This window comes from Olsenella sp. AGMB03486 (assembly GCF_040884255.1).
In the GTDB taxonomy this organism is placed as follows: domain Bacteria; phylum Actinomycetota; class Coriobacteriia; order Coriobacteriales; family Atopobiaceae; genus Olsenella_L; species Olsenella_L kribbiana.
Window position 1 is genome coordinate 115,150 of sequence record NZ_JBEVTM010000002.1, and the last position, 57,671, is coordinate 172,820.

Here is a 57,671-nt window from a genome sequence, read left to right on the forward strand (position 1 = left end):
CGATGAGGGCACCCCTGAGGGTGAGCTGCCCCTGCCATGAGGCAGAATGCGTAGCGTTCTTCAATTGATGCTCCTTGAGGTATATCCGCTCTCCCTCAGCGGAGAGTCGGGTTACGCTGACAGAACGGCTACAGTATACAGGCAGGAGCCCGGATATCCGGGTGCATTCTGAAAATGGTCTCAATAAGGAGAGGTCCCATGCAGGTACAAGATCCCCTCGCTGTCCTGACAGTCGACGTCGGCAATACAGAGACCTCCTTCGGCCTGTTTGCAGCGGGTGTCACAGCAGATGCGGAGCCGCTCTCGTCCTTCACGCTCACGACGGCAGCCCATCTCACGGCAGATGAAGTCAGGCTCAGCGTGCGGGAAGCCTTGAAGCTCATGGCAGAGGATGCAGGCATCGAGGTGCCTCACAGCTTCGGCACGGTTCTTTCCTGTGTCGTTCCCTGCCTTGCAGAAGCCTGGCGCGAAGGTCTGGGCGCTTCTTCGGGCCTGCGTCCCCTCGTCGTGGGGCCGGGCATCAGAAGCGGCATGCGCCTTGCCTACAAGGATCCGGCAGAGATTGGTCCCGATCGCCTGGCAGATGCCGTCGCTGTGCGCACGCGCTACGGAGCGCCATCTGTCGCCGTGGACTTCGGCACGACCCTGAACATCGAGGCGGTAGGAAAAGATGGCGCCTTCTTGGGCGGCATCATAGCGCCGGGGCTTTCGCTTGGGGCAAAGGCCCTGCGCGAGTCAGCTGCACGCCTGCCTGAGATCGAGCTCTCGGTACCGGCACATGCCATCGGCACGACGACCGCAGATGCGATGCGCTCAGGCCTCGTCCTGGGAGAGCTTGCGAAGGTCGACGGCCTCATCGATCTTGTCTTCGAAGAGCTGGGAAGCGCGGCTCCGGTCGCTGTCACGGGAAGCCAGGCAGAAGAGCTTGCCGCACATATGCGCCACAAGGTCGCGGCCGATGCGACGCTCACGCTCCGGGGCCTTCATGAGATCTATGGCGCGAACCCCAAGCTCCAGGGCAGGACTGTTTCGAGATAGAAGAAGAGGGCGCCTGCGGGCGCCCTCTTGGTGTGCGTGCTGCTCTGTGCCCTACATCGTATGGGTCTCGAAGATGGGGTCGTCGTGCCAGATGGTCGGCGTGCCCGACTCAAGCGTCTTCGGCATATCGAGGAGGCGCTGGTTCGAGGAGCCGCGGAAGCGGAGCGAGATGTCCTTCAAGTCCTGGACAAAAGGGCCATCTACCAGGACGGAGAGGGTCTGGAGAATTCGGTCTGTGACCTCGGTGCGGGGAGACTCCATATAGGGAGCATGCACGGGCTCTGTGCCTGCAAGCTCCTCATAGGTGAAGCCGGAGTAGAGCCAGATCGGCTTTTCCGGATAGGTCTTCTTCACACGCTCGAGGAAGTCCACAAGGCCGCGCTGGTTCTCGGGCTCCATCGGCTCGCCGCCCAAGACCGAGAGGCCATCCACATAGAAGGGCTCCATGCTCTCGATGATGGCATCCTCGACGTCTTTCGTGAAAGGCTTTCCGGCTGTGAACTTCCAGGCAACCTCATTGAAGCAGAACGGGCAGTGCCTCCTGCATCCTGAGACGAAAAGCGTCGTCCTGACACCGGCACCGTTCGCGATGTCGCAGTATTTGATCTCGGAGTAGTTCATCCGCCAGCCTCTTCTCTGGACTTTCTTATGGTCTCAACCTTAGCAGGCTCTGCCGACAGGAACGCGTACAGATGGCAGAGCACAAAAAGAGCGGGGACAGGCCTTCCGGCCCATCCCCGCTTGCAGTATGCAGACGGCTCTTACAGGTGCAGGACGCGGTCCTTGATCTCCTGCGTGCGGCCCTGGTTCCAGAACTGGGTGCCGATGTAGCCGCAGGTGCGCCTGGCGACATTGAGCTTGTTCTGGTCGCGGTTGCCGCAGTTCGGGCACTCCCAGACGAGCTTGCCGTCGTCCTCGACGATCTTGATCTCGCCGTCGTAGCCGCAGACCTGGCAGTAGTCGGACTTCGTGTTGAGCTCTGCGTACATGATATTCTCATAGATGAACTGCATGACACGCACGACTGCCTCGAGGTTGTCCTGCATGTTCGGGACCTCGACGTAGGAGATGGCGCCACCGGGGGAGAGGCGCTGGAACTCGCTCTCGAACTTGAGCTTCGTGAAGGCGTCGATCTTCTCGGTCACATGGACGTGGTAGGAGTTCGTGATGTAGTTCTTGTCCGTGATGCCCGGGATGATGCCGAAGCGGCGCTGGAGGCACTTCGCGAACTTGTAGGTTGTGGACTCGAGCGGCGTGCCGTAGAGGGAGTAGTCGATGTTCTCGGCTGCTTTCCACTCGGCGCACTTGTCGTTCATGTGCTGCATGACGGAAAGCGCGAAGGGCGTAGCCTCCTTGTCGGTGTGGCTGTGGCCGGTCATGAACTTCGTGCACTCATAGAGGCCGGCATAGCCGAGGCTGATCGTGGAGTAGCCGCCGTAGAGGAGCTTGTCGATCTTCTCGCCCTTGTCGAGGCGTGCAAGAGCTCCGTACTGCCAGAGGATCGGGGCTGCGTCGGACGTCGTGCCGAGCAGGCGATCGTGGCGGCAGCGCAGGGCCTTGTGGCAGAGCTCGAGGCGCTCGTCGAAGATCTTCCAGAACTCGTCCATGTTGCCATTGGAGGAAAGGGCGACATCGGGCAGGTTGATCGTCACGACGCCCTGGTTGAAGCGGCCGTAGTACTTCGGCTTGCCCGGCTCGTAGTTCTTTGCCTTTGCGACATTGTCGTAGCCGTTGCCGGAGCGGTCAGGCGTCAGGAAGGAGCGGCAGCCCATGCAGGTGTACACGTCGCCGTGGCCCTCGGTCTCGCCCTTGGAGAGCTTGTACTCGCGCATCTTCTTCTCGGAGATGTAGTCAGGCACCATGCGCTTGGCCGTGCACTTGGCAGCAAGCTTCGTGAGGTAGAAATAGGGATCGTCCGGATGGATGTTGTCCTCTTCGAGCACATAGATGAGCTTCGGGAAGGCCGGCGTGATCCAGACGCCCTTCTCGTTCTTCACGCCCTGGTAGCGCTGGCGCAGCATCTCCTCGATGCACATGGCGAGGTCGTGCTTCTCCTGCTCGTTGCGTGCCTCGTTGAGGTACATGAACACCGTGATGAACGGCGCCTGGCCGTTTGTCGTCATCAGCGTCACGACCTGGTACTGGATGGTCTGGATGCCGCGGGCGATCTCGTCGCGCAGACGCTTCTCGACCATCTCGTGGATCTTGTCCTCAGAAGGGTGCGCATCGATCGCATCGAGCTCTGCTGCGACCTGGCGGCGGATCTTCTTCCTCGAGACATCGACGAACTTTGAGAGATGGTAGAGGGAGATGGACTGGCCGCCGTACTGGCAGGAGGCCACCTGGGCGATGATCTGCGTCGCGATGTTGCAGGCCGTCGAGAACGAATGCGGCTTCTCGATGAGGGTGCCGGAGATGACGGTACCGTTCTGGAGCATATCGTCGAGGTTCACGAGGTCGCAGTTGTGCATGTGCTGCGCATAGTAGTCCGCGTCATGGAAGTGGATGATGCCTTCCTGGTGGGCACGCACAACATCGGGCGGAAGCAGCATGCGGCAGGCCAGGTCCTTCGAGACCTCGCCAGCCATGTAGTCGCGCTGGACGGAGACGACAGTCGGGTTCTTGTTCGAGTTCTCCTGCTTGACTTCCTCGTTGTTGCACTCGATGAGGGACAGGATCTTGTCGTCTGTCGTGTTCTTCTGGCGCTTCAGAGACTGGACATAGCGGTAGATGATGTACTTGCGGGCTACCTCGTAACGGTCCAGTGCCATGATCTCATCCTCGACCATGTCCTGGATCTCCTCGACCGAGACCGTGTGTCCTGCTGCCTCGCAGCGGTCTCGCACATTCTCGGCGGCGTAGACGATCTGGCGGTCGGTCAGACGCTCGTCTTCGGCTGCCTCGCGGTTCGCGCCCCTGATCGCGTTCTCGATCTTCGAGATATCGAAGGAAACTTCAGATCCGTTGCGCTTGATAATCTTCATTTCCGCTCTCCTTGATGGTTGTCGCCAGCGCCTTGCCCGCCGGCCTTTCGCGCAGCTGTCTTCTGGGTGCAATGCGAGAGGCGTCTGCGTTGGTGCATATCAGCTGTGGCTACCACAGCCTCTTGCGCTGCATGATGTACTATGCCACAACTCATGGTGGTCTGCAGCGCTGAAATATACAAGATATTGTTGAAAGAGTGTCGAAGACCTGTCGACAACATGTAGAAAAGCGACTCCGGCGCAGGTAGCAAAACTGCGCCCGGGAAAGCATTTTCGCACGGAGGGCCAAAGGATTTTTTCGGCAGACGCAAAAGCACACAAAGCGTTCGATAGCGTCGCATTTCTGCCAGAAATCTGGCGGCACCGCACAGGCCGCTGACGTGTGCGTATGCCTCCGGTGCATGGAACGGAGGCAGAACAGACCTCGAGCGCATGGATGGAGGGGCTGTGATGCCAGAAAGAGTGCGAGACAGCTTCAGGACGCGGCCGTTCCGCACCGCGCTGGGAATGAAGCCAGCACGGTCTGGAACGGCAAGCTGTGCGGGTGTGCAGGGACAATGCTTTGTCGTTCTCTTGGAGCAGGTACACGAAGGCTCCGATGGCTCCCCATGGACCATTTCTTTGCAATGAGAGGGCTGCATACGATTGGTCGGGAAGCCAGTTTCAGCACGCTATGAGCAATGGCCTTTGCAGGGATGCATGGGTGGGGGTTCCATCGTTGAACAAGGGTAGTCTTTATATCGTAGCCAAGCTGCATCTGCATCATGGGCATCCCTGATTATGCGTTATGCTCGGACATCGAAGAAACCGGCAGGAGAGTTCAGCATGGTGAATTCGGTATGGTTCCAATTCATGGTGAGATCCAAGCCATGAGAATCGAGACCGATGGAGGTATGCAGGAGCGTTCTTCTGTGGCATAGGTATTTTGGTGGTTGGTTTCCGCTGCCTCCAAGTGCCGGGGCCTATCCCCGGCTTCTTCTGTCTCCAGGGGCTGTTTCATGGCAAGAGGGCAGAGCATCTTTGCGGACGAAAGCGGGGATATGGGAGGAGTATCTCGCACTGCCTGCTGACACCTGTCTTCCATGACCAGGCGAATGATATTCGCGAGCAGGTCATGCGCTACGAGCAGGCGCTTTCTAGGGCAGGCCTTCCCAACATTCCCTTCCGCTCAGAGCCGCTGCTGAATGGTCATGGCACCTATGAGGGCCTGGAGCCATCGCAAAGGAAACAACTCCTGTGGTCTTTCAACGTGCTGGTCCAGCGCCTGCCGATTAGCTACGCTACCTTTTTTCTATCGTCGCAGCGAGTACCCGAATCCAGAGGGCCTCTCGAGGCGCATGGAGCGCGACATCGAAACTTTCATGTCGGACAGCCTGGATTTCTTTCAGACCTTCGACGATATGAAGGTCTGCTACGACGGTGGACAGAGCATCGTGGAGCGTGCTCTGTACGGAGCAGCGGGAGGCATTTTGTCCCGCAATGTCGTCGTGCGTCGAAAGACTGCCATGAGCGTCTATCGGCTGGAGCAGGTAGCTGACTACCTGTGCACCATTGAGCTTGCTGCCGTTAAATATGCTGTCCACGAGGATGGTGAGACGTACGACAAGTTCTTTGGCGGCGTGGGTGCCTTCAAGCGCAACTGGCTGAAGCAAGCCCGCCGTAAGCGCATGAACTAGCAGCCTGAGCGACAGCCTCCAGAGCGGCTGGCGTATCCATCGATAGGCTCTGGAAAATCAGGCGTGCCTGCATGCAGTGATGTCCCTGCGCTATGCCACCCAGACAGATATGGTCCGTATGCAAGCAGGCGGGGAAGGCCACAACGAAGGCATTCGACAAATGTGAAGGCGCTGTGGCGCCCCGCATCTTCCACGACCGCTCCCGGATTCAGGAAGCGCACAGGGCAGGGCTAGCTTTCAGGCATGATGGCGGCTGCATCTATATTTAGAAGAAGCGGTCAGAGAGGTAGCTGAAAGCTTGCTTGGGTGCTTTGTTTCCGTTTCGCTACGTAACAGATTCAGAGCCTGTCCAAGCTGTTTCGAGTGTGTCATCCTGCTACCAACGCACCGGGAGGTGCCAAGTCCAAGGGAGTATCCAGAGTGTCTCAAATTAAGACATACATTGGTTCTGAAGCTGCGCAGAGCGTAGCCATCAGCTCCATTGCGGTACTCCTACTAGCGAGCGCGCGCTAGGCGTATAGACATATACAGCCAGCGCGTTAGATCCTGTCTTCCTAGAAAGCTAGGCATCGGCGCTCGCACACACCACCCTTACATAGAACTCTCTGCGACGCCTGCCAGGTTTCCTGGGCCAGGCGTTTTGTGTATCAATGTGCATCCGCACACGAGAGGAGCCATCCTATGACCCGCAAGATTGCAATCTTCGACACCACCCTCCGCGACGGCGAGCAGTCCCCCGGCGCATCCATGAACACGGAAGAGAAGCTTGTGATTGCCCAGGAGCTCATCCGCATGCATGTCGATGTCATCGAGGCCGGCTTCCCGATTTCGAGTCCGGGCGACTTCAAGTCCGTACAGGAGATCGGCCGCCTCGCAGGCGATGACTGCGTCGTATGCGGCCTCACGCGCGCTGTCGACAAGGATATCGACCGTGCCGCAGAGGCCCTGAAGACCGCCAAGCGCCCCCGCATCCACACTGGCCTCGGCGTCTCGCCGCAGCACCTCGCAGAGAAGCTCCGCATCACGGAGGACGAGTGCATCGAGCGTGCCATCCACTGCGTCAAGTATGCAAAGCAGTATGTGGACGACGTCGAGTTCTATGCAGAGGATGCTGGCCGTGCCGACCAGGACTTCCTGATCCGTGTCATCCAGGCAGCAGTCGATGCCGGCGCCACGGTCGTGAACATTCCGGATACGACGGGCTACAACATGCCGGATGACTTCGGTGCTCGCATCAAGAGCCTCTCCGACAATGTCCGCGGCATCGAGAACGTCACGATCTCCGTGCACACGCACAACGACCTGGGCATGGCAACAGCGCTGGCGCTCGCTGGCGTCAAGAACGGCGCCACGCAGGTCGAGTGCACGATCAATGGCCTCGGCGAGCGTGCCGGCAACACCGCCCTCGAAGAGGTTGTCATGGCGCTCAAGATGCACGGCGACGAGCTCGATGGCCACACGGACATCGTGACGCAGGAGCTCACGCGTGCAAGTCACCTGGTGTCCCGCATCACAGGCATGAATGTCCAGGCAAACAAGGCCATCGTCGGCGCCAATGCCTTTGCGCACTCCTCCGGCATCCACCAGGACGGCGTGCTCAAGGCCCGCGATACCTACGAGATCATCAACCCCGAGGATGTGGGTGCCGCAGGATCGGAGATCATCCTCTCTGCGAGGAGCGGGCACGCAGCGCTGAAGCATCGTCTCGCCGAGCTCGGCTACACATTTGCGCCTGAGGAGTTCGACGACATCTACCAGCGCTTCCTCGAGATCGCAGACCAGAAGAAGGAAGTCTACGACGAGGACCTCGAGTCCATGGTCCAGGAGCGCGACCGCGACATCAAGGCTGTCTACACGCTCGATGCACTGCAGGTGAGCTGCGGCGACCCGCTGGTGCCTACCGCCACGGCCACGATCATGGACGAAGCAGGGGAGAAGCACGTCGTCTGCGCCACGGGCACAGGCCCGGTCGATGCCGCCTACAAGGCAATCGACATGGTCGTCTCGATGCACGGCGACCTCCAGGAGTTCGTCGTCAAGGCCGTCACGCGCGGCATCGACGCGATCGGCGAGGTCACGGTCCGCATCCAGTCCGAGTCCGGCAAGATCTACACGGGCCGTGGCGCCGACAACGATATCGTCGTGTCCTCGGCAAAGGCCTATGTCAATGCGATCAACCGCATGATCCAGACGGCACGCGCCAACGAAGGCAAGTAGTTCATATCAGCAAGACAAGCGGGAAGGAGGGCGAGAACGTGGAGAAGATGACGGGAGCGGAGCTCCTCATCGAGACGCTCATCGAGGAGGGCGTGAATACCGTATTCGGCTATCCCGGCGGCACTGTGCTTGATATATATGATGCACTCTACGACAGGCGCGACCGCATCCGCCACATCGAGACGACGCACGAGCAGCATGCCACGCATGCTGCCGATGGCTATGCCAGGGCGACAGGACGCTGCGGTGTCGTTATCGCCACGTCAGGTCCGGGCGCCACGAATCTCGTGACCGGCATCGCCACGGCCTACCTCGACTCCATCCCGCTTGTCGCAATCACCGGCAACGTGAGCAACCAGATGATCGGCACGGACGCCTTCCAGGAGCTCGATATCACCGGCGTCACGCTGCCCATAACGAAGCACAACTACTTCGTGCGCTCGGCAGACAGGCTCGAGCATATCGTGCACGAGGCCTTCGCGCTCGCAAGCTCCGGGAGGAAGGGTCCTGTCCTTGTGGACATCCCTTCCGATGTCCAGCGCCAGCTCGTAGAGCCTCTGGAGCACGACGAGGTGAAGCTCAGGCCGCAGCAGATGGTGCCCGATGCGGCTGACCTCGAGGCAGCAGCTCGTACCATCAACAGCGCCGAGCGCCCCTTCATCTACTTTGGTGGAGGCGTCGTCGCAGATGGAGCGGGGGATGAGGTCGTAGAGCTTGCCAAGAGGATCTCTGCTCCCATCGGCTGCTCGCTCATGGGTGTCTCCGGCATCCCGACGAGGACTCCCAATTTCCTCGGCATGCAGGGCATGCATGGACACTTTGCCAGCACGAAAGCGCTCAATGACTCCGACTGTCTGATCGCCCTCGGCGTGCGCTTCAACGACCGCGCGACGGGGGACCGCACGAAGTTCGGTCCCTCCGGCAAGGTCGTGCGCATCGATATCGACTCCTCGGAGCTCTCGAAGACCCTGGACGACAAGGTCGAGCTTCTGGGGGATGTGGAGGAGACCTTGCGTGCGCTCCTGCCGCTCATCGAGCCCAACACGCACGAGGCGTGGGGGCGCCATGTGCGCGAGCTCAGGGCAGAGGAGAAGGGCTACGACGACTACCGTGACGGCATGACCCCGAAGAACCTCATGATTGCTATCGACAGGATCCGTCCGCACGAGTCTGCCGTCGTGACCGACGTGGGGCAGCATCAGATGTGGGCCGCGCAGTACCTCACGTTCGTGCATCCCCGGGAGTTCATCACCTCAGGAGGCCTGGGGACCATGGGCTTCGGCTTCGGCGCCGCAATCGGCGCCGCTCTCGGCACCGGGTGCCGCTCGGTTCTCATTACGGGCGATGGCTCCTTTGCGATGGACATGGCGGAGACCATCACGGCCGCCGACCATGACATTCCGGTCACGGTCGTGCTCCTGAACAACGGGACCTTGGGCATGGTGCGACAGATGCAGTCGCTCTTCAGGCACCAGCGCTACTCCGAGACGACGCTTTCCCACAAGGGAGCAGACTTCTGCGCCATTGCCCGCGGCATGGGTGCCAAGGCAACGCGCACGGAGACCCTTGAGGACTTCTCCCGTGCCTTCGAGGCTTCCTTCTCCGAGGCAGGACCCGTCCTCATCGAGTGCCCGATAGGGATCGACGAGTTCGTGACGCCGGTGCTCCAGATCGGTGCCTCGATGGACGAGCTCATCGTGAACATGGACGACGTGAAGCAGAGGATGGGGCGATAGCATCATGAAGACCTACAGCATTGCCATCATGGTGCGCAACGAGTACGGCGTGCTCAACCGTGTCACGAGCATGTTCCGCCGCCGCCAGTTCAACATCACCTGCCTCACGGTCTCCGAGACCGAGACAGAAGATCTTTCCCGCATCACCGTGCAGTTCGAGGGCGAGGACAGGGCCAAGCGCCAGCTTGTCGCCCAGCTCGCGAAGCTCCCCGATGTCGTCTCCTTCAAGGAGTTCGACCCGGAGGATTCCATCAGCTGCGAGCTTCTGCTTCTGAAGGTCGCAAACGACAATGCGACCCGCCAGCAGGTGCTCGATGCCGGCGAGGCATTCCGTGCCAAGATCGTCGACTACACCCGCGATTCCATCGTGTTCCGCATTGCCGGGGGCACCCGGCGCATAGACAACTTCATCGACCTCATGCGTGATTTCGAGATCCTGGAGGTGTGCCGCACAGGCGTCATATCGCTCGAGCGGGGCTCCTCCGTGATGCGGGAGAACGCGAATCTATAGGAACTCTCGAGACCTGAAAGCCGGTGGAAAACGAACGAACATGCATCGGTTGCCGCGTGCTAACAGGTAGTTAACGGATAGCCCAGCCAGCCTCCCGGATGAAGGCAGGCAGCTATATTGAACGGACCCAAACCAGGATTGAAAGGGGATTGGACATGGCGTTCAAGATGTACCACGAGCAGGACTGCGACATGAGCAAGCTGGATGGCAAGAAGGTCGCCATCATCGGCTACGGCTCCCAGGGCCACGCACACGCACTGAACCTCAAGGATTCCGGCGTGGACGTGAAGGTGGGCCTCTATGAGGGCTCCAAGTCCAAGGCCAGGGCGGAGAAGCAGGGCCTGGAGGTCCTGACCACTGCCGAGGCAGCCAAGTGGGCTGACATCATCATGATCCTCATCAACGATGAGTATCAGGCATCCATGTACAAGAAGGACATCGAGCCGAACCTGGCGCCGGGCAAGACGATCGCCTTCGCCCATGGCTTCAACATCCACTACGGCTGCATCGAGGTGCGTCCTGACTGCAACGTCATCATGGTCGCCCCGAAGGCTCCGGGCCACACCGTGCGTTCCACCTACCTCGAGGGCAAGGGCACGCCCTGCCTCGTCTGCGCACACCAGGATGCCACCGGCGACGCCTTCGATATCGCCCTTGCCTACGGCGCAGCCATCGGCGGAGCCCGTGCAGCACTGCTCGAGACCGACTTCAGGACCGAGACCGAGACCGACCTCTTCGGCGAGCAGAACGTCCTCTGCGGCGGCGTGACCGACCTCATGGAGGCAGGCTTCAACACGCTCGTCGAGGCTGGCTACGATCCGCGCAATGCCTACTTCGAGTGCATCCACGAGATGAAGCTCATCGTCGACCTGATCTACGAGAGCGGCTTCTCTGGCATGCGTTCCTCGATCTCCAACACCGCTGAGTACGGCGACTACACCGCCGGCCCGCACGTGATCACCGAGGCTGCCAAGGAGGGCATGCGCTACAACCTGAAGCGCATCCAGAACGGCGAGTTCGCCAAGGAGTTCCTGCTCGACATGTCCGATGAGTCCCACCAGGTCCACTTCAAGGCCATGCGCCGCCAGCAGGCCGAGACCCTGATGGAGAAGACGGGCAAGGAGATCCGTGCTCTCTACGCCTGGAACGACGAGGACAAGCTCCTCAACAACTAGTTCCGGCACCTGATTTCGGCTGGACGCCCGGATGCATCCCGTATCCGGGCGTCCTGCACACGGAGTGCCCCTCGCACGAGGGACCCACCGTCTGCAGGACAGGCCGCTGCCATAAGGCAGCTCGAGGCATATCCTTCAATCAAGGATTGCCGCCATAGGGGGAGGATGCATGGAGCTCACAGGTGCCCAGATACTCATCGAGTGTCTCAAGGAGCAGGGATGCGATACCGTCTTCGGATATCCCGGAGGAACGATTCTCGACGTCTACGACGTCTTGTACCAGACGCCCGAGATTCACCACTATCTCGTGAGCCACGAGCAGGGTGCCGTGCATGCCGCTGACGGCTATGCCCGTGCGACCGGCAAGGTCGGCGTGTGCTTCGCGACGTCGGGCCCCGGCTGCACGAACTTCACGACCGGCATCGCCACGGCCTATATGGACTCTTCTCCTATCGTTGCTATCACCTGCAACGTCTCGTCCAAGCTTCTCGGCAAGGACTCCTTCCAGGAAGTCGATATCACGGGCATAACGAAGCCGATCACGGAGTGGAACCGTGTCGTGAAGGATGTCCATGAGCTCGCAGATGTCGTGCGCCAGGCCTTCCTGATTGCCCGCACGGGACGTCCGGGTCCGGTCCTCATCGATATCACGAAGGATGTCACGCAGGCGAAGTGCGACTACGAGTATGTGCCGGTCGAGGAGCATCGCATCTTCGAGTTCCCGAACCAGCTCTCGAAGCGTCTCATGGGCGGCATCGAGACCCGCGAGCCTGAGACGGCTGCGGTCGAGCGCCTGGCGCAGATGGTCGAGGAAGCGGAGCGTCCGCTTCTTATCTGTGGCGGCGGCGTCGTGCGCGGACGCGCGAACAAGGAGTTCAACGAGTTCGCGAACAGGATCGATTCTCCTGTCGCCATCACCGTGATGGGTGGCGGCGGCTTTGTCGGAAACGATCCGCTCTCGACCGGCATGATCGGCATGCATGGATCTCAGGCCTCGAACATGGCCGTCGACAACTGCGACCTCCTGATTGCCGTGGGCTGCCGCTTCTCCGACCGTGTGGCACTCCAGCCTTCCTCCTTTGCAAGCCAGGCCAAGATCGTCCAGGTCGACATCGACTCGACGGAGATCGGCAAGAACGTGCGCTGCGACCACTATGTGCTCGGTGATGCGAAGCGCGTGCTCGAGCTCCTGAACGAGATGGTCCCGCAGCAGAGCCACAAGGTCTGGAAGGAGTTCGTATTCTCGTTCCCGACGGAGACCCAGTACGAAGAGGGCGGAGACCACCTGACGCCGAAGCAGATCGACGACACGATTGCGCGCCTGTGCCCCGAAGACACGATGGTCGCCACGGACGTGGGCCAGCACCAGATGTGGGCCATCCAGCATATGCACTACTCCTATCCCGGACAGCTCATCACATCGGGCGGCTTCGGTGCCATGGGGTTCGGCCTCGGCGCTGCCATCGGTGCCCAGGTTGGCAACCCCGACAAGCGCGTCGTGCATATCACGGGCGATGGCTCGTTCCGCATGAACTGCATCGAGCTTGCAACTGTCGAGCACTACCACCTGCCGATCATCTCGGTCGTCTTCGACAACACCGTCCTCGGCATGGTCCATCAGTGGCAGACGCTGATCTATGACCAGCACTACTCCGAGACGACGCTCGACAGAGGACCTGACTGGGTGAAGCTCGCCGAGGCCTACCGCCTTCCCGGCTGGCGCGTGAGCACGGTCACGGAGCTCGAAGACGCGCTCCAGAAAGCCCTCGATGGCGGCACCGGTGCGGTCATCGACTGCGTCCTCGATCCCGACGAGATGGTCCGCCCGATGGTTCCGGCAGGCCAGCACATCACGAACTTCCTCGCCATCTAAGGAGATGCCCATGCTATCGCTCGACAAGATCTACCACGCAGCCTATGTCCTCAAGGGCGTTGCCAGAAAGACCGACCTCATCGCTGCTCCGCAGCTTGTGCCGGGACTCGACGAGCTCTATCTCAAGACAGAGAACCTCCAGGTCACCGGCTCCTTCAAGCTGAGGGGTGCCTACTACAAGATCTCGCAGCTCCCGAAGGAGGCGCTCGACAAGGGCATCATCGCCTGCTCTGCCGGAAACCATGCCCAGGGCGTGGCCCTGGCTGCCACCCACATGGGCGTCAAGAGCATCGTCTGCATGCCTGACGGCGCGCCGATCATGAAGGTCGAGAACACCCGCCGCCTCGGTGCCGAGGTGAGGCTCGTCCCTGGCACCTACGACGATGCCCACGACGAGGCAGTACGTCTCCAGGAGGAGACGGGCGCCACGTTCATCCATCCCTACGACGACGAGGATGTCATCGCTGGCCAGGGCACGATCGGCCTCGAGATCATGGATACGCTCGACGATGTGGATGCCGTGATCGTGCCGGTCGGTGGCGGCGGCCTCATCTCCGGCGTCGCCTGTGCCGTCAAGAACCTGAAGCCGTCGTGCAAGGTCTACGGCGTCCAGGCCAAGGGCGCCTCTGCCATGGTCGATGCCTTCCATGCAGGCAAGTGGGGAGCATCCGATACGGCGGTCACGTTCGCCGACGGCATCGCCGTCAAGAACCCGGGCGACCTCACGTTCAAGATGGCGCAGAAGTACGTGGACGATATGGTCACGGTCTCAGACGACGAGATTGCAGCCGCAATCTTGAACCTCATGGAGCGCCAGAAGCTCGTGAGCGAAGGCGCAGGAGCTGCTCCTGTGGCTGCTGCCATGTTCGGCAAGCTGCCGCTTCAGGGCAAGCGCACCGTCTGCGTCATCTCTGGCGGCAACATCGACGTGAACATCCTGTCCCGCGTCATCAACCGCGGCCTTGCCATGAGCGGCAGGAAGGCGACGCTTGCAATCAAGCTCACGGACAAGCCGGGCCAGCTCGAGCAGGTCTCCCGCATCATCGCCTCGCTCGGCGCAAATGTGGTCTCGGTCGACTACGACCTGTCCGATCCGGACCTGCCGATCTCTGCCTGCACCCTGCGTGTCGGCATGGAGACCCGCGACCAGGCCCAGATCGATGCGATCAAGGAGCGCCTCGTCGACGAAGGCTTCCAGATTGTCGGCTAGCGCAAAACATGTTAAGGAAGGGCGCACCTGCGCCTGAGAGAGGATATCCCTATGAAGAGCGACGCATTGAAGTTCGGGCCTGAAGCTGCGGCCCACCGTTCCCTCTACAACGCGCTCGGCTGGACCGAAGAAGAGATCAGGAAGCCCCTTGTCGGCATCGTCTCGTCCTACAACGAGATCGTGCCGGGACACATGAACATCGACAAGATCGTCGAGGCTGTCAAGATGGGTGTCGCCGAAGCAGGCGGCATGCCGGTGGTGTTTCCGGCCATCGCGGTCTGCGACGGCATCGCAATGGGACATGCGGGCATGAAGTACTCGCTCGTGACCCGCGACCTCATCGCCGACTCCACGGAGTGCATGGCGCTCGCACATGGCTTCGATGCCCTTGTGATGGTCCCGAACTGCGACAAGAATGTCCCGGGCCTCCTCATGGCGGCAGCGCGTCTCGATCTGCCTACGACCTTCGTCTCCGGCGGCCCCATGCTCGCAGGCCATATCGATGGCCACAAGACGAGCCTCTCCTCCATGTTCGAGGCCATGGGCGCCTACACGGCAGGAAAGATCGATGAGGACAAGCTCCACGAGTTCGAGTGCAAGGCATGCCCGACCTGCGGCTCCTGCTCTGGCATGTACACGGCAAACTCGATGAACTGCCTCACTGAGGTCATCGGGATGGGCCTTCGTGGCAACGGCACGATCCCTGCTGTCTATTCCCGCCGCCTCCAGCTTGCCAAGCACGCCGGCATGGCCGTCATGGAGCTCCTCAAGAAGGGCATCACCGCGAGGCAGATCATGACAAAGGAAGCGCTCATGAACGCGCTTACCGTGGATATGGCGCTCGGCTGCTCGACGAACACGATGCTCCACCTTCCTGCCATCGCCCATGAGTGCGGCGTCGACCTCTCGCTCGATATCGCAAACGAGATCTCTGCACGTACGCCGAACCTCTGCCACCTGGCACCGGCAGGCCCGACCTACATCGAGGATCTCGACGAGGCGGGCGGCATCTACGCTGTCATGTCCGAGCTTGCAGAGGCAGGTCTCATCGATACGTCCTGCCTTACCGTCACGGGCAAGACCGTCGCAGAGAACCTCGAGGGCGCCCGTGTCCTCGACCACGACGTGATCCGACCGCTCGACAACCCGTTCTCCAAGACCGGCGGCATTGCCGTCCTTCATGGCAACCTTGCCCCTGAAGGCTCTGTCGTCAAGCGCTCTGCTGTTGCTCCTGAGATGCTCGTGCACGAAGGGCCGGCACGTGTCTTCGAGAGCGAGGAAGAGGCGCAGGCTGCCATCGACGGCGGCAAGATCAATCCGGGCGATGTCGTCGTGATCCGCTACGAGGGTCCGAAGGGCGGCCCTGGCATGCGCGAGATGCTGACGCCGACCTCTGCCATCCAGGGCATGGGCCTCGGCTCCTCTGTCGCCCTCATCACGGATGGCCGCTTCTCCGGCGCCACCCGCGGTGCCTGCATCGGCCATGTCTCGCCTGAGGCAGCCTCTGGCGGACCTATCGGCATCATCCAGGAAGGCGACATCATCTCGATCGATATCCCGAACTGCACGCTCGACCTCAAGATTTCCGATGAGGAGTTCGCGAAGCGCATGGCAGCGTTCACGCCCAAGACGAAGCCGCTCTCTGGCTACCTCAGGCGCTACGCCCAGCTTGTCTCGAGCGGCGCCACGGGTGCCGTCCTCAACTAGGAAGCTGTGGTAGACGCAATGAATGCAGAAAGGCTCATGAGCCTCTCGTTCTCGCTCGATACGCTCACGGTCTTCCGGAGCCTCGAAGAAGATCCTGTCATCGCGGCTCTGGGAGATGCGCTCCATAAGGCAGCGGCGCTCGCATCGGATGCGGAGGAAGGCAACAGCACTTCAGGCGATGCAATGGCGCTTGCCCGTGCCTATGCCACCTTCGTGGCAGCGCTCTTCGACTCCGAGGCGGAAGGCCTCGGGTCCTACATCTTGGACGCTGCGGTCGACGACGAGAATGTGTATCTTCGGACCATCGGTGCCGGGAGGGTGCCTGGCGCCTCGCTTGCTGCTGCTGCCGAGGCAGAGCTCTCGGTCCTCCAGGAGCTTGCCGACCTCGAGCCCCAGGACTTCCTCGAGCTTCTGCCGGGAGCTGCAGACCGTCTTCCTGCCTTCGATACGCAGAAGGTCGATATCGCAGGCACCTACCATGAGCGCATCGCGAACATCGGCAAGTATGGCTACGGCATGTATGCCCGCTACCATGTGTTCCGCGTGGATGCTCAGGGTCAGATCGTGCCGGTCAAGCATCCCGATCCGCAGAGGCTCGAAGATCTTGTCGACTACGAGCGCGAGAAGAAGGTCATCCTCGACAACACCCGCGCGCTCGTGAAGAGGCTTCCTGCTGCCAATATCCTCCTCACCGGAGATGCCGGCACAGGCAAGAGCTCGACCGTCAAGGCCGTCGCCAATGCGCTTGCAGGGGAGGGTGTGCGCATCCTCGAGGTCCGGAAGGAGCAGCTCCGCGACATTCCGGGCATTCTCGATACGCTCACGCACAACCCCTGCACGTTCATCATCTTCATCGATGACCTCTCGTTCGCGGCAGACGACGACAACTTCGCAGCCTTGAAGGCAATCCTCGAGGGATCGGTCTCGGCGAAGTCGTCCAATGTCGCAATCTATGCAACATCGAACCGCCGCCATCTCGTGCGGGAGACGTTCAGCGAGCGCGAGGGCGATGAGGTGCATCTGAACGACACGCTCCAGGAGATCGTGTCGCTCTCCGACCGCTTCGGCATCCACCTCTCGTTCACGAAGCCGAACAAGCAGACCTACCTCGATATCGTGCACAAGCTTGCCCAGGAGCGCGGCATTGCGTTCGTCGAGCAGGAGCTCGACCTTGAAGCAGAACGTTTCGCGACGAGGCGCGGCGGCAGGTCGGCACGAGGTGCCCGCCAGTTTGTCGATTCGCTTCTCTCGAAAGAGGCCAGCTCTGAGGAGCAGGCATAAGCCAGAAAGGAAGGCAGACTATGCCACAGGGAATGACGATGGCAGAGAAGATCCTGGCCGCGCATGCCGGCCTCGACCGTGTCGTGCCAGGACAGCTCATCGAGTGCGACCTCGACGGCGTGCTCGCAAATGACATCACGGCACCGATCGCGATCAAGACCGTGCGTGAGATCGGCGCCGGCATCTTCGATAGGACCAAGATCTTCCTCGTGCCCGACCACTACAGCCCGAACAAGGACATCAAGAGCGCCGAGCAGACGAAGATCACGCGCGACTTCGCGCATGAGATGGGGATCACCCACTACTTCGAGCAGGGCTGCATGGGCATCGAGCATGCCCTGCTGCCCGAGAAGGGCATTGTCGGCCCGGGAGACCTCATCATCGGCGCCGACTCCCATACCTGCACCTACGGCGGCATCGGTGCCTTCTCGACAGGCGTCGGCTCTACGGATGCCGGCGTAGGCATGGCAACAGGCAGGGCCTGGTTCAAGGTGCCTGAGACCATCCGCTTCGAGATCGAGGGCGAGCTTCCTGAAGGTGCCTCTGCCAAGGACATCATCCTCTACATCATCGGCCAGATCGGCGTCGATGGTGCGCTCTACTGCGCGATGGAGTTTGCTGGCTCCACGATCCGGAACCTCTCGGTCGAGGGCAGGCTCACGATTGCGAACATGGCCATCGAGGCAGGCGGCAAGGCTGGCCTCTTCGAGGTCGACGATATGGCACGTACCTGGCTCGAAGGCAGGACGGAGCGCTCCTGGAAGGAATACCATGCAGACCCCGATGCCGCATACAAGCAGGTCATCAGGATCGATGCGAAGGATATCGTGCCGACGGTCTCCTGGCCGCATCTGCCCTCCAACACGCATCCTGTGGCAGAGTCCCGCCATATCGCGATCGACCAGGCGGTCATCGGCTCCTGCACGAACGGCCGCATCGAAGACATGCGCGCAGCTGCAGCAGTCCTCAAGGGCCGCACGGTCAATCCGAACGTGCGCTGCATCGTGATTCCTGCCACGCAGGCCGTCTGGCTCCAGTGCGTGCATGAAGGCCTCATGGATATCTTCATCAATGCCCACTGCGTCGTCTCGACCCCGACCTGCGGACCCTGCCTCGGCGGCTACATGGGCATCCTGGCAGCAGGGGAGCGCTGCGTCTCCTCGACGAACCGAAACTTCGTCGGGCGCATGGGCGACCCGACCTCCGAGGTCTACCTTGCAAGCCCCGCCGTCGCTGCAGCTTCTGCTGTCGCCGGCCACATCGCGCTGCCGTCCGATCTCGACTAGCCTGAAGGAGGCTCACCTATGGAATTCGAAGGCACGGTCTTCCGCTACGGGCGCGACATCGACACTGATGTCATCATCCCTGCCCGCTACCTCAATACATCCGACCCGGCAGAGCTTGCGAAGCACTGCCTCGAGGACCTCGACACGACGTTCGTGAAGCGCGTGAAGCCGGGCGACATCATCGTCGCAGACGAGAACTTCGGCTGCGGCTCCTCGCGCGAGCATGCTCCTGTCGCTATCAAGGCTGCTGGCGTCTCTGTCGTCATTGCCAAGTCCTTTGCCCGCATCTTCTACCGCAATGCCATCAACATCGGCCTTCCGATCATGGAGTGCCCTGAGGCCTGCGATGCGATCTCTGACGGCGATGTCGTGAAGGTCAATGCCGACACCGGCCTCATCACGGACGAGACGACGGGCAAGACCTTCCAGGCACAGCCGTTCCCGCCCTTCATCCAGGAGATCATCAACGAGGGCGGCCTCGTCGCAAGGACGAAGAAGCTGCTCGCCCAGAAGAAGGAGGCATAGACGATGGGGAAGAAGACCTACCGTATCTGCACCCTGCCGGGTGACGGCATCGGCCCTGAGATCATGGCAGAGGCAAAGCGCCTCCTTGCGGCTATCGGCCAGGCAGAAGATGTCGAGTTCGTCTGCGAAGACCATCTGATCGGCGGCGCTGCCATCGATGCGACGCGTGCGGCAGGCGAGCCCGTGAGCGCCCTTCCGCCCGAGACGCTCGACGCCGCCAAGGCGTCTGACGCGGTCCTTCTGGCAGCGGTCGGCGGCCCGAAGTGGAATGACACGACGCCTGGCGCTGTCCGCCCTGAACAGGGCCTTCTTGCCATCCGCAAGAATCTGGGGCTCTTCCTGAACCTGCGTCCGGTGCACATCTACAAGGCGCTCGCAGGAGCATCCACCCTTCGTCCAGAGTTCCTCGAAGGTGTCGATATCCTGATCGTCCGCGAGCTTACAGGCGGCCTCTACTTCGGCGAGCACAGGCGCAAGAAGGATGTCGCAGGTGCCGGCGTCGACGGCGCTTCAGGCGAGCGTGCGGTCGATACGATGGAATACTCCGAGTACGAGATCGAGCGTGTCGTGCGCTGGGCCTATGAGGCTGCCAAGCGCCGCCGTGGCAAGGTCACGTCGGTCGACAAGGCCAACGTGCTCGAGACATCCCGTCTCTGGCGCGAAGTGAACCACAGGATGATGGACGAGTTCAAAGATGTCGAGGGCGGAGACATGCTCGTCGACAACTGCGCCATGCAGCTCGTCGCGAATCCTGCCCAGTTCGATGTCCTCGTGACCGAGAATACGTTCGGCGACATCCTCTCCGACGAGGCGTCGATGCTCACGGGCTCTCTTGGCATGCTTGCCTCCGCCTCTCTGGGCTCCGGCACGGCACTCTACGAGCCGAGCCATGGGTCTGCTCCTGACATCGCGGGCAAGGGCATCGCAAACCCGATTGCACAGATGCTCTCGGTCGAGCTGATGCTTCGCTACAGCTTCCAGATGGACCACGCAGCGGATGCCGTGAAGGCAGCCGTCGAGGACGTGCTCGATGAAGGCTGGAGGACGCCTGACCTTGCAGACGAGATGACGCCTGAAGACAGGAAGCTCGGCACGCGCGACATGGGTACGAAGGTCATCGAGGCCTTCAAGCGCGAGATTGCCTAGCGCACCAGCATAGAAGCATGACCATCAAGGCACCTGTCCGGAAAGCCGGGCAGGTGCCTTTTCCATGCAGGACCTATGCGTTCTGCTGCAGAACAGCCATCTGCCCTGCAATATGCTTCATTCACCGCAAATCGTGAGGCTCCTATGCTTCCGGCTGCTATGCTCAAGCTTCAGGCATGGCAGGCCGGCGAGGGGAAGCGCCGGCGTGCAGGCTCATGGCACAGGGGGCGGTGCGGAAAGCCGTCTTCCGGGGAAGGAGCTGCCGAGCGTGCCTCTGCCGTGCGGAAAGCACGAGGAGAGGAAACTGAATGGCTAGATTGCATGTGGTCGAGCGCAGCGAGGCCCAGGCAGTCATGGATGGACTGCATGAAGCGGTAGAGAAGCGGCTCTCGGTGAGCTCGCTTGCTCCATGTCCGGTCGAATTCACGGCTGCCTTCGTCGGCATGTGCGCAACGCAGAGCTGCGGAAAATGTACGCCCTGCCGTGTAGGCCTGGGCGTCCTGAAGGAGCTCATGGACCAGGTCCTCGAAGGCAAGGCAGATGAGCATACGCTCGAGCTCATCGAGAAGACGGCGCGTACGATCTATCTCTCGAGCGACTGCGCGATCGGATATGAAGCGGGAAGCATGGCGCTGACAGCGATCCGGGGCTTCCGCGACGATTTCGAGCACCATATCAAGTACCACGCCTGCGGCTTCAAGCAGTCGGAGCTTGTCCCCTGCGTCTCGGGCTGCCCGGCAGGAGTCGATATCCCGGGCTACATTGCGCTCGTCGAGGCAGGACGCTACACGGATGCCGTGAAGCTCATCAGGAAGGACAATCCGCTTCCTGTCGTCTGCGGCCTTGTCTGCGAGCATCCCTGCGAGATGCACTGCCGCCGCGGCATGGTGGACGATCCGATGAACATCCGCGGCCTCAAGCGCTTCGCGACAGAGCACATGGAGGCAGACTACAAGCCGAAGAAGGCTCCGTCCACGGGCAAGCGCATTGCTATCATCGGTGGCGGTCCGGCAGGACTTTCCTGTGCCTACTATCTTGCCTGCATGGGGCATGAGCCCACGATCTTCGAGGCAAGGCATCACCTGGGTGGCATGCTCCGTTACGGCATCCCCAACTATCGTCTTCCGAGGAAGCGCCTCGACGAGGAGATCCAGTGGCTCCTTGACTGCGGCATAAACGTAGAGCTCGATACGCCTGTCACCGAGAACCTGCCTGAAATCAGGAAAGAGTATGACGCGGTCTATCTGGCAATCGGCGCCCATGCGGACCGGAAGCTCGGCCTTCCGGGCGAGGATGCAGAAGGCGTCGAGTCTGCCGTCAAGATGCTGCGTGCCATCGGCGACGAGGAGATCCCCGACTTCACAGGCGAGCGCATCTGTGTCATCGGCGGCGGCAACGTGGCAATGGATGTCGCCCGCTCAGCCGTAAGGTGCCATGCGAAGAAGGTCACGATCGTCTACAGGCGCCGCGTCGCGGACATGACGGCACAGGATGAAGAGATTGCAGGAGCGAGGGCCGAAGGCTGCGAGCTCCTGGAGCTCCATGCCCCGCTTGCGATTGAGGCTGAAGGCGGCCATGTCACGGGACTCCGTGTCCAGAAGCAGATCATCGGCGGCCCCAAGAACGGGCGTCCGGCACCGCGTGCTGCAGAGGCTCCCGAGGAGGTCATTCCCTGCGAGCGCGTGCTTGTGGCAATCGGCCAGGCCATAGAGTCCAGGCCCTTCGAAGAACTGGGCATGAAATGCAATCGCGGCCGCATCGTGACCGATACAGATGGTGCCGTGCCAGGCTTTGACGGCGTGTTCTCGGGCGGCGACTGCCAGAGCGGCCCTGCCACGGTGATCCGTGCCATCAATGCCGGCAAGGTCGCAGCAGCAAACATCGACCACTACCTCGGTTTCGACCACCAGATCGTGGCAGATGTCGAGATACCGACGGTCCAGTTCAAGGGCAAGAACATGTGCGCCCGCTGCGAGATGACATCACGTGAGGCGTCGGAGCGCGTCGGCGATTTCGATATCGTCGAGCACGGCCTCACGCCTGAAGAGGCGCATCAGGAGGCATCGAGGTGTCTGAGGTGCGACCACTTCGGCTATGGCGCATTCCGCGGAGGGAGGATCATGCAATGGTAGACGTGACCGTCGATGGGGTGCGTGTCCAGGTGGACGACCACGCCACCATACTCGAGGCAGCAGAAGCTGCAGGCGTCCATATTCCGACGCTCTGCTATCTCAAGGATCTGAACGAGATCGGTGCCTGCCGTGTCTGCGTCGTCGAGATCGAAGGGACCGACCAGCTCGTCGCTTCCTGCAACAACTATGTCCTGGACGGCATGAAGGTCTTCACGAACAGCCCGAAGGTCAGGAAGGCCAGAAAGACGAACGTCGAGTTTTTGCTCTCGCAGCATGACTCGGAGTGCACGAGCTGCGTGAGGAGCGGCAACTGCTCGCTCCAGAGCCTTGCAAACGACCTCGATATCTTCGAGCTGCCCTATGAGAAGCACCTGCCGCATATGCCGTGGGACAAGACGTTCCCTCTGATCCGCAACAACGACAAGTGCATCAACTGCCTCAGGTGCATTCAGATATGCAGCAAGGTGCAGGCATCGGATGTGTGGGACCTCACGAACAGAGGCGCCCACACCGCCGTGAATGTCCAAGCAGGCCGCCCGATCGCGGAGGCTCCCTGCACGCTCTGCGGCCAGTGCATCACGCACTGCCCGACAGGAGCCCTGCGCGAGCGCGACGATACGGGACGCGTCTACGATGCGCTTGCCGACCCGAAGAAGGTCACGATTGTCCAGATCGCGCCCTCGGTACGCACGGCCTGGGGCGACCACTGGAAGCTCTCGCCCGAGGAGTCGACAATCGGGCACCTTGTCTCGGCGCTCAGGAAGATGGGCTTCGACTACATCGTGAATACCGACTTCTCGGCCGACCTCACGATCATGGAAGAGGGCACAGAGCTCCTGCACCGCCTCTCTGACGGCACAGAGCATGAGTATCCGATGTTCACGTCGTGCTGTCCGGGTTGGGTCCGCTTCGTGAAGGCCCACTATCCTGAGCTTGTGGACGATGTCTCAACCTCGAAGTCGCCGCAGCAGATGTTCGGCGCGATCGTGAAGAGCTACTACGCAGAATACCTGGGCATCGATCCGCACGATATCTTCTCGGTCTCTGTCATGCCCTGCGTCGCGAAGAAGGCGGAGTGTGCGCTGCCGACCATGAAGGATGCCTGCGGAGATCCGGATGTCGACTGCGTGCTTACGGTCCGCGAGATAGATCGCATGATCCGCGCCGACCATATCGATGTGCATGCGCTTGAAGAGGAGCCCTTCGACGAGCCCCTCGGCGAAGGCACGGGCGCCGGCATCATCTTCGGTGCGACCGGTGGCGTCATGGAAGCAGCGCTGCGTACGGCCTATCACCTGGCGACAGGGGAGACGCCTGCCAATGACGCATTCAGGAACGTCCGCGGCCTCACCGGCTGGAAGGAAGCGGAGTTCGACCTTGCAGGCAGAAAGCTCCGTGTCGCTGTCGCAAGCAGCCTTGGCAATGCGAAGCGTCTCTGCGACGCGATCCTTGCAGGCACCGTGTCCTATGACTTCGTCGAGGTAATGGCCTGCCCGGGAGGCTGCGTCGGTGGCGGCGGGCAGCCGATCCACGACGGACAGGAGCTGGCAGGGGCACGCGGCCAGATGCTCTATGGGCTCGACCGCATCTCGGAGTATAGGAACTCCTACGAGAATCCGGATATCGTGCGGGTCTACGAGAAGTATCTCGGCGAGCCGCTCTCCGAGCGTGCCGAGCGGCTCCTCCATACCGACCAGCACGGCTGGAAGATGCCACAGGAGAAGTAGACAGATAAGCAGCCAGGGGCCTGCCGTAAGGCAGGCCCTTCTCCACTCATGGGGACTGAAAATCCCCATGTCAGGGATTCGCCTGACATGCGCTCTGGCATGTGTCCCATCAGGCAAACATCGTGTTGCGTAGGTGGCATTTCAGGAGGCAGGCAGCTCGTCGAATAATAGAATGGAATCTTGCCTATAGATATGCAGGAAGCGGCGCCTGGCCGCTGGGGAGCGTGAGAGCCGATGCAGTTTTCGAAGCGTCTCGATCTTTTCGGAGACGAGGTCTTTGCCAGTCTGAACCAGAAGCGCCGCGAGCTTGAAGCTGCGGGACGTCCTGTCTGGGACCTGTCGGTCGGCACGCCCGATTTCCCGACGCCTGACTACATCAAGAAGGCACTTGTCGACTCCTGCGCAGATGATGCGAACTGGAAGTATGCCCTGCATGACAAGGATGAGCTCAAGCAGGCGGTCTGCGACTACTACAAGCGCCGCTTCGATGTGGATGGCCTCGAGCCCGACCAGGTCATCAGCTGCCGCGGCACGCAGGAAGGCATGCAGTATGTCTGTGCAGCCCTGGCAGATCCGGGCGACATCGCCCTCATCCCCGATCCCTGCTATCCGGTCTTCCGTGCCGGCACGCAGCTTGCAGGAGCAACCCCTTACTACTACCAGCTGACAGCAGAGCATGGGTTCCTCCCGCATGTGGCAGACATTCCCGACGATGTGGCGGACAAGGCCAAGTACATGATCGTCTCGCTTCCGGCTAACCCGGTGGGGTCGGTCGGCACGCCTGAGGTCTACGAGGAGATCATCGCCTTCGCAAAGAAGCACGATATCGTGATCGTGCACGACAATGCCTACGCCGACGTCGTGTTCGAAGGCGTCTCGAGCTCCTTCTTCAACTATCCCGGCGCTATGGATGTGGGTGTCGAGTTCCTGTCGCTCTCGAAGTCCTTCGATGTCACCGGTGTCAGGCTCTCCTTCCTCGTCGGCAGGAAGGACATCGTCCAGGCCACCTACAAGCTCAGGAGCCAGGTCGACTTCGGCATGTTCTTCGCCGAGCAGAATGTCGCGATTGCCTGTCTCAAGGGCCCGCTTGACGGCGTCGAGCGCCAGCGCCTTGCCTACAAGGAGAGAAGAGATGCCCTCTGCGACGGCCTCGAGGCCATCGGCTGGGAGCGTCCGAACTGCCATGGCACGCTCTTCGTCTGGGCACGCCTGCCGCACGGCAGGACAGACTCTCTTGCCTTCACGCTCGAGCTCATGGAGAAGACAGGCGTCATCGTGACACCGGGTGCAAGCTTCGGACCTGCGGGTGAGGGCTACGTGCGCTTCGCGCTCGTGCTGCCGCCGGAGAAGATCAAGGAAGCCGTTGCCCAGATCGGCAAGGCAGACCTTTAAGAGAGACAGGCATGGAAGAGAAGGATTTTGCTGCCCTCGTGCGCTCCTCGAGGACGAAGAGACGCTTCGACGAGTCGAAGCCGGTGTCGGAGGAGACGCTTCGAGCTCTCATCGACGTCGTGCGCTTTGCTCCGACCGGCAACAACACGCAGATGCTGCGCTTCCATCTTGTGAGCGGCGCTGATGCCTGCGCGAAGGCCTTTGCACATCTCAAGTGGGCAGCGCTCCTCAAGGACTGGGCAGGACCTGCAGAGGGGGAGCGACCCGGTGGCTACATCTTCATCATGGTTCCTGCTGCAGCCGTGAACAATCCGATCAGGTGCTACGACGCAGGCATCGCGGCACAGACGATCATGCTCGCTGCGGCAGCAGAAGGCCTTGGCGGCTGCATCCTCAAGAACTTCGACAAGAGCCTCATCTCCGACTTCGGTCTCGAGGACACAGACCTTGCCATCTCCCTTGTGCTGGCGCTTGGCACGCCTGCAGAGGAGGTCGTGCTCGAGCCAGCGACGACAGAGCACGGAATAGCCTACTGGCATGAGGCGGATGGCTCGCATCATGTACCGAAGCTCGAGGTTGCAGACCTTCTGGTCTAGGAGCTTCCAGGGCCTTCCAAAGCCTGCATCTGCTCCTCATCCCATCCATTTGAAATATTGATGGCGGAAAAGTGGGGAAATGGTGTAGAATAGGAAAGCTTATGTGGAGGAAGGTCCTGTCGGAGGTCGTACATGGTTCTGGATGAGCGTCTCGTGCTTCTCGGTCTTGAAGCAGATACTGCCGAAGAGGCGCTGCGTGCGCTTGCGGGAAAGCTCGTAGAGCTGCACAAGGTCAAGAGCAGCTATCCCGATGCAGTCGTCGCGCGCGAGAAGATCTATCCGACGGGCCTCGAGGCCAAGCCGGTCAATGCCGCGGTGCCACACTGCTCGAACGACTACACGCTCTCCGATGCAATTGCTGTCGCCGTGCTTGCGCACCCGGTCGAGTTTGCGCTCATGGGATCGCCGGAAAAGCCGCTGCCGGTGCAGGTCCTCGTGATGCTTGCGGTCGTCGATCCGGCCAAGCAGGTGCCGACCCTGGTCGATGTGATGGAGCTTCTGGACGATGAGAAGACGATGTCTGCCATCGTCTCGGCAAAGACGCCTCAAGAGGTCATCTCTGCCATTACGCCTGCGCTCAGCGAGTAGCAGCACAGAGCAAGATGAAAAGAAGGGGAGCTGGCATGCCAGCTCCCCTTTGCCTTACCTGTCCTTCCTGCTCTCGAGGAAGAGAGCCAGGGCACCCAGCTGGTTTGCCTCTGCTCCGTAGCGGCAGGATACGACTTCGGGCAATGTAATGGTCTGGCCGAAGATGTGCGGGAGCTTCTCCGAGACCTTCGCAAGCGCTGTCTTGATGCCTCCGAGCACGTGCGGATTTGCAGAGATGCCGCCGCCTATCGCGCAGCGCTCGATATCGAGCATGGCAGCAAGGTCAAAGATGACTGTAGCGACTGCCATGCACCAGGACTCGAAGGCCTGGCTGGCTGCCGGATCTCCGCTCTCGAGGAGCCTGAAGCATGCCTTGCCATCAGGCAGCTCCTCGGCTGTCTTTCCGCATGCCGATTTCATGGCGCGGATGAGGCCAGAGGTGCTTGCGTCCATGCCGGCGCAGGAGCCGATCGTGCCATCAGGCCCGAAGCCGAACGAGAGCAGGCTGAGCTCGCCTGCAGAGCCATGAGGGCCAGCCAGGACCTTTCCGTCGACGACGAGGCCGCCTCCAAGGCCGGTGCCCAGGATCAGCGCGCAGGAGTTCTGCGTGCCCTTGAGAGCGCCTGAGGAAAGCTCTGCGAACGCTGCACACTTGCCGTCGTTGCCGATCGTGACAGGCAGTCCCGAGAGCTTCTCGAGGCGGTCTGCAAGCGGAAGTCCATAGGCATAGGTGAGGGCGCCTCCCGTGCGCATGAAGCGGTGATGCTCTATGACGCCTGGAGCGCTTATAGCGATGCCGGAAGCCTGCGATCCATGGAGCTTCACGATTTCCATGAGGGAGGAGAGAAGGGCGTCTGCCGAGTCCTTGGGGGTAGGGAAGACGTCCTGCTTGAGGGCCTTGCCAGCTTCATCCCTGAGAGACCATTTGATGGCGGTGCCGCCGATATCGAAGACGAGGATCTGCATCTCAATCCTTTCTGCTGCGCTGCTACAAGACGGGATTCTACCGTCTTGTAGCAGCAGTCAGGCGTTACATACAGGAGCCGGCCGAAATATGGGAAATGGCCTTATCTGTGTGGGGTACCCTAAAACAGGATGGATTGGATCTGTCGATGGATGACACGCTTCTGCTGCTGTACAGCAGGCTCACGTGAAAGGTTGTTCCATGAAGCAGGAAGAGAGCGCGCTCGATTCTGAGAGCCGCAAGAAGGCAAAGAAGAAGCATCGCAAGGACGAGGAGGCGCGTATCGCTGCTCCGTCTGAGGGTGGACGCGGACTTGAAGCGACGAGAGTCGTCGATCTTCTCCGTGATGCCTTGAACGAGAATTCGCGGCTCCAGGACGAGATGGAGAGCCTCCGCGAGGAGGCGCATAGCGCATCTGAGGAGGCTGAGCGCTCCCGGAGCGACAAGACGGCAGCAGAGGCCCGGCTCGCTGAGACGAAGGCCCAGAAGGCGCTTCTCGAGGAATCGCTCAGAGAGGCGAAAGCAGAGCTCGAGAAGGCAAAGCGTGCCTGCGCTGAAGCGCAGAATGTCCGCGAGCGCACCGAAGCGCAGAAGTCCCAGGAATACGAAGCGCTGCGGCAGCAGCTTGCAGCAGAGCAGAAGCGCCAGGCTGCCCTCAAGGAGGAGCTCGCAGGAGCCGAGGAGCGCTGCCAGCATCTGACAGCTGCACTTGCGCAGGCACAGACGAGGAAGACCGAGCCGGAGCTCACGCAGGAAGAGATCGCAGGACGCCTTGCCCACCTCGAGTCGCTCCAGCGCCAGATCCAGGAGACGCTCCTGAAGACGGCGACCGGCGAGGGAGAGCTTGCCCGCATGAGGGCTGAGCTTGTCCAGGCCCGGCATGAGAAGGCACGTGCCGAAGCGCATGCACAGGAGCTCTCAGAGAAGCTTGCAGCAGCGGAGAAGGAGCTCTCTGACCGCCATATCGCAATCTCCAAGTCCGGTTCTCTTGCCGAGGCTTCGCTTCGGCTTGCAGGCGTCTTCTCTGCAGCAGAGCATGCCATCGACCTCTATGGCTACAACGCAGGGACGAAGGCGGCAAAGGGCGCAAAGCCTTCCCAGGTCATGCCGTTCTCCTCGAAGGGAGAGGCGGCTTCTGCTGCCAAGACATCTGAGGCTCCGAAGCCCCGGAAGGCAGCGGAGGTTCCTGCATCCGCGCCGAAGGCTAAGCCTGCATCGGTTCCTGCTCCCGAAAAGAAGGCAGAGACACCCGAGCCTGCAGCACCTGAAGCACCGAAGCCGGCACCTGCTGCACCAGAGCCCAAGGCAAGCGTCCCTGAGCCTTCCCAGGCAAAGGCAGAACCCAAGCCAGCAGCATCGGCCAAGGCCGAAGAGAAGCAGGAGGCTCCTGCCAAGGAGGAGACGTCGGGTCTCAGTGCCATCTTCAAGGGCATGCCGCTTCGCCGCTCCCGTACCGTGGCTCCTCGTCACATATCGGATGATGACAAGTAAGCAGGCGATTTCTCCTCAGAGCAAAGAAAATAAAAAAAGTTCTTTGACTTGGGGAAGCAGTCTGTTACTATAAACAAGCGCGCAAGAGAGCGCATTTCGGCTGGGTAGCTCAGTTGGTAGAGCAGGGGACTGAAAATCCCCGTGTCAGGGGTTCGATTCCCTTCCCCGCCACCATGAAAGATACAGGCCAGAGCATTTATTGCTCTGGCCTGTTTTCTTGTGGAAATGCCTTTCGGCATTGTCGGGACGAAAGACGGCCTGGCTGTACCGAATAGCGCATCTTAAAGCTCTCTCCATCTCTCTTACGCTATCCTTTTGTTCCAGCTGCCATGAAGCTGTGTGCAAGGAGGAGACTGTGAGCAAGAAGAAGCGTGCAAAGATCGTCGAGCCGAGCAAGAGCCAGAATGCGGTGCTCTTCATCTCTATCGCTGAGATTGCAGCTGCCTCCTTCACGCTGATCATGGCAATCATGGCGCTGATGGGGCTCCAGAATGCAGAGGTGCAGACGGCGCTTGCAGATGCCTTGGCCCAATCGAGCTCGACGCTCTCCTTCGACGATATGGTCGCGATGATCACGACAGCGTCAGTGGTAGAGGTTGTCTGCGGCATCGGCTGCGTTATCACGGGCATCTTCGGCATCAGGATCTCCCAGGACAAGAGCCTCGCCGTGACCTACAGCAAGCTCTGTCTCTTCACGCTTGTCCTGGCAGGAGTCGGTGCTGTCGCCAGCATCCAGGCAGACACGATCTTCATCAGCTTCGTCCTTCTTGCTGTCACGGCACTTCTCTACTTCTACGTGAAGAAGGTCCGCTTCGAAGCTGAATCCCAGGCCTCAAAGAAGCGGAAGAAACGTTAAGCAGACGTTTCTGCTCGTGCATCCAGATTGTCAATACAATCCGTTCATATCATTCAGTATTTGAATGAATCCGCGGAGCTTGACCGAAAAGTCTGGCGAACAAGGAGCAATCTGCTAGACTTTTTGCCTAAAGAATCTTACAGAAATCTGCCAATGAGCTTATAAGAGGTACCGAGTGCTTTCTGCATGCCGGAGGCTGAGCATTCCCCGAAGTAGCAGAAGAGAGGCTGGCTTGAGCAATCAGGACTATGCCGCTCCGAAGATGGGCAAGCTGATCTTTGCCACAGTGCTCTGCGCTATCGCCGTGTCGGTCCTGCTCTGGCTTGCGCTGAGCCTCACGAACCTGCTTCCGGTTGGCATGCATGACATGAAGCCGCATGACAGGGAGCGTCGTCCTCCGAAGAACGAGCAGCTTGTCCTTATGGACGTCAGCAGCGTGAGCAATGGTGCAGCTGAATCAGAACCGCTCGACGAGCTCCTGCCGTACCTCTACTCCCAGAACAGCCAGTACTGCTGCTCCAATCTGCTTCCGCAGGATGAGAGCGCCACTTCGGACAATTGATGGCCAGACAATCCGGCCCCCGATGTCACTGGACGTCGGAGGGCTGTCTTTCTTCTTCACCAGGCTTCCGAGCAGGCTGCAGTGCCTGGCTATAATGGACCCAGGAAATCTGATGATATGGGAGGTATGCTATGCGCATTGCATTGCTGGAACCTTTGGGAGTGCCTGCAGAAACCATCGAAGAGCTTGCAGCTCCTATCCGCGGACGTGGTCACGAGTTCGTGTACTTCGATACAAAGACAGCCGATGCTTCCGAGCTTGCCAAGAGGAGCGAAGGCGCCGATATAGTGATGATTGCGAACAATCCCTATCCTGCCTCTGCCGTCGAGTCAGATGCAGCGCTCAAGATGATTGCTGTCGCGTTCACAGGCATCGACCATGTGGCGCTCGATGCCTGCAGGGAAAAGGGCGTTGCGGTCTGCAACTGCGCAGGCTACTCCGATGTGAGCGTCGCCGAGCTGACGATTGGCCTCACGATCGATGTGCTCCGCAAGGTCGCGGAAGGGGATGCTGCAGCACGTTCTGGCAGGATCTCTCAGGGTCTTGTGGGCAGAGAGATCTGCGGTCGCACCGTCGGCATCGTCGGCACGGGACACATCGGCACGCAGGCGGGACGTCTCTTCGATGCCTTTGGCGCCCATGTCCTGGGCTACGCCCGCCACGAGAATCCTGAGGCAACGGCAGCAGGCATCGAGTATGTGGATGACCTCGATGAGCTGCTCGCAGCAAGCGATATCGTGAGCCTGCACCTTCCGAACAACGCTTCGACGAGGAAGATGTTCACAGCAGAGAAGTTCGCCGAGATGCCTGAAGGCTCTGTCTTCATCAACTGCGCCCGTGGTGCCATCGTCGACAACGATGCTCTGGCAGATGCCCTGAACTCGGGCCATCTTGCTGGCGCCGGTGTCGATGTCTTCGATATGGAGCCGCCTCTGCCCGAGGACTACAAGCTCATTCATGCAAAGAATGTCGTGCTGACGCCGCATGTGGGCTTCCTCACCGAGGAGGCCATGCAGCGCCGTGCTGCCATTGAGTTCGGCAATGTCTATGCCTGGCTTGATGGAAAGCCGAAAAACGTCTGCGAGCTTTAAGCAGATAGACGAGCACAAATAAATTAGGAGGCTGCTGGAACAACCGGCAGCCTTCTTCCATGGTCTGGCATCTCTGATGAAAGGATCGTATCAGGAGACTGGAATCTGGCAGGGCAGGAATGCCGGCGCTGCCGCTGGGCTGCCTGATTCCGCCATCCTCATCGGGAAGCAGGACATGCCTGCCTGGGAAGCACGCCTTCTTGAAAACCAGAAGACTCTTCCAGTGCCGCATCGCATCAGCGCTCCAGCTTCTCCCGCTTCAGGCAGCGAGGCTGCCTGTGCCCATCCAGCCAGGTCCAGATAGGCACAGAAAGGGTTCCTATGGCGTCTGGATTCGAGCTTTGGATGACCAATCGGTAACCATTGGTTTTCAGGGCAGGGCTCTCCTGCCTCCGGTGTCCTATACTGGCTCTCGCGCAGGATTAGTTACTCTGGACTTATCTTGGAGGCTTGTTCCTGCACCGGAAGATGCCAGGACCGTATGCCCTGGCATTGCATGAGAGTGGATGCTCGTCTCCTATGCAGGCTGTATGCAACATCAACAACAATGTCGCGCTCTGTCTCGATTCCCAAGGCAATGAGCTCGTGGCCTTCGGCCGCGGCATCGGCTTCAGGAAGCCGCCCTATGAGGTGGAGCTCTCGCGCATAGAGCACCTTCTATGGGGTGGACCCGAAGCTGATCTCCGCTATCGAGGATATCCCGTCAGTTCTGGTGCTCATTGCCGATGAGGTGGTGCAGGGCTTTATGGCCGCAACCGGCAAGGCCCTGAATCCGCAGGTCGCCTTCACGCTGGCAGACCATCTTGCCTTCGCTATCCAGCGTCAGCACAGACGTCTCGTCTTCGAGGTTCCGGTCGAGCAGGATGTGCGCGACCTCTATGCGGACGAGGTTGCGGCAGGACATAGGGCTCTGGCTCTGGTCCTGGAGCGCATGCATGAATGGCTGCCTGCAGAAGAGGAAGCGCTGGTCGCTCTCCACCTGGTGGATGCCGAAGAGGAAGCGTCCAGGATGGCGCGCCCATCAGCCGCGAGGTGATATCCCACATCGCCGCGATCGTCGGACAGGATATGGGGGCAGGGATCGACCGGACAGGCTTCGACTTCACCCGCTTCTCTTCCCATAGGCAGCACCTGATCAGGAGAAGCGCAGAGGGGGCTTTTCTCGATACGAAGAACCAGCAGCTCTATCAGGTGCTCGTGGACTCCTATCCCGACACCTACTGCTGTGTCGAGCATATCTGCGCCTATCTCAGGTGCGTGCTCGGACGCAGGCTTCCGGACGAGGAGAGGATGTATCTGATTCTTCATGTGAACAGGCTCTGTGCGAGAGGGGAGACGCAGGATAGCCCGGCATCAAAGTAATGCCACACAACCGATACCTGAAGGCTTGTTACCGCGCAAGCGGGCTTTGCCTCTCTGATTCTCCGGATGCCGTCCGGAGCAGGGAGGCATATTTCTTGAAAGGGGACAGCGATGGGAAAGAGCCAGAAATTCGAGGAGCTTGCAGAGCAGGTGATGCCGCTTCTGGGAGGCAGGGACAACATCACTTGGTTTTCGCACTGCGTGACGCGTCTGCGCTTCACCGTGAAGGACCATGGCCTGGTGGACAAGGACGGCATCGACGCCCTGAAAGGCGCGATCGGCTCCCAGTGGACAGGGGACCAGTACCAGATCATCGTCGGCCCCGATGTGGAGGAGGCCTACTCTGCCATCCTTGCCAGAGGAGAGATATCGGGCGATATGGCGCCTGCGGCAGGAGATGCTGCAAAGCCCCGCAAGCGTACGGTGGGCTCTGTGGCCAGTGCCATCATCGATGCGATCTCAGGCTGCATCACGCCGATCCTTCCCATGCTGGTCGGTACCGGCATGCTCCGTGTCGTGCTTGTCCTTCTGGTCCAGCTCGGCCTCATCACGAGCGACAATCCGACCTATGTGACCCTTGCCTTTGCGGCCGATGCCGGACTCTACTTCCTGCCAATCGCTATCGGCGTGACCGGATCCAGGAAGTTCGGCGTCAAGCTTGGCATCGGCATCATGCTCGGTGGCATCCTGCTCGATCCTACTTTCGTCCAGCTTGTGAAGGATGGGACTCCCGGGTCTGTCTTCGGCATCCCCATCACCTCCTTCAGCTACGGGAGCACGGTCTTCCCCATGGTCATGACAATGTTCGTGGCAGGATATGTGGAGCGCTTCTTTGCGAAGATCTCCCCGAAGCCCGTCAAGAGCATCCTCGAGCCGACCCTTACCCTTCTGGTGATGATTCCGCTCGAGCTCTGCCTGATAGGCCCTCTCAGGGCCCTTCTCGGCACGTATCTCATGGCCGGCATCATGTGGGTCTATGACACGATCGGCTTTGTCGGCGTCGCAATCGTCTGCTGCCTCTATCCCATCCTGGTAATGACCGGCATGCATACGACGCTTCTGCCGTTCTTGACCCAGTCCTTTGCGACGCTTGGCTACGATCCCTTTGTCGGTGCCGCACAGCTTGTCTCGAACATGACACAGGGCGTGGTGGCGCTTGCCGTGGCAATCAAGACGAAAGGCGACGAAGATCTTCAAGGCAGAAGCGTCGACCTGTGCCTTCGCGGCACTGGTGGGCGGCGTCACCGAGCCGGCCCTTTACGGCATCAACCTCAAGTTCAAGACGCCGCTTGCGGCGGCGATGATCGGAAACCTGGCAGGCGGCCTCTGGGTAGGCATCGCCCAGGTCTTCCGCTATTCGCTCGGCGGAACCAATCTCTGGGGCATCGCGGTCTTTGTCGGCAAGGAAGGAAACGTCGTGAACATGCTGATCGGGGTCGCAATCGGCGTGGCAGTTGCCTTCGTTGCTGCCATGGTTCTCTACCGTCCGGAAAAGGAGAAGCCTGGCACGGCCTCGGAGAAGGCAGCTGCCTGAGTCGGGCAGTGCATCTTTCGGGAAGCCCCGCTGCATGTCGCGGGCAGCAGGATTGCCGCACCGTGCTCGCGAGTTCCAGAAGATGCAGCATGCAGGCAGAGACTGGCGGCAGCAGGATGGTTTCCTGCCGGCATGGCCCAAGGTGCCCGGGGACTGCCAGACCAGGGTGCAGACAGGCTGTCCGACCGAGGCATCTGCGTCGAGAGTTCAGGGAAGACGGCTGTAGATCTGTCAAAGGACGGACTGGCAATCGAGCCTGATGGAGTCATCGTCACGGCTGCTGATAGCGACGGCGAGAGGCGTCTGCCAGATGGCACAAGACGTCCCATGCGCAAGGAGACCTTCCGCGCCTGATACGGGAGGCCTCCTTCTGTCTGCCTGCGTGTCTCTCGGGGAGGAGCTGCCTGTCCTTCATATGCTTCGGTGCAAGCTCGGCAGCAGCGGTCTTGTCCAGGGCGTCTTTCCCGAGCAGCCAGCCCTGCTTCTTCGCGATATGGAGGATCATGAAGAAGACAATGAGGTCGAGCGCTATCGAGAGGGCCATATCGAGGATAGTGGCCTCTGCTGCCATCGCATTGGCGCCGACAGCTGCCGAGACGAGGAAGGCACAGATATTGTTCATGGCATGGAAGACGATCGAAGTCTCCAGGCCGCCTGTCTTGAGTGCCAGGATGCCTGCAATGAGGCCGAAGGCCAGGATGGAGATGAGTCCCCATACGTTATAGGTGTGCGACCCCATGAAGATGAGTGCCTGGAGGAGGAGCGGTATGGCCGTCACAGGAATCCAGCTGCCGAAGGCCTGCATGAGAAAGCCGCGGTAGGCATATTCCTCTGCTGCAGACTGGAAGGGCACGAGGATGAGGATAGCGAGGATATAGGAAAGGCTCGGAAGCGAGAAGGCGGGCATCTCGCCCGAGAGGATCGAAGCTATTGCAAGCTCTGCCAAGTTGCCCACCGCAAAGATGAGGAAGGCAGGAACGATGAGGCGTCCGATTCTCTTCCAGCGCAGATGGCCCTCGACTGAGCTCAGGGTCCTGAGGCCGCCGAGCCGCGTGACATTCATGGCAATCCAGATGGCAGGGAGGAGAAGGATGACAGAGCCGAGAAGAAGGGAGATGCCAAGTCCGCTCTCCGCAAGGGACTCCAGGCCTTGCTGCATGAGCTCGTCTGCCGTGAGGGTCTCCGACTGTTCGAGAAGGGCTCCGATGGGGGAGGGAGCTCCCGAGAAGCCGATGGCAAAGAACGCGATGCCCGTGAAGAGGACAAAGAGGAGGCAAGCCAGAAGGAAAGCCACAATCGGTTTCCACCAGCGGTAGCGTTCCTGTTCCTTCATGCGGACGAGGTAGGTCTTGGGCAGCAGCATGGGCCATTCCCTTCTCCGGAAACATATAGTGGGATTCTTCCTCATGCCAGCCTACTTGATGCTGTTTTTCAGGCACATATCGGCGAAAGTGCCGAATCGTGGCCGGTAACTTACAGTGGGCAAGGCAGAGACCTGGGTCGTATGCCCGAAGATGCAGCGATGACGTTGTTTCTGCTGTTCAGGCTGCAGGCACTGCGGAGGGCGCCTGTCGCAGATGCCCCCCTGATGAGGAAGCGCTGCTTCAGGCATTCTCTTCCGGCTGGCCAGGATGTCCCGGCGGATGGAAAGCGCGCCTTGCCGGCGTGCCCAATGGGCCGTGGGTCCTTGCCTTCTGTCTCTGCGCATATGCATGAAGAGGGCAAGCGGGGCTCTTTCGGTATCGAAGGATGGGCTTTCTGGCCAGTCCCGCTTCAGGCAGAGACGACGAGACGCTTTCTGAGTGCAGCGATAGCGGCATCCGAGACGCCGCAGGCATGGAAGTAGCCTTCTGCCGAGCCATAGCGCTGCATCACGAAATCGTAGGTCACGGCTATCGTATCGGGGTCCGACCCCATGAGCTTCTGGCGGGATCCTGCCTGCGCAAAGTCATGGGCATAGTAGGGCTTGCGCAGGATGTTCTCGCGCGTTATCTCGTAGTTCGCGATGCAGTCGTTGCGATCGACGCCGGCAAGCGAGAGCAGAAGCATTGCCAGGATGCCGGTCCGGTCCTTGCCTTCCGTGCAGTGGAAGAGGACGCAGGCATCTTCCGGCGTCTCGAGGATGGCATGGACGACCTTCCGGAATCCCTCCGTATTCTCGAGGATCGTGCCATAGAAATCGAGTGCCTGGGGCTCACGGTCCGATTTCATGAGCTCGTCGAGCCTGGAGTCGGCGATATTGAGGTCGAGGAGCGTGATGTGGCGGTAGGCCACATCGTCTGAGATGGGGATATCGGGATGCTCTGCTATCTCCTGGCTGCCGCGCAGGTCGATGACGGTACGGACGCCGTAGCCGTAGAGGAACTCCCTCTCATCGTCGTCGAGGAAAGACAGGCGGTCCGATCTCACAAAGCGGTGCCAGGCAGTCTGGCTTCCGTCGGCTGTGGGATAGCCGCCCAGCTCGCGGGCATTGGCACAGGTATGGAGCGGCAGGCGCTGCCACATCATCTCGTAGCTTTTCATCATGTCTCCTGTTTGTCGCATCATCCCTTCAAGTATGCCTTATCAGGGCGGTGCGACGGGATGAGGGCATGCGTTTAGTTGAGAGATGAAGAGAGATGGATGTCTCCGATCTGAAGCATGCGGATATCCATCAGAGATTGCGCCTCCTTATGAAAAGAGGCCCGCATGCTTTGGGACATACGGGCCTGATCGTTCTCGTGGGAGGGAGACTCTTACGCCTTTGCGGCGTTCTCCTTCTCTTCCTCCTTCTCCTTTTCGGGCATCGGAAGGATGAGGTTCATGATGATGCCGACAAGGGTCGATGTTGCCATGCCCGGCAGGGCATAGTCGCCGATAGGGATGGAGATGCCGGAGGTCTCCATGCCGACACCCAGGATCACGACGACCGAGGCGATCATGAGGTTGCGGTTGAGGCCGAAGTCGACCTTGTTCGTCACGTACATACGAAGGCCGTTCGAGGCGATGAGGCCGAAGAGCAGAAGGCTCACGCCGCCCATGACAGGCGAGGGGATGGAGCGGATGACGGCGGCAAGCTTCGGGCAGAGGCCGCCGATGATGAGAGCAAAGCCTGCCGCATACCAGAAGACCTGGGTCGAGTAGACGCGGGTCACGGACATGACGCCGATGTTCTCGGCATAGGTCGTGGTCGGAGGACCGCCGAGGAAGCCGGAGATCACGGTCGAGATGCCGTCACCGGCAAGGGAGCGCGGAAGCATCGGACGGTAGTCCTTGCCGACAATCTCGCCGACAGCAAGAAGGTGACCGATGTGCTCGATTACGACGACGAGGGCAACAGGGCCGATGAGGGCGACAGCGCCCCAGTCCCAGACGGGATGATGCAAGGTCGGAAGGCCCACCCAGGCAGCTTCCAGGACAGGCTGGAAATCGACCATGCCGAGCATGAGGGCAATGACATAGCCGACGATGATAGCGAGAAGGACGGGAATCGTGCCGATGAGGCCGCCCATGCTCGAGAAGATGACGGCTGCGAAGAGCGTGATGGCGGCGACGATGGCACCTTCCTGATAGAAGATTGTAGAGCCGTCGGCGGCAGTCGTCTGGAATGCCATCTTCGCTGCTGTCGCAGAGAGGCCGACGCCGATGACGACCATGACAGAGGCAACGAGGACAGGAGGGAGCAGACGGTCAAGCCAGCCGGTGCCGACAAGCTTGATGATGCCTGCGACGAGCAGGAAGACGCAGCCTGCAACGACTACGCCGGAAAGCGCTGCATCGAGGCCCTTGCTTGCACCGATGATCACGATCGGGCTGATGAAGGCAAAGGAGCTGCCGAGGTAGCTCGGAATCTTGTTGCGGGTCACGAGCAGGTAGCAGATCGTGCCGATGCCGGAGCACATGATTGCGAGGTTCGGATCCAGGCCGGTGAGCACCGGAACGAGCACCGTGGAGCCGAACATGCTCATCATGTGCTGGATGCCGAGGGGGATTGCACGGCTGACGGACACGCGGTCGTCTACGCCGATGATCTCCCTTTCATGGTGTGCCATGAGTCTCCTTTCGAGGGGAGGGAATACGGTCCCTACCACTATAGGGAGCAAGAAGACAGAATGCAGGCAAAGTGTCGCGCTTTTTACCAAGGAAGGACAATGAAGGACATGCCGCTTGCCGAAGGCGAACGGAAATTCCGGTGTTGTTCCCAGAAGTAGAGCAATTCCTGTCAGATGCCGTATCAGCGCTTATTGCGTGGCTTGTCTGATTGCTGCAAGTTCTTCGCTTATCGATGCAAGGCTCTGATCTGCTGCTAGATGGCCTTCCGTGGTAGCTTGCAAAATGCATCAGCAGTGTCCGGATGCGGGTGGCGCTTCAAGAGATTGGAGCAAAGCCTATGGACCTAGTCCTTGAAATCCTGCAAGCCCTCGCGCTCTCTGCGGGGATCCTCAAGACCGTCCTCGAGATCGTGGAGGAGGTGGAGAGGATCAGAAGGGAACATAAAGCATCATAAGGATGACGTACGGAGATGAATAGAGCCCGGAAGGCGACCGGGCTCCATAAGTCGTAACACCTGCGCCGCCCGCGACCATCAACCCAATCGGGCATTGCTGGTGCACCTGTATTGTACCCGCTTGCGCCATCTAACAGCAACGGTGTTGGCATTGCTGCAAGGAATCTTTCGATGTGGTCGCAGGAAACCCGAAACAAGCCTTCAGGAGAACGGGGGAAGCTTGTTCTGTGAGCAGATATGAATGAAGCCCGTAGGCTACCGGGCTTCATTCATATCTGCGCCGTCCACGCCTGCAAACGTGGCTGCGCTGAGATTGGAGTCCAACCAGTGTATCAGCTGGGATAGCTAGCCGCAATGAAGTCTTCTGGGTTCTGCGAATACATGGGGTGAAGGCAGCAGAAGAAAATGCCTGGATGCAGCGTGTACTGTATCCAGGCATCTGTATGGTTCTGGAGCGTTCCTACAGGGCGTGGCGTGCGCTTCTGATGGCGCCCTTCACGACGCCGTGTGCCATGCGGTAGGTCAGTGCCAGGTATCCGCCATAGACGAGCGCGAAGATTGCGATGCCGAGGCCGACATTCTCGATGATGCTTGACTGACCGAACATGAGGAGGAGCTTGTTCACAGCGGCAGTGGCACAGATGCTGTGGGCGATACCGACAATGAGAGGCAGCGCGAAGGCAAAGATGACCTGGGTCCTGAGGGAGGAGAAGATCGTCTTCTCCGGGCAGCCGAGCTCAGAGAGCGTGCGGTAGCCCATGGCAGAGTCGGAGGCGTTCGAGAGCTGCTGGATTGCAAGGATGGCGGCACAGGCAATGACAAGGACAAAGCCGATGTAGATTGCCATGTAGGAGATGAGGCCCGTTGTCGTGGTGCCTTCAAGGGCTGCATTGGTCTTGGTCTCTGAGCCGACGTAGAGCTCCTCGTTCGAGGCAGCAATCGTATCAGCGAGGTCCTTCACGGCCAGGTCGCCGTTTTCGGTGGAGACGCGGTAGTTGATGTCGAGTGCCCAGCGGTAGTTCGGGAGCTCTTCAGCGATGTCGTCTGCGACGACGTAGATGCCGGGGGTCTTGCCGATGGCATCGTTCTGGAGGATGCAGGAGTCATCGTCGATCACGGAGCTGCGGGCAGGGGTGAGCGTTTGTCCTGCTGCGGTGATTGTGAAGCCCTGTTCGAGCGCCGTGTTCACGAAGCTCTCGAGCGTATCCATGTTGCAGAGATAGAGGTACTGGTCCTCATCGAGCGAGACCGGGTCGAGTCCCTTGAAGGTGCGCAGTGCATTGTAGTCGGAAAGGGAGATGGCTTCCCAGGCGACGGCCTTCTCGTATCCCTGCGGGATGCTCTTGCCGGTGAAGGCAGACATCTCATTCAGAGAATCGATAGTGAGGTTTCCCTCGCCGTTTGTCATGTATCCGACGCGGAAGGAGACGGTATCGCCGACAGCATCGAGGTCGACTCCAGCCTGCTTTGCATAAGCTTTCCAGTCGAGCGTCTTCTCCTCAAGGGAGCTTCCGACGACGCCGATCGATGCATCGAAGGGGACGCCTGCCTCATAGGACTTGTTGAGCGTCGCGCAGATGCTCATGCCTGATGTCATTGCCGTCATCGCGAAGAAGAGGATGAGAGCGATAAGTCCCATGGATGCAGCTGCCGTATTGATGCGGGAGGCGATCTGGCGGGTCGTGAACATGTGGAGGCCTGACCAGTAGTGCTTCTTCATGCGCTGGAGGATGAGCGTGATGCCGCCTGCAAAGCCATAGAAGAAGATGAACGTGCCAGCAACGACAAGTGCGGTCGTGACAAGGAAGTCATTGGTCGTCGTCTGTCCCGGCTCGGGGTTGGAGCCGCCGAGAGGGAAGCCCTGGGTCGTGAGGCGCCAGTAGGCGTATCCCATGAGCACAAGGCCAAGTGCAGTGAGGACGAAGGAGAGCGGCAGATGCCTTACGAACTGCTTCTCGTTCTTCCTGCCTGCGCTCATGAGGTCGATGAGATGCACGCGGGAGAGCGTGATGGAGTTCATGACCATCATGACGAGGAAGGTGATGGCAAAGCAGAAGAACGTGAGTGCCAGCGCATCGGGGGAGAAGAAGAAACGGAAGTTGTCGACCTTTGTCGCGAACATGTCTGCCGTGACGAAGAGGAGAAGCTGGGAGATGAGGGCACCAAGTGCGATGCCGACAATGAAGGAGATGAGGGCGACCATAAGGGTCTCGAGCGTGAGGATGGCGTTCACCTGTCCGGCACGCATGCCGAGGACCTGGTAGAGGCCGAGCTCCTTCTTCCTTCTGCGCATCAGGAAGTTGTTTGCATAGACCATGAGGAAGCCCATGATGACAGCGAGGAAGACCGTGAGGCCGTGCATGATCTCGCCTACCTGCTTCAGGACATCGGAGAGCGAGTTCGACAGGAAGTCTGCCTGCACGGAGATCGTGTTGAACGCATAGAAGACGGCGACGCCCATGACGAGCGTCAGGAAGTACACGGCATAGTCATGCATGAGCTTGCGCATGTTGCCGAAGGCAAGCTTAGCGAGCATCGTCGACCCCTCCCTGGACTGCTACGACCTGCATGATCTTCTCGAAGAACTCGCGGCGGGTATCTGCTCCGCGCACGAGCTCGCAGAAGACCTTGCCGTCACGGATGAAGAGGACCCTCCTGCAGAACGAGGCTGCCGTCTCGTCGTGTGTCACCATGAGCACTGTTGCCTTCTGGGCGCGGTTGATGGCGTCGAGGCTCTCGAGCAGGAGCTTCGCGTTCTTGGAATCGAGGGCTCCTGTCGGCTCGTCTGCAAGCACGAGCTGGGGGCGTGTCACAAGCGCACGGGCGCAGGCGATGCGCTGGCGCTGGCCGCCGGACATCTGGTAGGGATACTTGTCGAGGACCTCGGCAACACCCAAGGACTTTGCAATGGCCTCGACGGATTTCAGGATCTGGTCTGCCGGTACATGCCCGATCGTGAGCGGCAGCGCGATGTTCTCGCGGGCTGTGAGCGTGTCGAGCAGGTTCGAGTCCTGGAAGATGAAGCCGAGCTGGGTGCGGCGGAAGTCGGCAAGACCTGAGCGGGAGATGCGTGCCGTATCGGTGCCTGCGATGCGGATTGTGCCCGAGGTCGGCGTATCGATCGTGGCAATGCAGTTCAGAAGCGTCGACTTGCCGGAACCGGACGGGCCCATGATTGCGACGAGGTCGCCGCGCTGCACCGTGAGGCTGACGCCGTTCAGAGCCTTCGTCGAGGCATTCTTGCCGCCGTAGACCTTCGTGAGGGCAGAGATCTCGAGGACAGGCGATGTGCTGTCGGGGACAAAGGCGGATCTGGCTCCCTGGAGATGGCGAGGCATGGTGGACTCCTTCTTTCGTGTTGCTTTCTGTCGCAATCATATTCGCCGAAAGAAGCTTGGACTGCCATCGAAGCCACTTACACTGCCTTACAGTTCTGTAAGCTTGGTTCCTTCCTCGAAACGGGAGCGCTCCTGCGGGAAGGCAATCTCGAAGGCCGTACCCTTTCCTTCCCTCGAGCGCACAGAGACGGAAAGGCCCATCTTTTGGCAGAGGGTCCTGACGAGGTAGAGCCCCATGCCGGTTGCCTTGCCGTGGCTGCGTCCGTTCTCGCCGGTAAATCCCCGCTCGAAGATGCGGGGAAGATCTGCCTCGGATATGCCGCAGCCATTGTCGGCCACCTTGAGCACCGCATGCTCGTTCGCCGTTCCTGCTTCCTCGATGCGTGCAGAGAACGAGATCTGGGGATTCTTTGCCTGCCGGTACTTCACGGCGTTGTCGATGAGCTGGCCCAGGATGAAGTCCATCCACTTCGGGTCGCAGATGAGGACAGGGGAGGTGCCGTCTTGAACGATGAGCCCTGACATATCCACAGCCATATGGGCCTCGATGAGCGTGCGGGCACGGGAGCGTACGGCCTCCTTCACGAGGCTGTCTGCCGGTACGCTCCTGACGAGATAGTCCTTCTCGACAGAGGTGCTCCTCGCATAGTAGAGTGCCTGCTCGACATAGGAATCGATCCGGGCGATCTCGCGGGATACGGCTGCGGTATCGGGGGCGTCGGCATTGGCAAGCATGAGGCGCACTGCTGCAAGCGGCGTCTTGATTTCGTGCACCCAGGTCTCGACGTACTGGCGGTATTCCTCGACCGCAGCCTCTGCCTCATGGCTCTCTGCCTGGGCAGCTCTGGCCAGGCTCTGCATGGCCTGCCAGGAGAGCTCGCCTTCAGGATATGAGGGCTCCTCGATGCTTCTGGCATAGGCAAGGGTATCGGGGCCTTCGTCTGCAAGCACTTCGAGATCGTGCATATACCGGCGGCTTCGCGCGTAGCCCCAGAGGAAAGGCACGGCTTCGAGGATGACGGCAATGATGAGGATGAGGATCGTGCCATCGGTGCTGACGCCGAGAGGCAGAAGCAGGGCTCCCAGAGCAGCGAGCAGGATGAGGCTTGCAGCAAGGCGCAGGGCATGGCTTCTCATGTAGGCAGCAAAGTTCATGCCTGCTCCAGCCTGAGCGCGTAGCCCTGGCCACGGAATGTGACAACGGCAGACTTGAGCCCCAGGCGCGAGAGCGTCTGGCGGAGCCTGTTCACGTTCACGGTCAGCGTGTTGTCGTCGACGAAGGCATCGCTTGTCCAGAGGGCTTCCATGAGGTCCTCGCGGGAGCAGATGCCGCCCTTCTTCCTCATGAGCTGTTCCAGAATCCTGAGCTCGTTCCGCGAGAGCTCGACGGTCTTGCCAGCGTAGCTTGCCTCGGAGCGTACGGTGTCGAGTGCAAGTCCTCCCTCCGAGAGCACAGCAGACGGCGCCTGGCTCTTGCCACGGCGAAGAAGCGCATCAAGGTGTGCGAGGATGAGCTGCGGATTGGCAGACTTCTGGACGAAGTCGTCTGCTCCCATCGTGAGCGCCATGAGCTCGTCGAGCTCTGAAGCGCGGCTTGTGAGCACCATGAGGGGAACCTGACTCTGCTGGCGGAGCGCCCTTGCCACATACTGGCCATCGGTGCCCGGAAGGCCGAGGTCCAGGACCACGGCATCAGGCTCTGCGGCGAGGATGTCTTCCTGCAGGTGGTCGAAGCGCTCGAGCGCCGTGACCTCATGTCCTGCGTGCTCGAGCAGGAGCGCGAGCTGGGCGCGTACGGCAGGGTCGTCCTCGACCAGGCAGATCTTTGCCATCTCTCCTCCTAGACGTCGTCTCTTCCCCATACCTTAGCGCAAGAGGGCAGATATGGTGAGCCAGCAGAAGGCAGGTGCTGTTCTCTTCGTTCTGCCACGTATCAAACAGCTGTTTTTGGGAAAAACGACACTAGGTGAAATTGCGACAGGTGCTACCCCTCATGTCTTAAGGCTGCCCTGTAGCCATATGCGGTCTGGAAGGAGAGCCAGATGGCTGATGTGCCGGAAGAGGAAACGCCCAAAGAGACGGCTGAAGCAAAACCGAAGCGTCAGGTGAAGAGGAGCCCTGAGGGCAGCAACAGGAACTCTCTGCGCTCCCTCCATCTTCTCGAGCAGAGCTACCTCTCTCTCATCATGAAGAAGCCGTCTGACAAGATCACGGTCGCAGACATCACGCGCGAGGCAGGCCTCAACAGAGGCACGTTCTACGCCCACTTCAGCTCGGTCTCAGAGCTCGAAGCCTATGTCCTCCAGGAGCTCGTGGACCGCTTCATGAGCATCGGCACAAGCTGGTTCGATATCTCCTTCGTGCAGGATCCCGAGCCCCTCTTGAAGAAGGTCGGCGCCTTCGTCGAGGAGCACCGCGAGCTCATCCAGACGATCCGCCAGAACTCGGCCACGAACCCCTTCACTGTGGCGCTCGAGCAGAACCTGAAGCGCCGCATCCGCGATGAGATCGTGCATGCCTATGCAGATGACAAGGAAGCGCTGACGCTTGCCCTCATCTCGACCGACTATGTGATGCACGGAATACTCAGCGTCTATGACTCCTGGCTCTTCGGCTCCTATACTGACCAGACGCTCGACGAGGTGAACGAGATGCTCGAGCGCCTCATCAAGGGCACCGGCGTCATGATCCAGCAGCGTGCTCAGATGGACACCCAGGACGCAGATGCTAGCTGACTGAGGGCGTTCCAGCGAAATCGGCAATCGCCGAAGCCGCAAAGTCGAGCTGCTCTGCATTCGCAATCTCAGGCGTGCCGTCTCCCTCCTGCAGGCCATAGCTTCCGAAGTAGGAGTGGATGCCACCAGGAATGATGAGCTCGGTATAGCCTGAAGGCAGGTTCTCAAGGCATTCCTCGTATTTCGTCCTGTTGAGGACACCATCATGCTCTCCGTACATGAGGAGCACGGAAAGACTGCTGCTGCTTATGTCTGAAGTCTCGTAGGCGCCCAGGAGCACGAGCCCCCGATAGCTCTCCTCATGCCCTGCAACATAGGAGCCTGCCATGGCGCCACCAAGCGAATGGCCGCCGATGAGCCAAGGGAGTGCCGAGGAATCCTCTCCTGCGTCCGAGAGCGCCTCTTCGAGCTCGGGCCTGGCGTGGTCTGCGGCATTGGGTGCGAGCACGGCAAGGTTTTCCGGCATCTTCACGAGCACGCAGGCAACGCCTCGATCGGCAAGACGTGCGAGGAGCGGTGCATAGGCGGTCGCCTCGACCTTGCCGCCTGGGTAGAAGACGAAGGCAGCATCTGCGTTCTTGGGCACGAAGAGCACGTCGCCGCTGTCGAGCGTCGTCACCGTGACATCTGTGGTGGAGGCAAGTGCCTCCTGTGCCTCGGGTTCCGCATGATAGTAGCCCGAGGCATAGATATGGATGCCGAGGGCTAAAGCCATAGCGACAGCTGCAAGGACAATGAGGATGGTCCTGAGTATATGGCGGCGAGGCTTCTTCGATGCCTTCTTCTCTGCCTTGCCCTTTCCAGACCACTTCATCGTGCATCCTTCCTCATGGCCTCCGAGAGCCCTTCCTCGATCTTCGGTGTCCACCACTTGAGATAGCCTGCCTGGGTGGGATGTATGGCATCGGCCATATAGAGCTTCCGCTCTTCCGGCGTGATGACATTGAATCCCTCATCGTCCCAGAGATCGATGATGGAGATGTCCCACTTGCTTGCTATCTCTTTGAGGAGCGTGACCATCTCTCCGTAGGCAGCGCTCTCATAGCGCGGATTCGTATAGAACACGATAGGGCAGCCCCATCTGTTCCTGGCATAGGCAATGATATGCTCGATGGCGCCCGCTACGGTTGCTGTATCGAAGCCTTCTCTCTGGCTGGGTGGCGTGACCTGCCCCAGCGGCTTTCCCTGCGTCGCGTCGTTCGTGGAGAGCTGGCAGACAAAGAGGCCGGCGTGGTCTGCATCGAGGCGCTCAAGACGCCTGATATAGGAGCTCTTCCCCGTATCTGCGAGCGTTGTCCCGCTCACAGCTTCCTTGATGGCAGTGCAGCCATCCCTCTTCGCGATATAGTTCACGAAGGATATGCCCTTCGATGCTGCTCCATAGGTGACGGAGGAGCCAAGGAAGATGATGGTTGTGCCCTTGAGCGCACTTCCGGCAAGCGGCTCCACCCGCTCGATGCTATACGCAGCTGCATTGCCGGGAAGGCGTCCGGCATCGAGTGGGTGGAGCTTGGCGAAAGGTCTCCAGCCCCATCTATAGCCGCAGAATGCAATCCAGAGGAGGGCCAGGAGCAGAAGGACGAGAATGATGGCGGGCATCTTATACCTGTTTCGGGATAGGGACGGGACAGTGCTGCTCAGCTTTCCAGTTCAAGGCGATGCCGTGCGCTTGTCAAGCAGGAGCAGGCTATGAGAGATGTGGCTGGATTGTGCCGGAAACCATCTTCTCCTCCAGGCGCTTTTCCGCCATCATCTGATGCATATGCATGAAGCTGTGCCAGATTTCCTCCAGAAAGGATGCCCCTTTGCTCTACGAGTTCTGTGCCGAGAACTTCACGCTCGTGCCGAAGGCAATAGCCGCTGGCGCAGGCAGGATCGAGCTCTGCGACAACCTGGCAGCTGGCGGCACGACACCTTCTCTCGGCGTGCTTGACCACACGCTTGCCTATGCGCATGAGCACGGTGCCAGGGTCATGTGCATGGTGCGGCCTCGGGGAGGAAACTTCGTCTACACCTCAGACGAGCTTTCCATCATGGAAGAGGATGCTCGCATTGCGGCTGAGCACGGAGCGGATGGCATCGTCCTTGGCTGCCTGGCAGGTTCACCGGGAAGCTATTGCATCGATCTTGCTGTAACAGAGCGCATCATTGAAGCAGCCAGAAAGACAGCAGGCGGACGCAGGCTCGATGTCACGTTTCACATGGCATTCGATGAGCTCGATGTACATGAGCAGCTCGACGCGCCGTCAGAGCTCGCGGCAATGGGAGTCACGCGTGTGCTTACGCATGGTGGGATAGCAGGTACTGCTATCCTCGGCAATGTTGCGCATCTGAAGGCTCTCATCGAAGCGGCAGGAGATGGGCTCATAATCCTTCCGGGCGGCGGCATCACCTGGAAGAACAGGGATGAAGTGGCAGCAGCCGCGGGAGCCTCGGAGCTCCATGGAACGAAGATCGTGGATCTGGAGAGCATGGCCTAGAGACAAGAAGAGCGCCTGTCCTTCCGGGCAGGCGCTCTGAGGCATATGGGTTGATGCCAGGCAATCAGTCGCTTGTGTCGCTGTCAAGCGTGATCACGATATCGTATGCCGGATATTCTGCACGGATCTTCTTGAGGACATCGGCGCGCACGGCTTCGCGGTCGGGAGCATCGAAGTCCACGACGATATCGAATGTCATGAGCTGCCGCTCCTCGTCAAGATGGAAGCCATGGACCTGCTTCACATGGTCTTCTGCCAGAGCGATGCCGTAGGCCTTCTTCTGGATGCAGGCAGCCTTGTGGTTGAGGCTCTTCGAGTAGATGCCGACCGTGGCCAAGATGACCTTGCCATCCGTATCCCGGAAGACCTGCTGCTGGATTCTTCTTGTCATCTCGTCGATCTTGCCGGCGTTCATATTGCCGGGCACTTCCACATGAATATCGCCGACGAGATGCTCGGGACCATAGGAATGGAGCAGAAGGTCGTAGGCGCCGAGGACCTCGGGATCCTTTCTGACCGATTCCTTTACCGTATGGGCAAGGTCTGCATCGATGCGTTCGCCCAGAATCTCTGAGAGAGCATCGCGCATCATATCGATGCCGGCCTTCACGATCACGACGGAGATGATGGCGCCGACCCAGGCCTCGATCGAGATATGGCAGAGGATGTAGACAAGCGCTGCCGCCAGGGTCGAGGCAGAAAGGATCGCGTCGAAGAGGGCATCAGAGCCTGATGCCACAAGGGCGTCGGAGTTGTGCTTCTCGCCCTGCTTCTTCACGTACCTGCCGAGGATGAGCTTCACGACGACAGCTGCACCCACAAGGATGAGCGTTATGGCAGAGTAGTCTGCGACCTCGGGGGAGACGATCTTCTCCACGGACTCTATGAGGGACGTGATGCCGGCATAGAGCACGATCATTGCGATGATCGTGGCAGTCAGATACTCGATGCGGCCGTATCCCAGAGGGTGCTTCTTGTCTGGCTGCTTGCGGGCAAGCTTCGTGCCTGCAATCGTGATGATCGAGGACAGGGCATCCGAGAGGTTGTTCACCGCATCGAGCACGATTGCAATGGAGTTCGAGGCAAGGCCTATGGCTGCCTTCATGGCAGCGAGCGCCACGTTGGCAGCGATGCCGACGACGCTCGTGCGGACAATGGCTGCCTCTCTCTGATCGGCGGCCAGTGCTGTGTCATTCATCAATCAACGCTTCCTTCCAGAAGCTTCGTAAGTATCCGCTTCAGCTCCTGTGCATCCTCTTTGGTGAGGGAAGGGAACGTGCAGGCAAGGCGGAACGGTATGGCGAGGGCACGCTGCTTCAGGGCAGCGCCTTCAGGCGTCAGGGAAATCATGACCTGGCGGGAGTCATCCTTCGAGCGCTCGCGCTTCACGTAGCCCTTCTGTTCGAGCTTCACCAGGACGGGCGTGAGCGTGCCGGAGTCGAGGAACAGCCTCTCGCCGATCTCTCCTACCGTCGAGGTGCCCTGTTCCCAGAGCACGAGCATGGAGATGTATTGGGTGTACGTGAGGCCCAGAGGATCGAGGAGCGGCTTGTATCTCCTCACAACCTCTTTCGAGGCAGCGTAGAGCGGAAAGCAGAGCTGGTTCTCGAGCTTCAGCTGTCCCTCGTCTGCGGGTGTGCCCTCTGCGTGGCAGGCGGTGCCAGCCATTAGAGGAGGTCCTTCACGGCCTGCTCGACTTCGGCCATGTCTGCCGTCGGCTCGAAGCGGGCGACGAGCGCGCCATTGCGGTCGATCAGGAACTTCGTGAAGTTCCACATGATGTAGGCTTCATCGCCGAACTTCTTTGCATTGGCCTTGGCGAACTTCTCGAGCGCCTTGGCCTTGAGGCCGCTTCCAAAGCCCTTGAACGGTGCCTCGGTCGCAAGGTCGCGGAAGAGCGGGTCTGCGCCTTCGCCGTTCACCTCGAGCTTCTTGAAGCGCGGAAAGGCGGTGTTGAACTTGAGGGAGCAGAAGGAGTTGATCTCCTCATCTGACTCAGGTGCCTGGTTTGCGAACTGGTTGCAGGGGAAGTCGAGGATCTCGAAGCCCTGATCCTTGTATGCTGCATAGATGCGCTCGAGATCCTCATACTGCGGGGTGAAGCCGCAGCCGGTGGCAGTGTTGACGATAAGGAGGACCTTGCCTGCGAAGTCCTGGAGGCTTTCCTTCGTGCCATCCTGCTTGGTAACGCTGTAATCGAAGTAGCTCATGGCTGTCCTTTCTCTTCTGTCTGACACCCACAGTATATCCCATTGCGTGCAAAACTATTGTGCAAAATACAATAGAGCACAACTAAATAACGGTGCCTGTCAGATCCGGAAAGGGAATAGTGGAGCTAGCTGTCCTGAGCCCTCTTCTCGACCAGGGCCTGCCGCGCTTCTTCTGCCTGCATGCTCCGAAAGGTGCGCCCGAAGAGCTTGCCGAAGAGCGCTGCAAAGAACTGGTTGAAGAGCGTGCCTGTCATCACAGGGAAGAGCGTGATGGCAGGGAAGTACTCCTGGGCGATGATGGCGCCAGCAGAGATGTTCTTCATGGCGCAGAGGAATGTCATGCCCACGGCATCTGCCCTCTTGAGATGCATGAGCCGTGCTGCAAGAAAGCCCCAGACATAGCCCGAGGAGGCAAGAAATCCTATGAGGACCAGGACGCCTGCAAGCTCGGGCGTGAGGTTGAAGATGAAGGTGGAGAGGCTCGTCGAGTTCGTGGTGATGACAAGGATCGTGAGGATGCGGGCCAAGGGCGCAAGCACCGGGGAGATCTGCTGCTTTGCCCTGCCCTTCGTGCGGTCATTCAATGCCGTGCCCAGAAGGGCAGGGATAGCGATCATGAAGAGCATGTCCAAGATCATGCCGGCAGCATCCACCTCGACTGTGGCTCCCATGAGGAGCTGGAGGGTGGCAGGAATCGTGAATGGTGCCATGCAGGTAGAGATCAGAAGCGTTCCCAGCGTGAGCGACATGTTGCCTTCATACAGGGAGACCCACATCGTCGAGGTCACGGCAATGGGCACGGTGTATTCGAGCACGATGCCGCAGATGAGGTCCGTATCCGTAAAGAAGAGATGTCCCATGGCCCATCCCAGGACCGGCATGAGGAGCTGGGAGATCAGGATGGCCAAGATCATGGGCAGAGGATGCGAGAACGTGCGCTTCAGGTTCCCGAAGTCGTTGGAAAGAGATCCCTGGAAGGTGATGACGGCAAACATCGGGGAGACATAGGGTGCAAAACGCTGGAAGAAAGCCGGGAAGAAGATGCCCGCCACAAGGCAGAGCGGCACGATCACGATCATGTTCCGCGAGATGAAGCTTCCGAACTTCTGCCATGCTTCCATGTGCCAATCCTTTCCGCAGCGTGCCGAGCCTTCATTATCACGCCTGCATGCATGTGTGGCCACAATGGCACAAAGCGTACAAGCAGAGGAGAGGCAGAAGGGCTCCATCGGCCCCCAGGGTGTCTCCCCGAGGAAGGTGCCGAAGCCCATTCCCGTTGCCTTCGTGATGATGAAGCGCGGAAGCATGTGGCCGGAATCTGGGCAGAGGGCCTTCATCTCCGGTTCGTGCAAGGGCTTTTCCATAAGGTTTCCCTGTTGTGCAGTTTGGCAAGCTTTCCAGATGCTGCATACATGCACGAAGAGCTCTGTTACCATGAACGTGTGCAGAGCCTCGTGCACGCGGAGGCCCGCACATGCGTGGAAGAGCCGATGCAGAGGAGCTCTATCGCTATGGCCAGCAGCACCCGAAAGCTCACCCTTCTGAGCTGTATCCTGAAACAGCCGAGTCCCCAGAAGGAGGTGCTGCTTCAGGCGTTCACGGGCGTCCAGCTCGAAGACTGCGCCGGGCGCAATTCGATGAGCAGGAGCGAGGTCATGGATATCTGCAGGGACTTTGCAGAGCATGCCCCCGAGCTCGAAGAAGATCGGTATGAGATGGCATACCACGCCTCGAAGGACAGGTACGACTTCTGCCAGACCACAGGGCAGAACGAGGGCGTCTTCCTCTATATGGAGCTGCGCTACGGCAAGAAGAAGCCTATCGTTTCCCAGCCCGCCGTCTCTGTGGCAGCACAGCCTGCAGACAGGCCCGTGACGCCCCAGCCCAAGAAGAAGCGTGCTTCCCGCAGGAAGGGCACCTCTGCTTCCAAGAGCGAACCTGCACAGGCGGCAGCGCCTGCGCCAGCACCGGCGCCCAGGGTCCTCACCGAGGAAGAGAAGGCAGCAGCAGAGCTCAGGCGCCAGCAGCGCAGGGCTCTACGCGAGCGTGACAAGGGCTCCTGGTACTAGGCAGGCCGAACGATTGTGCCGCTTCACGCTGAAAGGGTTTCCCTTTCCGGAAGACCGGCGAACACTGCAGTTCGCTTGAGCTGAGGGCCGGGTCTTCCGGCACGCTATGCTATTGGCCTGCAAAGATAGTCCATGTCATGATCTTCCATGCCGTCCTGGTGCCTGGACGGGGGCGTCTGCATGGTACCTGTTCCTGGCCTGCCCTGATGCATCCCGAATCTGTCTCATGCGCATCCGCCGCCCTGCATCAAGCGGCAAACGGACAGGGGCAGATGGGCGTCTCGAAGCCGATGGCCAAACACCCTTGCTCAAGGCACGAGCGCATCGACGCAGAAGGTGGAGCCAGTCGCAGAGAAGCTGATCGTCCCGCCGTAGCGCTCGATGATGTCGCGCATGGAACGGGTGCCGAAGCCATGGTTCGCTGTGTCTGCCTTCGTGGTCGCAGGAAGGCCATCCTCGAATCTGAGTCCCTGTGCCTGCCTGCAGTAGTTCTCGATGTGGATGCTTGCCATCCCCAGCTTCTGCTTCACGATGACAGAGATGGAGCGCTGCGCTGTACTGTCGAGCTCGTCCACTGCCCTGATCGCGTTGTCGAGGGCATTGCCGAAGAAGGCATAGAGGTCTGCTGCTGCCATGCCGGAAAGCGCGGTGCCGTCTGCAATGCAGGTGAGCGTGATGCCGTGCTTCTCTGCCACAAGCCGCTTCTCCGTAAGTATCGTATCGAGCGCCTCGTTTCCCGTGTGTACGGCCGTGTCATACATCCGGATCTCCTGTGCCGCATCGTCGAGCACGGCCTTGTCTACAGCCGTGCCCCCTTGGGCAAGCGAGCGGATCTGATGGCGGAGATCGTGGCACTTTATATTGATCGCATCGATCGTTTCCCTGCTCATCTCGTACTGATGGTCGCGTTCCGCGAGAAGCCGCTCTGTCACGGCCTTCTCTTCCTGAAGCCGGTGCACAGCCACGATCTGTACCTCCGCCAGGATCACGAAGAGGCAGATGAGGATATGTACCAGGCGAAGGCATATGACGGTATCCACAGGCAGTGCTCCTGTAGCCACGTTCTTGAGGATCAGGTCGTAGCCGATGATGCCGAAGATGACCACGGCAATCATGGGAAGCAGGGTCGGATCGAGGTGCCCTGTCAGGCCCGAGGGGGCTATATGGCGGATATAGAGCTTCCAGGCAGCGAAATACGCAAGCGCATAGTAGGCAAACGCAAGAGCGCTGCGTGCCACAGGAGCCAGCTGGATAGCGGCAAGAGGCGTGAGGCCTGCAAGCTCCCAAATGCTGCTTGCGAGGTTCTGGAGGGCGTATCCGGTCGTGGCACAGTAGATACAGGCAAGCACTCCCATCTCGTAGACGGCGTGAAGCATCGGAATGAGCGCTGCGAGCGCAAGGGCAAAGAATCCGAGCGAGAAGAGGGCAGTCTTGAGGTCTGCGGTGCCTTTGTCCTGCACCAGCACCCGCACAGGCTCTTCGGAAGCCGTTGAAGCTGCCGACAGGTAGATGAGAGCGGTCATCGAGGCTGCGTAGAGGAGAAGCATGGCTGCGCTGTGCCGCAGGGCATGCTGGCGGAGCGGCTGCCCGTGGGCAAAGAGGCAGGAGGCACAGAAGATCTCTGCGAACATGGAGGCAGAGGAGAGTCCTGCATAGATGGCAGCTTCGATGGGGTAGGTCATATCGTGCCGCCAAGATAGCGGGCAAGCTTCTCCATGCAGGGGCGCTTCCTTGATCTGCTGAAGTAGACGCATGTGCCGTCGTCGAGCGCCAGGGCATCGCCAGCAACGGATGATACATGTTCCATGTTGACGAGGCAGCCCTGGCTCACGAGGAGGAATTTGTCCTGCGGGAGCTTTTCTGCCACGGCCTTGATGCTGCCTCGTTTCTGGGGCGTCTCATCCATGTCTGCGAAATGGAAGACAAGATTGTGCTTCATAAGCTCGATCGAGACGATGCTTTCGATGTCGACCATGCGCATGCCCTCTGCGGTAGATAACGCGTAGGTGTGCTTTGTGTTCTTCTCTACAGCCCGCATCGCGCGGTCCATGCGCATGGCAAAGTCTCCGTAGGCCACCGGCTTCACCATGAAGTCGAGGGCATCGACCTGATAGCCCTTCACGGCATACTGCGCGAGGTTGGTGACGAAGATGAGCGGCGTCTTGTCGTGCTGCTCCCTCAGGTGCTCTGCTGCCTCCATGCCGCTGATGCCGGGAAGATTGATGTCCATGAAGATGAGGTCTTGGGGAGTGGGCGTGCCTGCAAACTCGAAGGCTGTGGCCAGACGCTTCACGATGAAGCGGATGCCCTGCTCTTTTCCGTAGCGCTCGATATGGCCCAGAAGGACCTCCGCCTCGTCGTCTGCGTCTTCTATCACGAGTACCCTGCAGTCAGCCATGCTTTGCCTTTGCCCTTCTCCCTGAACAGTGTACTCGATTGGGCAGATCCGTTCTTTCCTCAATCTGGCAGCGGCTTATGTCACGCGGGATACCGAATCAGTCAGCAATCACAGAACCAAGACTAGCTGAATCTATCCTCAGTTGCAGCGGAAAGGCATCTGACAGGAGGGAATATGGCAAGAAAGATCAGCTTTGCGCGCAAGGTGGGACGGGTCATCAAGAGCATCGTCAAGATCGCTCTGGTGCTTGTTCTCTCTGCGCTCATGGCGCTCGGCAATACGACGTTGCCGACGTATGCCCGCATAATCAATGACATGATGGGACATGAGCAGTCCTGGGACAACTCGAAGGTGAATACAGCCGGGCTTGACCTCGACTACAACAAGGCGGACTGCACGAAAGATACCATCAAGGACGCCGAGAGGTCGCTCGACGAGCAGATTGCCGCAGAAGGCTATGTGCTCCTCAAGAACAGCGGGAATGCCATGCCGTTCGCGCAGGGCACGACGTTCAGCTTCTTCGGAGAGTCCGGCAAGACGCTCGCCGGCCAGACGCGGGCAACCTCCTATACGGGAGGATCGGGTTCCTATGACAGCCTGAACTCTGCCTTCGAGGCAGAGGGCATGAGCGTCAACAAGACGCTCGAGGACTTCTATACGACGGGTGCTGGCAAGGACTACAGCCTCGGCAAGGGCTCTATCGGCTGGGGCGACTCCGAGGACTTCTCCATCAACGAATGCCCGCTTTCCGTCCTTCAGGGCGCTGACGGCGTGCTCGATTCTGCCCAAGGCACCGTGCCGGTCTTCGTGATGAAGCGTGTTGCCGGCGAGGGCCGCGATGCGGCACGCTCGATGTACAACCATGCAGACAACGCCCAGGATCAGGCAAAGACCTATCTCGAGCCTGACTCGACAGAGCTTGAGATCCTGCAGTACCTTAACGACAGCTATTCGGATGTCGTGCTCTTGGTCAATACTTCCCAGGCCATGGAGCTCGGCTGGGTCTCCCAGTTCCCGAACATCAAGAGCATCGTCTATGTGCCCAGCACCGGAACCTATGGCGCGAACTCGCTCGCCGGCATCTTCAGCGGACGCATCGATCCGAGCGGCCGCACTGTGGATACTTTCGCGGCAGATACGCTTGCAAGTCCGGCAGCCCACAACTTCGGCGACTATGCCTACCTCAATGAGGACGGATCGCAGACCGGCTACAACTATGTGAGCTATGCTGAGGGCATATATGTCGGCTACAAGTACTACGAGACGCGCTATGAGGATGCCGTGCTCGGCCAGGGCAATGCCGGCGACTATACCTACGCAGACGAGGTCGTCTATCCCTTTGGCTATGGCCTCTCCTATACGACATTCTCCTGGTCCGATTTCAGGACAGGCTGGGATGGCACAACGTGCACGGCTACGGTCCATGTGACAAATACCGGCAGCAGGGCCGGCAAGGACGTCGTGGAGCTCTATGCCCAGTCGCCCTACACAGACTATGACAAGGCAAACGGCGTCGAAAAGGCATCGGTCGTGCTGGTGGGCTATGGCAAGACCGATGAGCTTGGGCCTGGCGAGAGCCAAGACGTGAGCATGACATTCGATCAGAGCCAGCTTGCCTCCTATGACTCCAAAGGCGCAAAGACCTGGATTCTCGATGCCGGCACCTATTACGTGACGGCAGCCCACACGAGCCATGACGCCGTGAACAACGTGCTTGCGGCAAAGGGTGCCACCGCTGCCGATGCAGCGGGGGATGTGTCGATGGTGTCGACGTATGTGCCGGCCAACACGGAAGTCGACACGACGACATATGCCACAGATACCCAGACGGGCGCCGAGGTCACGAACCGTTTCGACGATGCTGCAGGAGATGTGGCATATCTCACACGCTCAGACTGGACCGGTACGTTCCCGAAGCACGACGGCGAGGTCACGGACGAGATTTCGACCTGGGGCAACGAGATCAACGGCACCGACGGCAGGAGCTATGTGTATGGCAAGCAGGCAAGCCAGTCGCTTCTGGACAAGCTTGGCTCCTTCGACTCGGGCAACCCCGAGACGGCAGACTCCGACTTCACGGATACCCCGACCTATGGACAGAAGAACGGCATCACGCTCGCTGACATGCGCGGCCTCGACTACAGCGATTCCAAGTGGGACAGCCTTCTCGATGAGCTGACGGTCGCCGACTATGACATCTCTATCAACCGTGGCGGCTATGGCACGGAGTACCTTGAGAGCGTCGGGAAGCCGTTCGGCGTCGATGCCGACTCCGCCTCTGGCCTCATCTACGGCGGAACAGGATCGATGCTGACAGGAGGGACCGTGTCCTTCTGCAGCCCGATCGTGCTTGCAGAGACCTGGAATCAGGATCTTGCTGATGCCTTTGGCAGCATCATCGGCGACGAGGCAATCCTGGGCGGTGCTTCGGGCTGGTATGCGCCGTGCATGAACATCCACCGTACGGCTTACTCCGGCAGGAACAGCGAGTACTACTCAGAAGATCCGTTCCTCTCCGGAACCTGCGCATCGCTCGAAATCAAGGCAGCGGCTGCAAAGGGCATGTACTGCACGATGAAGCATTTCGCCCTGAACGACCAGGAAGACCACCGCGGCGACCGTGCTGGCGCTACGAGCCTTGTGACCTGGGCGAACGAGCAATCCATCCGTGAGACGTATCTCAAGCCTTTCGAGATGTGCGCCAAGGCAGGCACTGTCGACGAGAACTATGTGAAGAGCAACGGCGATGGCACGTATTCGAATGCTACCCGCAAGATCCCTGCCTGCCTGGCAATCATGACATCGTTCAACCGGGTTGGCACTACCTGGTCCGGCGGCAGCTATGCCCTTCTGACTGAAGTTGCACGCAATGAGTGGGGCTTCACGGGCTGGATAATCACGGATGCAGCGAATGACGGCAGCTTCATGAGTGCGAAGCAGATGATCGAAGCAGGAGGCGACACGAAGCTCACATACATGCCGAAGACCGGCAATGAGTGGACGTTCGATTCCAACGATCCCGAGCAGTACCACTATGCCCGCGAAGCCATGCACCAGCTTCTCTATACAATCGCGAACTCCAAGTCAATGAACGGCTCCATGCCAGGCAGCATCTACAAGCCCGGCGTGCAGTTTGCGACGAAGGTCCGTATCGGCATCAATGTCGTGGGTGTGGCAGGCATTGCCCTCATTGCATGGACGGGCTGGAGAAACCACAAGAAGCGTGCTGCCGAGAGGGCAGAGAACGCGGAATAGGATCTGCCAGAGCTGACAGTAAAAGCGATGCGGGCCGCAT

General features: G+C 59.9%; 49 protein-coding genes and 1 tRNA gene (1 of these 50 running past the window's edge). 31 read left to right on the forward strand and 19 right to left on the reverse strand.

Annotated elements, in window-relative coordinates:
• Nucleotides 1-64: the beginning of an OPT/YSL family transporter gene (locus tag ABVS03_RS01575; protein WP_368017748.1), read on the reverse strand. The gene continues 1,637 nt to the left of window position 1, outside the view; only the first 64 of its 1,701 coding nucleotides appear in the window; its start codon is at nt 62-64; its stop codon lies off the left edge, out of view.
• Between the two features lie 134 nt (nt 65-198).
• Here ABVS03_RS01575 and ABVS03_RS01580 point away from each other — a divergent pair, with 134 nt between their 5' ends.
• The gene (locus ABVS03_RS01580) at nt 199-1,038 is read left to right on the forward strand and encodes a type III pantothenate kinase (RefSeq protein ID WP_368017749.1); all 840 of its coding nucleotides are present in this window, start codon (nt 199-201) and stop codon (nt 1,036-1,038) included.
• A 51-nt stretch (nt 1,039-1,089) separates the two neighbouring features.
• On the opposite strand, the gene nrdG is transcribed toward ABVS03_RS01580, so the two are convergent.
• Complete coding sequence (gene nrdG / locus ABVS03_RS01585) at nt 1,090-1,659, reverse strand: anaerobic ribonucleoside-triphosphate reductase activating protein (RefSeq protein ID WP_368017750.1); 570 nt, start codon at nt 1,657-1,659, stop codon at nt 1,090-1,092.
• Nucleotides 1,660-1,799: 140 nt separating this feature from the next.
• Nucleotides 1,800-4,022 carry an anaerobic ribonucleoside-triphosphate reductase gene (gene nrdD, locus ABVS03_RS01590; protein ID WP_368017751.1) on the reverse strand — a complete coding sequence of 741 codons (2,223 nt, stop codon included), beginning with the start codon at nt 4,020-4,022 and terminating at the stop codon, nt 1,800-1,802.
• 1,337 nt (nt 4,023-5,359) lie between these two features.
• On the opposite strand from nrdD, the gene ABVS03_RS01595 reads away from it, so the two are divergent.
• The 17 genes from ABVS03_RS01595 to ABVS03_RS01675 all read left to right on the forward strand — a co-directional run bounded on the left by ABVS03_RS01595 (nt 5,360) and on the right by ABVS03_RS01675 (nt 26,800).
• Nucleotides 5,360-5,698 (forward strand): hypothetical protein, encoded by a 339-nt coding sequence (locus tag ABVS03_RS01595; protein WP_368017752.1) that lies wholly within the window; start codon nt 5,360-5,362, stop codon nt 5,696-5,698.
• Between the two features lie 681 nt (nt 5,699-6,379).
• A complete protein-coding gene (locus ABVS03_RS01600) occupies nt 6,380-7,915 on the forward strand; it encodes a 2-isopropylmalate synthase (RefSeq protein WP_368017753.1) in 1,536 nt (511 codons plus the stop codon).
• Between the two features lie 47 nt (nt 7,916-7,962).
• Nucleotides 7,963-9,651, forward strand: a complete 1,689-nt coding sequence (ilvB, locus tag ABVS03_RS01605; protein ID WP_368017802.1) for a biosynthetic-type acetolactate synthase large subunit — start codon at nt 7,963-7,965, stop codon at nt 9,649-9,651.
• Nucleotides 9,652-9,655: 4 nt separating this feature from the next.
• Complete coding sequence (gene ilvN, locus ABVS03_RS01610) at nt 9,656-10,162, forward strand: acetolactate synthase small subunit (protein WP_330971315.1); 507 nt, start codon at nt 9,656-9,658, stop codon at nt 10,160-10,162.
• A 155-nt stretch (nt 10,163-10,317) separates the two neighbouring features.
• Complete coding sequence (gene ilvC, locus ABVS03_RS01615; protein ID WP_330971316.1) at nt 10,318-11,337, forward strand: ketol-acid reductoisomerase; 1,020 nt, start codon at nt 10,318-10,320, stop codon at nt 11,335-11,337.
• Between the two features lie 169 nt (nt 11,338-11,506).
• Nucleotides 11,507-13,210, forward strand: a complete 1,704-nt coding sequence (gene ilvB / locus ABVS03_RS01620) for a biosynthetic-type acetolactate synthase large subunit (protein WP_368017754.1) — start codon at nt 11,507-11,509, stop codon at nt 13,208-13,210.
• A gap of 10 nt (nt 13,211-13,220) precedes the next feature.
• Nucleotides 13,221-14,420, forward strand: coding sequence for a threonine ammonia-lyase (ilvA, locus tag ABVS03_RS01625; RefSeq protein ID WP_330971318.1), 1,200 nt, complete (start codon nt 13,221-13,223; stop codon nt 14,418-14,420).
• Between the two features lie 51 nt (nt 14,421-14,471).
• On the forward strand, nt 14,472-16,127 hold the full coding sequence (gene ilvD / locus ABVS03_RS01630) for a dihydroxy-acid dehydratase (protein WP_368017755.1): 1,656 nt from the start codon (nt 14,472-14,474) through the stop codon (nt 16,125-16,127).
• Between the two features lie 18 nt (nt 16,128-16,145).
• On the forward strand, nt 16,146-17,408 hold the full coding sequence (locus ABVS03_RS01635) for an ATP-binding protein (RefSeq protein WP_368017756.1): 1,263 nt from the start codon (nt 16,146-16,148) through the stop codon (nt 17,406-17,408).
• A 20-nt stretch (nt 17,409-17,428) separates the two neighbouring features.
• Nucleotides 17,429-18,694, forward strand: coding sequence for a 3-isopropylmalate dehydratase large subunit (gene leuC / locus ABVS03_RS01640; protein ID WP_368017757.1), 1,266 nt, complete (start codon nt 17,429-17,431; stop codon nt 18,692-18,694).
• 18 nt (nt 18,695-18,712) lie between these two features.
• Nucleotides 18,713-19,219, forward strand: coding sequence for a 3-isopropylmalate dehydratase small subunit (gene leuD, locus ABVS03_RS01645; RefSeq protein ID WP_368017758.1), 507 nt, complete (start codon nt 18,713-18,715; stop codon nt 19,217-19,219).
• A 3-nt stretch (nt 19,220-19,222) separates the two neighbouring features.
• Complete coding sequence (leuB, locus tag ABVS03_RS01650) at nt 19,223-20,365, forward strand: 3-isopropylmalate dehydrogenase (RefSeq protein WP_368017759.1); 1,143 nt, start codon at nt 19,223-19,225, stop codon at nt 20,363-20,365.
• 308 nt (nt 20,366-20,673) lie between these two features.
• Entirely contained in the window at nt 20,674-22,497 is a 1,824-nt protein-coding gene (locus ABVS03_RS01655; protein ID WP_368017760.1) for an NAD(P)-binding protein, read from the forward strand.
• Nucleotides 22,491-24,224, forward strand: coding sequence for an NADH-dependent [FeFe] hydrogenase, group A6 (locus ABVS03_RS01660; protein WP_368017761.1), 1,734 nt, complete (start codon nt 22,491-22,493; stop codon nt 24,222-24,224). The genes ABVS03_RS01655 and ABVS03_RS01660 overlap by 7 nt, the downstream gene beginning before the upstream one ends.
• A gap of 234 nt (nt 24,225-24,458) precedes the next feature.
• Nucleotides 24,459-25,616 carry an aminotransferase class I/II-fold pyridoxal phosphate-dependent enzyme gene (locus ABVS03_RS01665; protein WP_368017762.1) on the forward strand — a complete coding sequence of 386 codons (1,158 nt, stop codon included), beginning with the start codon at nt 24,459-24,461 and terminating at the stop codon, nt 25,614-25,616.
• Nucleotides 25,617-25,627: 11 nt separating this feature from the next.
• Nucleotides 25,628-26,212 (forward strand): nitroreductase family protein, encoded by a 585-nt coding sequence (locus ABVS03_RS01670; protein ID WP_368017763.1) that lies wholly within the window; start codon nt 25,628-25,630, stop codon nt 26,210-26,212.
• Between the two features lie 132 nt (nt 26,213-26,344).
• Nucleotides 26,345-26,800, forward strand: coding sequence for a PTS sugar transporter subunit IIA (locus ABVS03_RS01675; RefSeq protein ID WP_330971328.1), 456 nt, complete (start codon nt 26,345-26,347; stop codon nt 26,798-26,800).
• Nucleotides 26,801-26,854: 54 nt separating this feature from the next.
• Here ABVS03_RS01675 and ABVS03_RS01680 read toward each other — a convergent pair whose 3' ends face one another.
• Nucleotides 26,855-27,766, reverse strand: a complete 912-nt coding sequence (locus ABVS03_RS01680; RefSeq protein WP_368017764.1) for an ROK family protein — start codon at nt 27,764-27,766, stop codon at nt 26,855-26,857.
• 199 nt (nt 27,767-27,965) lie between these two features.
• On the opposite strand from ABVS03_RS01680, the gene ABVS03_RS01685 reads away from it, so the two are divergent.
• From ABVS03_RS01685 to ABVS03_RS01725, 9 genes are all read left to right on the forward strand, one after another.
• Nucleotides 27,966-29,255 (forward strand): hypothetical protein, encoded by a 1,290-nt coding sequence (locus ABVS03_RS01685; RefSeq protein ID WP_368017765.1) that lies wholly within the window; start codon nt 27,966-27,968, stop codon nt 29,253-29,255.
• A gap of 98 nt (nt 29,256-29,353) precedes the next feature.
• A tRNA-Phe gene (locus ABVS03_RS01690) sits at nt 29,354-29,429 on the forward strand.
• A gap of 181 nt (nt 29,430-29,610) precedes the next feature.
• Nucleotides 29,611-30,111: a hypothetical protein gene (locus ABVS03_RS01695; protein ID WP_368017766.1), complete on the forward strand. Its 501-nt coding sequence runs from the start codon at nt 29,611-29,613 to the stop codon at nt 30,109-30,111.
• A 232-nt stretch (nt 30,112-30,343) separates the two neighbouring features.
• A complete protein-coding gene (locus ABVS03_RS01700) occupies nt 30,344-30,673 on the forward strand; it encodes a hypothetical protein (RefSeq protein WP_368017767.1) in 330 nt (109 codons plus the stop codon).
• Nucleotides 30,674-30,804: 131 nt separating this feature from the next.
• Nucleotides 30,805-31,764 carry a 2-hydroxyacid dehydrogenase gene (locus ABVS03_RS01705; protein WP_368017768.1) on the forward strand — a complete coding sequence of 320 codons (960 nt, stop codon included), beginning with the start codon at nt 30,805-30,807 and terminating at the stop codon, nt 31,762-31,764.
• A 519-nt stretch (nt 31,765-32,283) separates the two neighbouring features.
• A complete protein-coding gene (locus tag ABVS03_RS01710) occupies nt 32,284-32,493 on the forward strand; it encodes a CAT RNA binding domain-containing protein (RefSeq protein ID WP_368017769.1) in 210 nt (69 codons plus the stop codon).
• Nucleotides 32,429-32,800 (forward strand): PRD domain-containing protein, encoded by a 372-nt coding sequence (locus ABVS03_RS01715; RefSeq protein ID WP_368017770.1) that lies wholly within the window; start codon nt 32,429-32,431, stop codon nt 32,798-32,800. The genes ABVS03_RS01710 and ABVS03_RS01715 overlap by 65 nt, the downstream gene beginning before the upstream one ends.
• Nucleotides 32,797-33,126 (forward strand): PRD domain-containing protein, encoded by a 330-nt coding sequence (locus tag ABVS03_RS01720; protein ID WP_368017771.1) that lies wholly within the window; start codon nt 32,797-32,799, stop codon nt 33,124-33,126. Before ABVS03_RS01715 ends, ABVS03_RS01720 begins: the two co-directional genes overlap by 4 nt.
• A gap of 111 nt (nt 33,127-33,237) precedes the next feature.
• Entirely contained in the window at nt 33,238-34,920 is a 1,683-nt protein-coding gene (locus tag ABVS03_RS01725) for a PTS transporter subunit EIIB (RefSeq protein ID WP_368017772.1), read from the forward strand.
• An 11-nt stretch (nt 34,921-34,931) separates the two neighbouring features.
• Here the strand turns inward: ABVS03_RS01725 and ABVS03_RS01730 are convergent, their stop codons facing one another.
• From ABVS03_RS01730 to ABVS03_RS01760, 7 genes are all read right to left on the reverse strand, one after another.
• Nucleotides 34,932-36,023 (reverse strand): lysostaphin resistance A-like protein, encoded by a 1,092-nt coding sequence (locus tag ABVS03_RS01730; protein ID WP_368017773.1) that lies wholly within the window; start codon nt 36,021-36,023, stop codon nt 34,932-34,934.
• A 410-nt stretch (nt 36,024-36,433) separates the two neighbouring features.
• Nucleotides 36,434-37,186: a tyrosine-protein phosphatase gene (locus ABVS03_RS01735; protein ID WP_368017774.1), complete on the reverse strand. Its 753-nt coding sequence runs from the start codon at nt 37,184-37,186 to the stop codon at nt 36,434-36,436.
• A gap of 209 nt (nt 37,187-37,395) precedes the next feature.
• Entirely contained in the window at nt 37,396-38,691 is a 1,296-nt protein-coding gene (locus tag ABVS03_RS01740) for a solute carrier family 23 protein (RefSeq protein WP_330971339.1), read from the reverse strand.
• 915 nt (nt 38,692-39,606) lie between these two features.
• Nucleotides 39,607-41,682, reverse strand: coding sequence for an FtsX-like permease family protein (locus tag ABVS03_RS01745; RefSeq protein WP_368017775.1), 2,076 nt, complete (start codon nt 41,680-41,682; stop codon nt 39,607-39,609).
• On the reverse strand, nt 41,672-42,484 hold the full coding sequence (locus ABVS03_RS01750; protein WP_368017776.1) for an ABC transporter ATP-binding protein: 813 nt from the start codon (nt 42,482-42,484) through the stop codon (nt 41,672-41,674). Before ABVS03_RS01750 ends, ABVS03_RS01745 begins: the two co-directional genes overlap by 11 nt.
• Before the next feature lie 87 nt (nt 42,485-42,571).
• Complete coding sequence (locus ABVS03_RS01755; protein ID WP_368017777.1) at nt 42,572-43,639, reverse strand: sensor histidine kinase; 1,068 nt, start codon at nt 43,637-43,639, stop codon at nt 42,572-42,574.
• The gene (locus ABVS03_RS01760) at nt 43,636-44,316 is read right to left on the reverse strand and encodes a response regulator transcription factor (RefSeq protein WP_368017778.1); all 681 of its coding nucleotides are present in this window, start codon (nt 44,314-44,316) and stop codon (nt 43,636-43,638) included. The genes ABVS03_RS01755 and ABVS03_RS01760 overlap by 4 nt, the downstream gene beginning before the upstream one ends.
• A gap of 210 nt (nt 44,317-44,526) precedes the next feature.
• Between ABVS03_RS01760 and ABVS03_RS01765 the strand changes: the two genes are divergently transcribed.
• Complete coding sequence (locus ABVS03_RS01765) at nt 44,527-45,219, forward strand: TetR/AcrR family transcriptional regulator (protein ID WP_368017779.1); 693 nt, start codon at nt 44,527-44,529, stop codon at nt 45,217-45,219.
• On the opposite strand, the gene ABVS03_RS01770 is transcribed toward ABVS03_RS01765, so the two are convergent.
• Together ABVS03_RS01770 and ABVS03_RS01775 are read right to left on the reverse strand one after the other, a co-directional pair.
• Nucleotides 45,212-46,033 carry an alpha/beta hydrolase gene (locus tag ABVS03_RS01770; RefSeq protein WP_368017780.1) on the reverse strand — a complete coding sequence of 274 codons (822 nt, stop codon included), beginning with the start codon at nt 46,031-46,033 and terminating at the stop codon, nt 45,212-45,214. The genes ABVS03_RS01765 and ABVS03_RS01770 overlap by 8 nt on opposite strands.
• Nucleotides 46,030-46,818, reverse strand: coding sequence for an SGNH/GDSL hydrolase family protein (locus ABVS03_RS01775; protein ID WP_368017781.1), 789 nt, complete (start codon nt 46,816-46,818; stop codon nt 46,030-46,032). Before ABVS03_RS01775 ends, ABVS03_RS01770 begins: the two co-directional genes overlap by 4 nt.
• 206 nt (nt 46,819-47,024) lie before the next feature.
• On the opposite strand from ABVS03_RS01775, the gene ABVS03_RS01780 reads away from it, so the two are divergent.
• Nucleotides 47,025-47,699, forward strand: coding sequence for a copper homeostasis protein CutC (locus ABVS03_RS01780; protein ID WP_368017782.1), 675 nt, complete (start codon nt 47,025-47,027; stop codon nt 47,697-47,699).
• Nucleotides 47,700-47,763: 64 nt separating this feature from the next.
• Here ABVS03_RS01780 and ABVS03_RS01785 read toward each other — a convergent pair whose 3' ends face one another.
• The 4 genes from ABVS03_RS01785 to ABVS03_RS01800 all read right to left on the reverse strand — a co-directional run bounded on the left by ABVS03_RS01785 (nt 47,764) and on the right by ABVS03_RS01800 (nt 51,030).
• Nucleotides 47,764-48,897, reverse strand: a complete 1,134-nt coding sequence (locus ABVS03_RS01785) for a cation diffusion facilitator family transporter (protein WP_368017783.1) — start codon at nt 48,895-48,897, stop codon at nt 47,764-47,766.
• Nucleotides 48,897-49,367 (reverse strand): MarR family winged helix-turn-helix transcriptional regulator, encoded by a 471-nt coding sequence (locus ABVS03_RS01790; protein WP_368017784.1) that lies wholly within the window; start codon nt 49,365-49,367, stop codon nt 48,897-48,899. The genes ABVS03_RS01785 and ABVS03_RS01790 overlap by 1 nt, the downstream gene beginning before the upstream one ends.
• The gene (locus ABVS03_RS01795; RefSeq protein ID WP_330971350.1) at nt 49,367-49,909 is read right to left on the reverse strand and encodes a glutathione peroxidase; all 543 of its coding nucleotides are present in this window, start codon (nt 49,907-49,909) and stop codon (nt 49,367-49,369) included. Before ABVS03_RS01795 ends, ABVS03_RS01790 begins: the two co-directional genes overlap by 1 nt.
• 125 nt (nt 49,910-50,034) lie before the next feature.
• Nucleotides 50,035-51,030 carry a bile acid:sodium symporter family protein gene (locus tag ABVS03_RS01800; RefSeq protein WP_368017785.1) on the reverse strand — a complete coding sequence of 332 codons (996 nt, stop codon included), beginning with the start codon at nt 51,028-51,030 and terminating at the stop codon, nt 50,035-50,037.
• Nucleotides 51,031-51,420: 390 nt separating this feature from the next.
• Between ABVS03_RS01800 and ABVS03_RS01805 the strand changes: the two genes are divergently transcribed.
• Nucleotides 51,421-51,978, forward strand: coding sequence for a hypothetical protein (locus ABVS03_RS01805; protein ID WP_330971352.1), 558 nt, complete (start codon nt 51,421-51,423; stop codon nt 51,976-51,978).
• A 308-nt stretch (nt 51,979-52,286) separates the two neighbouring features.
• Here ABVS03_RS01805 and ABVS03_RS01810 read toward each other — a convergent pair whose 3' ends face one another.
• Both ABVS03_RS01810 and ABVS03_RS01815 read right to left on the reverse strand, forming a co-directional pair.
• Nucleotides 52,287-53,660 carry an ATP-binding protein gene (locus ABVS03_RS01810; protein ID WP_368017786.1) on the reverse strand — a complete coding sequence of 458 codons (1,374 nt, stop codon included), beginning with the start codon at nt 53,658-53,660 and terminating at the stop codon, nt 52,287-52,289.
• Nucleotides 53,657-54,376, reverse strand: coding sequence for a LytR/AlgR family response regulator transcription factor (locus tag ABVS03_RS01815; protein ID WP_368017787.1), 720 nt, complete (start codon nt 54,374-54,376; stop codon nt 53,657-53,659). Before ABVS03_RS01815 ends, ABVS03_RS01810 begins: the two co-directional genes overlap by 4 nt.
• A 174-nt stretch (nt 54,377-54,550) precedes the next feature.
• On the opposite strand from ABVS03_RS01815, the gene ABVS03_RS01820 reads away from it, so the two are divergent.
• Nucleotides 54,551-57,631, forward strand: coding sequence for a glycoside hydrolase family 3 N-terminal domain-containing protein (locus ABVS03_RS01820; protein WP_368017788.1), 3,081 nt, complete (start codon nt 54,551-54,553; stop codon nt 57,629-57,631).
• Nucleotides 57,632-57,671 lie beyond the last annotated feature (40 nt).

Coding starts and splice junctions, on each gene's coding strand:
- ABVS03_RS01805 (WP_330971352.1), top strand. CDS start 51,421: ATGGCCAGCAGCACCCGAAAGCTCACCCTTCTGAGCTGTATCCTGAAA.
- ABVS03_RS01785 (WP_368017783.1), bottom strand. CDS start 48,897: ATGAATGACACAGCACTGGCCGCCGATCAGAGAGAGGCAGCCATTGTC.
- ABVS03_RS01710 (WP_368017769.1), top strand. CDS start 32,284: ATGCAGGCTGTATGCAACATCAACAACAATGTCGCGCTCTGTCTCGAT.
- ABVS03_RS01740 (WP_330971339.1), bottom strand. CDS start 38,691: ATGGCACACCATGAAAGGGAGATCATCGGCGTAGACGACCGCGTGTCC.
- ABVS03_RS01755 (WP_368017777.1), bottom strand. CDS start 43,639: ATGAACTTTGCTGCCTACATGAGAAGCCATGCCCTGCGCCTTGCTGCA.
- leuD (WP_368017758.1), top strand. CDS start 18,713: ATGGAATTCGAAGGCACGGTCTTCCGCTACGGGCGCGACATCGACACT.
- ABVS03_RS01770 (WP_368017780.1), bottom strand. CDS start 46,033: ATGAAGTGGTCTGGAAAGGGCAAGGCAGAGAAGAAGGCATCGAAGAAG.
- ABVS03_RS01665 (WP_368017762.1), top strand. CDS start 24,459: ATGCAGTTTTCGAAGCGTCTCGATCTTTTCGGAGACGAGGTCTTTGCC.
- ilvA (WP_330971318.1), top strand. CDS start 13,221: ATGCTATCGCTCGACAAGATCTACCACGCAGCCTATGTCCTCAAGGGC.
- nrdD (WP_368017751.1), bottom strand. CDS start 4,022: ATGAAGATTATCAAGCGCAACGGATCTGAAGTTTCCTTCGATATCTCG.
- ABVS03_RS01675 (WP_330971328.1), top strand. CDS start 26,345: ATGGTTCTGGATGAGCGTCTCGTGCTTCTCGGTCTTGAAGCAGATACT.
- ABVS03_RS01795 (WP_330971350.1), bottom strand. CDS start 49,909: ATGAGCTACTTCGATTACAGCGTTACCAAGCAGGATGGCACGAAGGAA.
- nrdG (WP_368017750.1), bottom strand. CDS start 1,659: ATGAACTACTCCGAGATCAAATACTGCGACATCGCGAACGGTGCCGGT.
- ABVS03_RS01580 (WP_368017749.1), top strand. CDS start 199: ATGCAGGTACAAGATCCCCTCGCTGTCCTGACAGTCGACGTCGGCAAT.
- ABVS03_RS01600 (WP_368017753.1), top strand. CDS start 6,380: ATGACCCGCAAGATTGCAATCTTCGACACCACCCTCCGCGACGGCGAG.
- leuB (WP_368017759.1), top strand. CDS start 19,223: ATGGGGAAGAAGACCTACCGTATCTGCACCCTGCCGGGTGACGGCATC.
- ABVS03_RS01660 (WP_368017761.1), top strand. CDS start 22,491: ATGGTAGACGTGACCGTCGATGGGGTGCGTGTCCAGGTGGACGACCAC.
- ilvC (WP_330971316.1), top strand. CDS start 10,318: ATGGCGTTCAAGATGTACCACGAGCAGGACTGCGACATGAGCAAGCTG.
- ABVS03_RS01790 (WP_368017784.1), bottom strand. CDS start 49,367: ATGGCTGGCACCGCCTGCCACGCAGAGGGCACACCCGCAGACGAGGGA.
- ABVS03_RS01725 (WP_368017772.1), top strand. CDS start 33,238: ATGGGAAAGAGCCAGAAATTCGAGGAGCTTGCAGAGCAGGTGATGCCG.
- ABVS03_RS01670 (WP_368017763.1), top strand. CDS start 25,628: ATGGAAGAGAAGGATTTTGCTGCCCTCGTGCGCTCCTCGAGGACGAAG.
- ABVS03_RS01595 (WP_368017752.1), top strand. CDS start 5,360: ATGGAGCGCGACATCGAAACTTTCATGTCGGACAGCCTGGATTTCTTT.
- ABVS03_RS01680 (WP_368017764.1), bottom strand. CDS start 27,766: ATGCAGATCCTCGTCTTCGATATCGGCGGCACCGCCATCAAATGGTCT.
- ABVS03_RS01685 (WP_368017765.1), top strand. CDS start 27,966: ATGAAGCAGGAAGAGAGCGCGCTCGATTCTGAGAGCCGCAAGAAGGCA.
- ilvN (WP_330971315.1), top strand. CDS start 9,656: ATGAAGACCTACAGCATTGCCATCATGGTGCGCAACGAGTACGGCGTG.
- ABVS03_RS01775 (WP_368017781.1), bottom strand. CDS start 46,818: ATGCCCGCCATCATTCTCGTCCTTCTGCTCCTGGCCCTCCTCTGGATT.
- ABVS03_RS01820 (WP_368017788.1), top strand. CDS start 54,551: ATGGCAAGAAAGATCAGCTTTGCGCGCAAGGTGGGACGGGTCATCAAG.
- ABVS03_RS01750 (WP_368017776.1), bottom strand. CDS start 42,484: ATGCCTCGCCATCTCCAGGGAGCCAGATCCGCCTTTGTCCCCGACAGC.
- ilvB (WP_368017802.1), top strand. CDS start 7,963: ATGACGGGAGCGGAGCTCCTCATCGAGACGCTCATCGAGGAGGGCGTG.
- ABVS03_RS01760 (WP_368017778.1), bottom strand. CDS start 44,316: ATGGCAAAGATCTGCCTGGTCGAGGACGACCCTGCCGTACGCGCCCAG.
- ABVS03_RS01810 (WP_368017786.1), bottom strand. CDS start 53,660: ATGACCTACCCCATCGAAGCTGCCATCTATGCAGGACTCTCCTCTGCC.
- ABVS03_RS01635 (WP_368017756.1), top strand. CDS start 16,146: ATGAATGCAGAAAGGCTCATGAGCCTCTCGTTCTCGCTCGATACGCTC.
- ABVS03_RS01655 (WP_368017760.1), top strand. CDS start 20,674: ATGGCTAGATTGCATGTGGTCGAGCGCAGCGAGGCCCAGGCAGTCATG.
- ABVS03_RS01730 (WP_368017773.1), bottom strand. CDS start 36,023: ATGCTGCTGCCCAAGACCTACCTCGTCCGCATGAAGGAACAGGAACGC.
- ABVS03_RS01745 (WP_368017775.1), bottom strand. CDS start 41,682: ATGCTCGCTAAGCTTGCCTTCGGCAACATGCGCAAGCTCATGCATGAC.
- ABVS03_RS01800 (WP_368017785.1), bottom strand. CDS start 51,030: ATGGAAGCATGGCAGAAGTTCGGAAGCTTCATCTCGCGGAACATGATC.
- ABVS03_RS01705 (WP_368017768.1), top strand. CDS start 30,805: ATGCGCATTGCATTGCTGGAACCTTTGGGAGTGCCTGCAGAAACCATC.
- ilvB (WP_368017754.1), top strand. CDS start 11,507: ATGGAGCTCACAGGTGCCCAGATACTCATCGAGTGTCTCAAGGAGCAG.
- ABVS03_RS01735 (WP_368017774.1), bottom strand. CDS start 37,186: ATGATGAAAAGCTACGAGATGATGTGGCAGCGCCTGCCGCTCCATACC.
- ilvD (WP_368017755.1), top strand. CDS start 14,472: ATGAAGAGCGACGCATTGAAGTTCGGGCCTGAAGCTGCGGCCCACCGT.
- ABVS03_RS01815 (WP_368017787.1), bottom strand. CDS start 54,376: ATGGCTGACTGCAGGGTACTCGTGATAGAAGACGCAGACGACGAGGCG.
- ABVS03_RS01765 (WP_368017779.1), top strand. CDS start 44,527: ATGGCTGATGTGCCGGAAGAGGAAACGCCCAAAGAGACGGCTGAAGCA.
- leuC (WP_368017757.1), top strand. CDS start 17,429: ATGCCACAGGGAATGACGATGGCAGAGAAGATCCTGGCCGCGCATGCC.